Source organism: Streptomyces sp. NPDC001027 (assembly GCF_040299045.1).
Taxonomy (GTDB): domain Bacteria; phylum Actinomycetota; class Actinomycetes; order Streptomycetales; family Streptomycetaceae; genus Streptomyces.
The window spans coordinates 57,024-98,904 of the sequence record NZ_JBEPBI010000006.1 but is presented as its reverse complement, the minus strand read 5'-3'; the positions used below and the strand labels follow the sequence as shown (position 1 = coordinate 98,904).

Annotated in this window: 32 protein-coding genes and 1 pseudogene (1 of these 33 running past the window's edge); 12 read left to right on the top strand and 21 right to left on the bottom strand. The window is 71.6% G+C overall.

Annotation, left to right across the window (positions count from 1 at the left end; translation table 11 throughout):
* The 8 genes and pseudogenes from ABT300_RS04115 to ABT300_RS04080 form a co-directional block, all read left to right on the top strand.
* Positions 1 to 1,311, top strand: a pseudogene (locus ABT300_RS04115) (nitrate- and nitrite sensing domain-containing protein); the annotation flags it as partial.
* A 9-nt stretch (positions 1,312 to 1,320) separates the two neighbouring features.
* The gene (locus tag ABT300_RS04110) at positions 1,321 to 1,734 is read left to right on the top strand and encodes a roadblock/LC7 domain-containing protein (RefSeq protein ID WP_003973453.1); all 414 of its coding nucleotides are present in this window, start codon (positions 1,321 to 1,323) and stop codon (positions 1,732 to 1,734) included.
* 112 nt (positions 1,735 to 1,846) lie between these two features.
* Positions 1,847 to 2,245 carry a DUF742 domain-containing protein gene (locus tag ABT300_RS04105; RefSeq protein ID WP_009190816.1) on the top strand — a complete coding sequence of 133 codons (399 nt, stop codon included), beginning with the start codon at positions 1,847 to 1,849 and terminating at the stop codon, positions 2,243 to 2,245.
* Positions 2,226 to 2,801, top strand: coding sequence for a GTP-binding protein (locus ABT300_RS04100; RefSeq protein ID WP_030793795.1), 576 nt, complete (start codon positions 2,226 to 2,228; stop codon positions 2,799 to 2,801). The genes ABT300_RS04105 and ABT300_RS04100 overlap by 20 nt, the downstream gene beginning before the upstream one ends.
* 376 nt (positions 2,802 to 3,177) lie before the next feature.
* Positions 3,178 to 6,504, top strand: coding sequence for a sensor histidine kinase (locus ABT300_RS04095; RefSeq protein WP_351671799.1), 3,327 nt, complete (start codon positions 3,178 to 3,180; stop codon positions 6,502 to 6,504).
* Positions 6,505 to 6,514: 10 nt separating this feature from the next.
* The gene (locus ABT300_RS04090; protein ID WP_037781109.1) at positions 6,515 to 6,928 is read left to right on the top strand and encodes a roadblock/LC7 domain-containing protein; all 414 of its coding nucleotides are present in this window, start codon (positions 6,515 to 6,517) and stop codon (positions 6,926 to 6,928) included.
* 96 nt (positions 6,929 to 7,024) lie between these two features.
* Positions 7,025 to 7,612 carry a DUF742 domain-containing protein gene (locus tag ABT300_RS04085; protein WP_319277464.1) on the top strand — a complete coding sequence of 196 codons (588 nt, stop codon included), beginning with the start codon at positions 7,025 to 7,027 and terminating at the stop codon, positions 7,610 to 7,612.
* Positions 7,593 to 8,174, top strand: a complete 582-nt coding sequence (locus ABT300_RS04080; protein WP_026248371.1) for a GTP-binding protein — start codon at positions 7,593 to 7,595, stop codon at positions 8,172 to 8,174. Before ABT300_RS04085 ends, ABT300_RS04080 begins: the two co-directional genes overlap by 20 nt.
* 154 nt (positions 8,175 to 8,328) lie before the next feature.
* On the opposite strand, the gene ABT300_RS04075 is transcribed toward ABT300_RS04080, so the two are convergent.
* Both ABT300_RS04075 and ABT300_RS04070 read right to left on the bottom strand, forming a co-directional pair.
* Entirely contained in the window at positions 8,329 to 8,523 is a 195-nt protein-coding gene (locus tag ABT300_RS04075) for an acyl-CoA carboxylase subunit epsilon (protein ID WP_351671795.1), read from the bottom strand.
* A 57-nt stretch (positions 8,524 to 8,580) separates the two neighbouring features.
* A complete protein-coding gene (locus ABT300_RS04070) occupies positions 8,581 to 10,185 on the bottom strand; it encodes an acyl-CoA carboxylase subunit beta (protein WP_351671792.1) in 1,605 nt (534 codons plus the stop codon).
* A 323-nt stretch (positions 10,186 to 10,508) separates the two neighbouring features.
* Between ABT300_RS04070 and ABT300_RS04065 the strand changes: the two genes are divergently transcribed.
* A complete protein-coding gene (locus ABT300_RS04065; RefSeq protein ID WP_351671789.1) occupies positions 10,509 to 11,120 on the top strand; it encodes a YceI family protein in 612 nt (203 codons plus the stop codon).
* A 93-nt stretch (positions 11,121 to 11,213) separates the two neighbouring features.
* Positions 11,214 to 11,852 (top strand): hypothetical protein, encoded by a 639-nt coding sequence (locus ABT300_RS04060; protein WP_351671786.1) that lies wholly within the window; start codon positions 11,214 to 11,216, stop codon positions 11,850 to 11,852.
* An 88-nt stretch (positions 11,853 to 11,940) separates the two neighbouring features.
* Here the strand turns inward: ABT300_RS04060 and ABT300_RS04055 are convergent, their stop codons facing one another.
* The 12 genes from ABT300_RS04055 to ABT300_RS04000 all read right to left on the bottom strand — a co-directional run bounded on the left by ABT300_RS04055 (position 11,941) and on the right by ABT300_RS04000 (position 28,436).
* Entirely contained in the window at positions 11,941 to 13,299 is a 1,359-nt protein-coding gene (locus tag ABT300_RS04055) for a hypothetical protein (RefSeq protein ID WP_351671783.1), read from the bottom strand.
* 58 nt (positions 13,300 to 13,357) lie between these two features.
* Complete coding sequence (locus ABT300_RS04050) at positions 13,358 to 16,390, bottom strand: glycoside hydrolase family 3 N-terminal domain-containing protein (RefSeq protein ID WP_351671780.1); 3,033 nt, start codon at positions 16,388 to 16,390, stop codon at positions 13,358 to 13,360.
* A gap of 196 nt (positions 16,391 to 16,586) precedes the next feature.
* Positions 16,587 to 18,191 carry a citramalate synthase gene (cimA, locus tag ABT300_RS04045; RefSeq protein WP_351671777.1) on the bottom strand — a complete coding sequence of 535 codons (1,605 nt, stop codon included), beginning with the start codon at positions 18,189 to 18,191 and terminating at the stop codon, positions 16,587 to 16,589.
* 285 nt (positions 18,192 to 18,476) lie between these two features.
* The gene (locus ABT300_RS04040; protein ID WP_351671774.1) at positions 18,477 to 19,073 is read right to left on the bottom strand and encodes a TetR/AcrR family transcriptional regulator; all 597 of its coding nucleotides are present in this window, start codon (positions 19,071 to 19,073) and stop codon (positions 18,477 to 18,479) included.
* 9 nt (positions 19,074 to 19,082) lie between these two features.
* Positions 19,083 to 20,120 (bottom strand): agmatine deiminase family protein, encoded by a 1,038-nt coding sequence (locus ABT300_RS04035; RefSeq protein ID WP_351671771.1) that lies wholly within the window; start codon positions 20,118 to 20,120, stop codon positions 19,083 to 19,085.
* Between the two features lie 128 nt (positions 20,121 to 20,248).
* A complete protein-coding gene (locus ABT300_RS04030; RefSeq protein ID WP_351671768.1) occupies positions 20,249 to 21,922 on the bottom strand; it encodes an urease subunit alpha in 1,674 nt (557 codons plus the stop codon).
* Entirely contained in the window at positions 21,919 to 22,611 is a 693-nt protein-coding gene (gene ureA / locus ABT300_RS04025; protein WP_351671765.1) for an urease subunit gamma, read from the bottom strand. Before ureA ends, ABT300_RS04030 begins: the two co-directional genes overlap by 4 nt.
* 177 nt (positions 22,612 to 22,788) lie before the next feature.
* Positions 22,789 to 23,877, bottom strand: coding sequence for a branched-chain amino acid aminotransferase (locus ABT300_RS04020; protein ID WP_351671762.1), 1,089 nt, complete (start codon positions 23,875 to 23,877; stop codon positions 22,789 to 22,791).
* Positions 23,878 to 24,127: 250 nt separating this feature from the next.
* Positions 24,128 to 25,171 carry a 3-isopropylmalate dehydrogenase gene (locus tag ABT300_RS04015; RefSeq protein WP_351671759.1) on the bottom strand — a complete coding sequence of 348 codons (1,044 nt, stop codon included), beginning with the start codon at positions 25,169 to 25,171 and terminating at the stop codon, positions 24,128 to 24,130.
* A gap of 204 nt (positions 25,172 to 25,375) precedes the next feature.
* Positions 25,376 to 25,507, bottom strand: coding sequence for a hypothetical protein (locus ABT300_RS04010; protein ID WP_106971817.1), 132 nt, complete (start codon positions 25,505 to 25,507; stop codon positions 25,376 to 25,378).
* 315 nt (positions 25,508 to 25,822) lie between these two features.
* The gene (gene pruA, locus ABT300_RS04005) at positions 25,823 to 27,463 is read right to left on the bottom strand and encodes an L-glutamate gamma-semialdehyde dehydrogenase (protein WP_351671755.1); all 1,641 of its coding nucleotides are present in this window, start codon (positions 27,461 to 27,463) and stop codon (positions 25,823 to 25,825) included.
* A 46-nt stretch (positions 27,464 to 27,509) separates the two neighbouring features.
* A complete protein-coding gene (locus tag ABT300_RS04000) occupies positions 27,510 to 28,436 on the bottom strand; it encodes a proline dehydrogenase family protein (RefSeq protein WP_351671752.1) in 927 nt (308 codons plus the stop codon).
* 128 nt (positions 28,437 to 28,564) lie between these two features.
* Here ABT300_RS04000 and ABT300_RS03995 point away from each other — a divergent pair, with 128 nt between their 5' ends.
* Positions 28,565 to 29,758: a PucR family transcriptional regulator gene (locus ABT300_RS03995; RefSeq protein WP_351671749.1), complete on the top strand. Its 1,194-nt coding sequence runs from the start codon at positions 28,565 to 28,567 to the stop codon at positions 29,756 to 29,758.
* Positions 29,759 to 29,835: 77 nt separating this feature from the next.
* Here the strand turns inward: ABT300_RS03995 and ABT300_RS03990 are convergent, their stop codons facing one another.
* Entirely contained in the window at positions 29,836 to 30,426 is a 591-nt protein-coding gene (locus ABT300_RS03990) for a TetR/AcrR family transcriptional regulator (protein ID WP_351671746.1), read from the bottom strand.
* A gap of 96 nt (positions 30,427 to 30,522) precedes the next feature.
* On the opposite strand from ABT300_RS03990, the gene ABT300_RS03985 reads away from it, so the two are divergent.
* On the top strand, positions 30,523 to 32,043 hold the full coding sequence (locus ABT300_RS03985) for an MFS transporter (protein ID WP_351671743.1): 1,521 nt from the start codon (positions 30,523 to 30,525) through the stop codon (positions 32,041 to 32,043).
* Between the two features lie 190 nt (positions 32,044 to 32,233).
* Here the strand turns inward: ABT300_RS03985 and serA are convergent, their stop codons facing one another.
* From serA to ABT300_RS03955, 6 genes are all read right to left on the bottom strand, one after another.
* Positions 32,234 to 33,823: a phosphoglycerate dehydrogenase gene (gene serA, locus ABT300_RS03980; protein WP_319277495.1), complete on the bottom strand. Its 1,590-nt coding sequence runs from the start codon at positions 33,821 to 33,823 to the stop codon at positions 32,234 to 32,236.
* Positions 33,824 to 34,056: 233 nt separating this feature from the next.
* Positions 34,057 to 35,055 (bottom strand): ketol-acid reductoisomerase, encoded by a 999-nt coding sequence (gene ilvC, locus ABT300_RS03975; RefSeq protein ID WP_107441775.1) that lies wholly within the window; start codon positions 35,053 to 35,055, stop codon positions 34,057 to 34,059.
* A 117-nt stretch (positions 35,056 to 35,172) separates the two neighbouring features.
* The gene (gene ilvN / locus ABT300_RS03970; RefSeq protein ID WP_057584948.1) at positions 35,173 to 35,697 is read right to left on the bottom strand and encodes an acetolactate synthase small subunit; all 525 of its coding nucleotides are present in this window, start codon (positions 35,695 to 35,697) and stop codon (positions 35,173 to 35,175) included.
* 21 nt (positions 35,698 to 35,718) lie between these two features.
* Entirely contained in the window at positions 35,719 to 37,566 is a 1,848-nt protein-coding gene (locus ABT300_RS03965) for an acetolactate synthase large subunit (RefSeq protein WP_351671738.1), read from the bottom strand.
* Positions 37,567 to 37,823: 257 nt separating this feature from the next.
* The gene (locus ABT300_RS03960; RefSeq protein ID WP_502977875.1) at positions 37,824 to 40,961 is read right to left on the bottom strand and encodes a putative bifunctional diguanylate cyclase/phosphodiesterase; all 3,138 of its coding nucleotides are present in this window, start codon (positions 40,959 to 40,961) and stop codon (positions 37,824 to 37,826) included.
* 228 nt (positions 40,962 to 41,189) lie between these two features.
* Positions 41,190 to 41,881, bottom strand: partial view of a 2-hydroxyacid dehydrogenase gene (locus tag ABT300_RS03955; protein ID WP_351671735.1) — the 3' portion only. It continues 262 nt past the right edge of the window; 692 of the gene's 954 nt are visible here — the last part of the coding sequence; the start codon falls outside the window, past its right edge; it ends in the stop codon at positions 41,190 to 41,192.

Sequence of the window (41,881 nt, the reverse complement as noted above, 5' to 3'; positions counted from 1 at the left end):
GGCCGTCCGGCTCCGGCCGGCGCCGGCTTCGGCGGCCAGGCGCCGGGCGCGCCGCAGGGTCTGCAGGCGGCCAACGGCAGCACGCAGGGTCCGGACATGTTCGGCGGACGTCCGCCGCAACAGCGCGCCGACAACGCCGAGCAGGGCGGTCGCGGCCGTCAGCCGCAGCTGCCGCCGCGCGGCGGTCCGCGCGCCGAGCTGCCGGGCGGCAACCCGCAGTCGCGCATGCCCAGCTGGGGCGACGAGAACGCCCGGCCGCCGGTGCCGCGCACCCCGCTGGACGCCCCGCGCGGCCACGAGGAGCCGGACGTCGCGCAGACCTCGCGGATGCCGCGCATCGACGACCGTCAGGGTCCCGGCGCCACCGCCGAGATACCCGCGGCGCCGCGCGCCGACGACCGTCAGGGCCAGGCCGGTCCTGCCGACTTCAGCCGTCCCGCGGACTTCGGCCGTCCCGCCGACTTCGGCCGCACCCCGGCGAACGGTCAGCAGAACACCGGCCAGTTCCCGGCCGTGGGCAACCCGCAGGACACCGGTCAGTTCCAGCGCCCCGGCGCGGGCGGACGTCCGGGCGACAACGGGTACACCCGCTCCGACGTCTTCGGGGCCCCCGGCGGCCAGAACGCTCCGGCGGCGCCGGACCAGTTCGCGCCGCAGGCCTACGACAACGGCTCCACGGGCCGGTTCGCGTCTCCCGGCTACGACAGCTCCGCCACCGGGCAGCACTCCCTGCCCGCCCGCCAGGACCCGTCGTCCACCGGCCAGTTCCCCGTCGCCCAGCCCAACGGCTACGGAGCCGCGCAGCAGCCGGTCCCGCAGCGTCCGGCCGGACGTCCCGAGCCGGAGGCCCTGCCGCCGGCCCCGGGTCCCGGCGACGGCCGTACCCCGCTGTACGACACGTTGGAGACCAACTGGTTCCACGGTCAGCAGGCGGGCGGCGCGGCGCCGTCCCCGGCTCCGCAGCAGGAACAGCAGCCGCAGGCTCCGGCCGCTCCGCAGCGTCCGGCCTCCGCTCCCGCCTCCTGGCGGACCTCGCCCAACGACGAACTCGTCCGTCAGGCCGAGCGCGTCCGGCAGCCTGCCGCGGGCGGCGTCACCACCTCCGGTCTGCCGCGCCGGGTGCCCCGGGCGAACCTCGTCCCGGGCACGGCTCAGCAGCAACAGCACCAGACCGGTCCGCAGGTCTCGCGTTCGCCTGACGACGTACGCGGCCGGCTGACCAATCTCCGTCGGGGCATCGCGCAGGGTCGTCAGGCCGGCAACGGCTCGACCGGCAGTTTCCCGAGCCCCACTCACCAGCAGGAGCGTTAGTTGAGCCAGATGAGCCAGGCAGCACAGAACCTGAACTGGTTGATCACCAACTTCGTGGACAACACCCCCGGGGTGTCCCACACCGTCGTGGTGTCCGCCGACGGGCTCCTGCTGGCCATGTCCGAGGGCTTCCCCCGGGACCGCGCCGATCAGCTGGCGGCCGTCGCCTCCGGGCTGACGTCGCTGACGGCCGGGGCCTCCCGGATCTTCGAGGGCGGCAACGTGGCCCAGACGGTCGTCGAGATGGAGCGAGGCTTCCTCTTCCTCATGTCCGTCTCGGACGGCTCGTCGCTCGCCGTGCTCGCGCACCCCGAGTGCGACATCGGCCTCGTCGGCTACGAGATGGCGCTGCTCGTCGACCGAGCGGGCGCGGTCCTCACGCCCGACCTTCGCGCCGAGCTCCAGGGCAGTCTGCTCCACTGACCCGCCCGAGTACCACCCGCCTCACGAAATCACCGTCCGGCCGACACATTCCCCCCACCGGCCTCGACGGACGGCACGACAAACCAAAATTGCTGTCCCGCCCGGAGGATCCATGACCCCGCCCACCGCCCATCATGATCCGTACGCGGAGCCGTACGGCGATGAGGGCGACCAGCCGCTGGTGCGTCCGTACGCGATGACCGGTGGCCGGACCCGGCCGCGCTATCAGCTCGCCATCGAGGCGCTGATCAGCACCACGGCCGACCCGGCAGCGCTCATGGGGCTGCTCCCGGAGCACCAGCGCATCTGTCACCTGTGCCGCGAGGTGAAGTCGGTCGCCGAGGTCTCGGCGCTGCTGGCCATGCCGCTGGGTGTGGCGCGGATCCTCGTCGCGGACCTCGCCGAGGCCGGACTGGTGGCCATCCACCAGCCGGGCGGCGACGAGAACAACGGCGGCGCTCCGGACGTGACGCTGCTCGAAAGGGTGCTCAGTGGACTTCGCAAGCTCTGACGGGGGCCGGGCGACCACCTCCGCGAAGATCGTGGTGGCGGGCGGCTTCGGCGTGGGCAAGACCACGTTCGTGGGCGCCGTCTCCGAGATCAACCCGCTGCGCACGGAGGCCGTCATGACGTCCGCGTCGGCGGGCATCGACGACCTCACCCACACCGGGGACAAGACGACCACCACGGTCGCCATGGACTTCGGCCGCATCACGCTCGACCAGGACCTGATCCTGTACCTGTTCGGCACGCCCGGCCAGGACCGCTTCTGGTTCATGTGGGACGACCTGGTGCGCGGCGCGATCGGCGCGGTGGTGCTGGTGGACACGCGGCGGCTGGCCGACTGCTTCCCCGCGGTCGACTACTTCGAGAACAGCGGTCTGCCGTTCGTCGTCGCGCTCAACGGCTTCGACGGGCAGCAGCCCTACCAGCCCGAAGAGGTGCGCGAGGCACTGCAGATCGGCCCGGACACCCCGATCATCACGACGGACGCCCGGCACCGCTCGGACGCCAAGAGCGCGCTGATCACCCTGGTCGAGCATGCGCTCATGGCGCGACTGCGGTAACTTTCAAGCACCTGGTGACGTACAGCATGTGCCGTAGGCGCCCTGGAGCCGGCTGTGGGCTTTGACACGGTCGGCTCCGGTGTTCATAACGTTTCGGCAGTGGAATCGACGAGTCCCGCCACGCGTCGCGGTCAGTCAGTCTCGCTGTGCGTACGAAGGCCCCGCCTTTTGGCGGGGCTCGTTCTTTTTGACCGTTTTATCTGGGGTTTACATCACGTCGAACCAACTCTTTCCCATGTTTGGAAGAGGGCTGGTCGTCATGCTGGAATGCCTGAACTGCCCAATAGTCAATGACGTACTCATGGTCGATGGCTGACCGGGCTCTGAGACACAGCGGCACGACGAAGGTGCCGACCGCCGAGAGGTTGTTGGTCGAGTGAGGCGAAGCAAGAAAAGTCCCGAGCCTGCGGCCCGGGGCAACTTCACGCCGCCGCCGCGCGGAGCGGCGCCCGCCCATGTGCCCGGCCCGGAGCCGACGGCCGCGCCCGCCAAGAGCGGCAGCCGTCTCTCCCCGCGCAACTGGCGGGTGCCGACCCGGCTGAACGCGATTCTGCTCATACCCGTGGTGGTCGGCCTGGTCATGGGCGGCTTCCAGGTGAAGAGCTCGATCGACACCTGGCAGGAGGCCGAGGACGCGGAGAACACCGCGCGCCTGGTGCGGGCCTCGCTGAGCTACGGCGACGCCATCTACAAGGAGCGCGACATCTCCGCCGCGCCCCTGCTCGCCGGCAAGCGGGACGACCCGACGGTCGTCGCGGCCCGCAAGGTCACCGACGCCGCCGCCAACGCCTTCGACGAGGCCGCCAAGAACATGCCGGCGAAGGCCGGTCTCGAGCGCCGGCTGAAGCTGTTCCGCGACGCGGAGACCAAGCTGGCGCCGCTGCGTGCGGCCGCCTACACCTCCAAGCTGTCGGGCGTGCAGACCGAAGAGGGCTACACCGCGGTCGCGCACCCCCTGATGGAGTTCTCCAACGAGCTCGGCCTGGGCACCGGAAACATCACCTCCTACGGCCGTACCGTCTACGCGATCTCGCTGACCAAGGCCGCGATGTCGCTGGAGCGCTCGATCGGCATGCATCTGCTGATCAAGCCGGGCCCGCGCAACGACGACTTCGCCAAGCAGAAGGTCTCCCTCTCCTCCTACGCCTACCTCGAGGGCATCGCCATCGAGGAGTACGTCGGCGGCGGCACCGAGGCCGACGCGCAGAAGCTGCAGGACGCCGAGGCGAAGATCAAGAGCGACGGCGCCGCACAGGCCGCCGAGGCGAAGCAGAAGAACCCGGACTACGTTCCGCCGCCCGCCAACCCGACGACGATGGTCGTCGCCATCTCCACGATGCAGAGCAGGGACGGCAGCGAGCGCGCCGCCCTCGCCGGCAAGGGCATCAGCATGGAGAACTGGTGGGCGGTCACCACGCTGAAGTACGACGCCTACCGGCAGATCGAGTCGGACCTGACCGACAAGGCCGTGTCCGAGGCATCGGACATCGCGGCCGACGCGAAGACCTCCGCGATCATCACCGGCGCCGCCGTGGTCGTGGCCCTGCTCCTGGCGTTCATCCTCGCCGGTGCGGTGGCCCGCCAGATGAGCCGCTCCATGCGCCAGCTGCGCAACGCCGCCTTCGGCATCGCCGAACAGCGCCTGCCGATGCTGGTCGACCAGCTCTCCCGCACCGACCCCGGCCGGGTCGACACCCGGGTCGCCCCGATCCCGATCACCACCACGGACGAGATCGGCGAAGTCGCCCGCGCCTTCGACCAGGTCCACCGCGAGGCCGTCCGGCTCGCCGCCGAACAGGCCCTGCTGCGGGGCAACATCAACGCGATCTTCACCAACCTGTCGCGCCGCAACCAGTCCCTGATCGAGGGCCAGCTGACGCTGATCACCGACCTGGAGAACAACGAGGCCGACCCGGACCAGCTGGAGAACCTCTTCCGCCTGGACCACCTCGCGACCCGTATGCGCCGCAACGGCGAGAACCTCCTGGTCCTCGCCGGCGAGGAGCCGGGCCGCCGCTGGGACCAGCCGGTCCCGCTGGTCGACGTGCTGCGCGCCGCCTCCTCCGAGGTGGAGCAGTACGAGCGCATCGAGCTGTCGGGCGTCCCGGAGGCCGAGATCCACGGCCGCGCCGTGACCGACCTCGTGCACCTGCTCGCCGAGCTGCTGGAGAACGCCACCACGTTCTCCTCCCCGCAGACCAAGGTCCGCGTCACGGCGACCCGTCTGCCCGACGGCCGCGTGATGATCGAGATCCACGACAAGGGCATCGGCCTGACCGCCGAGGACTTCGCGGACATCAACCACAAGCTGGCCAACCCGCCGACCGTGGACGCAGCGATCTCGCAGCGCATGGGCCTGTTCGTGGTCGGCCGGCTGTCCGACCGGCACGGCATCCGCGTCCAGCTGCGCCCGTCGGGCGAGCAGGCCGGCACCACCTCGCTGGTCATGCTGCCGGACGCCATCACGCACGGCGGCGGCGGCGAACAGCAGCAGCACCACCCGGACCGCGACGAGTTCACGGTCTCGCAGATCATCCCGGAGCAGAGCTACGGCGCCGGCGAGGACTTCAACAACGGTCTGCCGATGCGCACCGCCGCCGAACTCGGCTTCGACGACAGCCGCTACGAGGTCCCCGACGACATCCGCGACCTGGACCCGGTGGGCCGGTCCCTGATGCGCGAGGAGCGCCGCGCGGCACTGGAGTCCCAGACGGGCCAGCCGGACCATCAGTCCGCGCAGCCGCTCCAGTCCGCCGAGGCCGCCGCCTACGGCGAGAACTTCGAGGCCGGCCATCAGCAGCAGGGCTACGAAGCCGCGCAGAACGGCTACGACCCCGCGCAGAACGGCGCCCAGGGCCACTACGACGGCGGCGCGACGGGCTACGCCGAGCAGCCCGCCTCGTTCGACCAGCAGACGGCGTACCAGGAGCAGCAGCGCCCGGCGTACGACGACCAGTACTTCTCGCCGAACGGCACGGCGCCGCAGGGCGACGGCTTCCCGTCGAACGGCGGTTACCCCGACCCCGCGTATGCGGAGCCGGTCCAGGAGGAGCGGACGGCGGCCGAGCCGGCCACGTCCGAGGACTTCCCGCCGTACGAGGAGCAGCAGTCCTACCAGGACGACTGGCCCCAGCAGAACGGCCACGGCAACGGTTACCAGAACGGCTACCCGGACCAGTACGCTCCGGAAGCGGAATCCGCGCAGGTCGCTGACGCGGGTGAGCAGAACCGCGTAGGCTTCGACCGTCCGGGATCGAGCCCTTCCGCCTCTCACGCGCTGACCGAAGCCGGTCTGCCCCGCCGCGGATCCACCGCAAGCGGCGCGAACGGCACGCGGCCCGCCACGAAGCAGGAAGCACCTGCCTCCTCCTCGGAGAGCAGCGGCGGCGGCGACATCTGGCGGTCGGCGAACGACGAGCGCTGGCAGCAGGCCTCCGCTCTGAAGAAGCCCAAGGCGGGCGGGGTCACCTCCTCCGGTCTGCCGCGGCGGGTGCCCAAGGCCAACCTCATCGAAGGCGCCGCCGAGAGCACCCCCCAGGGGGGCCCACAGGTCTCCCGCGCCCCGGAGGACGTCCGAGGCAGGTTGAGCAACCTGCGTCGCGGCGTCCAGCGCGGACGCAACGCAGGAAGCAGTGAAACGAACGGCCAGGCCACTGGGAATCATCGCAGTGGGCCTGACAGCACCTACAACCAGGAGCGTTAGTGTGAGCCCGATGAGCCAGGCGGCACAGAACCTGAACTGGTTGATCACCAACTTCGTGGACAACACCCCGGGGGTGTCCCACACGGTGGTGGTCTCCGCCGACGGACTCCTTCTGGCGATGTCCGAAGGCTTCCCCCGCGACCGTGCCGACCAGCTCGCGGCCGTCGCCTCAGGTCTGACGTCCCTGACGGCAGGCGCTTCCCGGATCTTCGAGGGAGGCAGCGTGAACCAGACGGTCGTGGAGATGGAGCGGGGATTCCTTTTCATCATGTCCGTGTCCGACGGTTCCTCGCTCGCCGTGCTCGCACACCCCGAGGCGGACATCGGTCTCATTGGGTACGAGATGGCCCTTCTGGTGGACCGAGCCGGTTCGGTCCTGACGCCCGACCTTCGAGCAGAGCTCCAAGGGAGCCTTCTCAACTAACAAACGGACGGTGCGTTTTGGCGTCCCGAGGCCGTAGTGTTTCGGGACGCGGCTCCACGTGATGGGTGCCAGGGCACAGTCGGAGGAGGAGAGAGAGTGGCAACACCCCCAGGCGGTTCGCATTCGGGCAACTGGTCGTACGGTCCTGCCCAGGGCCAGAACGACGGTACCCAGAACCCGAACCGTTACAGCTACCCCTCCGCGCCCAGCCAGCAGCGGCCGTACACGCCTCAGGGGCCGCAGGGCCCGGGGCCGTCCCCGTACGACCAGCCGCACGCCCCGCGCATCCAGCCGGTGCAGCCGCATCGGCGCTCCCCCGAGGCGGCGCCCGCCGGCTCGTCGAACAACCCGCTGGTGCGCCCGTACGCCATGACCGGTGGCCGGACCCGCCCGCGGTACCAGCTCGCCATCGAGGCGCTGGTGCACACCACCGCGCAGCCGCATCAGATGCAGGGCCAGCTGCCCGAGCATCAGCGGATCTGCAACCTCTGCCGAGAGATCAAGTCGGTCGCCGAGATCTCGGCGCTGCTGACCATCCCCCTCGGTGTGGCCAGGATCCTCGTCGCCGACCTGGCGGAAGCGGGCCTGGTCGCCATCCATCAGCCCGGCGGCGACGAGAGCGCCGGCGGCCAGCCAGACGTGACACTGCTCGAAAGGGTGCTCAGTGGACTTCGCAAGCTCTAGCGGGGGTCCCTCCCGCTCCACCACTTCCGCGAAGATCGTGGTGGCGGGCGGCTTCGGCGTGGGCAAGACCACGTTCGTCGGGGCTGTTTCGGAGATCAATCCGCTGCGCACCGAGGCCGTCATGACGTCCGCGTCGGCGGGCATCGACGACCTCACCCACACCGGGGACAAGACGACCACCACGGTCGCCATGGACTTCGGCCGCATCACGCTCGACCAGGACCTGATCCTGTACCTGTTCGGCACGCCCGGCCAGGACCGCTTCTGGTTCATGTGGGACGACCTGGTACGGGGCGCCATCGGCGCGATCGTCCTCGTCGACACCCGCCGTCTCGCCGACTGCTTCCCCGCGGTCGACTACTTCGAGAACTCGGGTCTCCCCTTCGTGATCGCCCTCAACGGCTTCGACGGCAACCAGCCGTACAACCCGGACGAGGTGCGCGAGGCGCTGCAGATCGGCCCGGACACCCCGATCATCACGACGGACGCCCGGCACCGCGCCGACGCGAAGTCCGCGCTCATCACGCTCGTCGAGCACGCGCTGATGGCACGGCTGCGGTAGGCGTCCCCACGGCTGCCGGACTGCCCGGCGTGGACGGCCACGTACCGTCCGCGCCGGGCAGCCGGGGCCGATCGCGCGGCCCCCGCGCCCCCGGGCATGCGAAAGGGCCCCTCTCCTGGAGAGGGGCCCTTTCGTCGTAGGGGGTCGTGCGAGGTCAGTGCCAGCTGTGCGGGGCGCGGAAGCCGCCCTCGCGCTCCAGGCGGCGCCAGCCGGCCTTGTGGCGGCCGCGGCGGTCCGCAGCGGACTCGGAGGTGCGGGCCGCGGCGCGGGCCAGGAGGATCGCCGTGATGGCGGCGACTTCCTCGGGCTCGGCGTGGCCCTTCTCGACGCGGATGTCGGGAGTGTTCATGGGTCTCAGTCTCCGTGGATGAGGTTTCCGCAGGGGTACCGCGAGGGGTCCGCCGGGTTACTGCGGAGGGTTGCCGTGCTTGCGGGAGGGCAGGTCGGCATGCTTCGACTGGAGCATCGCCAGGGAGCGGATCAGGATCTCGCGGGTCTGCGCCGGGTCGATGACGTCGTCGACGAGGCCGCGCTCGGCCGCGTAGTACGGGTGCATCAGCTCGGACTTGTACTCCTTGACCATGCGCGCCCGCATGGCGTCGGGGTCCTCCGCGCCGGCGATCTGCCGCCGGAAGATGACGTTGGCCGCGCCCTCGGCGCCCATGACGGCGATCTCGTTGGTCGGCCACGCGTAGGTGAGGTCCGCGCCGATGGACTGGCTGTCCATGACGATGTAGGCGCCGCCGTAGGCCTTGCGCAGGATGAGCGAGATGCGCGGGACGGTCGCGTTGCAGTAGGCGTACAGCAGCTTCGCGCCGTGGCGGATGATGCCGCCGTGCTCCTGGTCGACGCCGGGCAGGAAGCCGGGCACGTCCAGCAGGGTGACGATCGGGATGTTGAAGGCGTCGCACATCTGCACGAACCGCGCGGCCTTCTCGGAGGCCTCGATGTCCAGCACGCCGGCCAGGGACTGGGGCTGGTTGGCGACGATGCCGACGACCTGGCCGTCCAGACGGGCCAGGGCGCAGATGATGTTGCGCGCCCACCGCTCGTGGACCTCGAGGTAGTCGCCGTCGTCGACGAGCTCCTCGATGACCTTGGTCATGTCGTACGGGCGGTTGCCGTCGGCCGGGACCAGGTCGAGCAGGACGTCGCCGCGGCGGTCGGCGGGGTCGCCGGCCTCGGAGCGCGGGGGGTTCTCGCGGTTGTTCTGCGGCAGCATCGACAGGAGGTAGCGCACCTCCGCGATGCACGTCTCCTCGTCGTCGTAGGCGAAGTGGCAGACGCCCGAGGTCTCGGCGTGCACGTCGGCGCCGCCGAGGCCGTTCTGCGTGATCTCCTCGCCGGTGACCGCCTTGACGACGTCGGGGCCGGTGATGAACATCTGCGAGGTCTCGCGGACCATGAACACGAAGTCGGTCAGGGCGGGGCTGTACGCCGCGCCGCCCGCGCAGGGGCCGAGCATCACGGAGATCTGCGGGATGACGCCGGAGGCCTTGGTGTTGCGCTGGAAGATGCCGCCGTAGCCGGCGAGCGCGGAGACGCCCTCCTGGATACGGGCGCCGGCGCCGTCGTTGAGCGAGACCAGCGGAGCACCGGCCGCGATGGCCATGTCCATGATCTTGTGGATCTTCGTGGCGTGGGCCTCGCCCAGCGCGCCGCCGAAGATGCGGAAGTCGTGGGCGTAGACGAAGACCGTGCGGCCCTCCACCGTGCCCCATCCGGTGATCACACCGTCGGTGAACGGCTTCTTCGCCTCGAGGCCGAATCCCACCGCCCGGTGCCGGCGCAGCTGCTCGACCTCCTGGAAGGACCCCGGGTCCAGGAGCAGCTCGATCCGCTCCCGGGCGGTCAGCTTGCCCTTGGCGTGCTGCGCCTGGGTCGCCTTCTCGCTCGGACCGGCCAGAGCCTGCGCACGGATCTCGTGCAGCTCGGCCACGCGGCCGCGCGCGTCCGTGGGCTCCGACGGCTCCGCGGCCTGTTCGCCCGTCGTCTCTTCCAAAACGGTCATGTAGCGACCTTACGAAGCCCGCCAAGGAAAGGGAGACGTCGACTCCGTACAGTCTCCGGAGCGTTTTCCTGGTACCACCGAACAGAACCCGGCGGGTGTGCAGCCGTTCCGACTGCTCAGAGGGCCTGGCGCTTGTAGGTGTCGCACAAAGACCAGGCGTGCGATCCGCCTCACATCCAGGGTGCGCGACGCGCTTCGGCTTCGGCCGGTCGGGTGATGCCGGGAGTTCGGCGGCGTCCGCGGAATAGGTCCGCGACCGCCCGCGTTGAGAGTCATTGAAGGTTAAACAAACTGGATCTTCCCCCGTCCCCAAGGAGCATCCCATGAGCATCTTCGGCCGCAAGAACACCGACGACTCCGCCGCTGCCGCCGCCGCCGCCACGGCGAGCCCCGAGCTCGCAGCGCTGACCGGCACGTACACGATCGACCCGGCGCACTCGACGATCGGCTTCGTGGCCCGGCACGCGATGGTCACGAACGTCAAGGGCAAGTTCAACGACTTCAGCGGGTCGCTGCTGCTGGACGGCTCCGACCCGTCCCGGTCCACCGCCTCCATCGACGTCAGCATGGACAGCATCGACACCGGGTCCGCCGACCGCGACGGCCACCTCAAGAGCGCCGACTTCTTCAAGACCGACGAGTTCCCGGCGATGACCTTCCGCTCCACGAGCGTCGAGTCCGCGGGCGGCGACGACTACCGCGTCACCGGCGACCTGAGCATCCTCGGCGTCACCAAGCCGCTCACCATCGACCTGGAGTTCAACGGCGCCGCGAAGGACCCGTTCGGCAACGAGCGCGTCGGCTTCGAGGGCAAGGCCGAGATCCTGCGCTCCGCGTGGGGTCTGACCTGGAACGCGGCGCTGGAGACGGGCGGCGTACTGGTCTCGGACAAGATCAAGCTGAACTTTGACATCTCGGCGATCAAGAACGCGTAAGCGCTTGACCCGATACGGAGGAAAACGGTGGAAAGGGGCCGGAAGCGAAGAGCTTCCGGCCCCTTTTTGTGCCTTGTGTCACAGTCACGAGGTATGAGCACCAGGACCGGACCCCAGCACTACCCCGGAGCGAACCGCGACCACTGGTACCAGGACGACTTCGGCGGCGACCGCATGGAGGTCAACGTCGTCGTCCTGCACACCACCGAGGGTCGCTCGCTGCCCGACTACCAGGGCGGCTCCGTCGCGCCCAACCTGACGGCGGCGCCGGACTTCGCCGCCAGGAAGCTGAAGTGGTACCAGCACTTCGACATCGACATCTCCTCCCGCGCCCTGGCCAACCTGCGCGGCGGCGTCGAGACCAACACCCTGAACGTCTGCCAGGTGGAACTCGTCGGCACCTGCGATCCGAGCCTGCACGCCAAGTGGACGGCCCGCGGCCAGGCGCACGTCTACTGGCCGAAGGCCCCTGAGTGGGCGCTGCGCGCCGTCGCCCAGTACCTGGCCTGGATGAACATCCACCACCATGTGCCGCTGCGCGGTCCGGCGCTGTGGCCCGCCTACCCGAAGTCGGCCGGGAACGGCGGCGGCCAGCGCATGAGCGGAGAGCGCTGGAACGCGTTCAAGGGGGTGTGCGGACACATGCACGTCCCCGAGAACACACACGGCGACCCGGGCGCGATCGACTTCGACGGCCTGCTGGGCTTCGCCAAGGCCGCCGCGCAGGACTGAGCACGCCTCGACGGGGCCCGGCGGCCGGCTCGCGTCCCGCGACGGCGGCCGCCGGGCGGCGCGGGATCCTGCGCCGGGACCGCCGGGATCAGAACCCTCCGCCGAAGTCGCCCCCGCCGCCCCCTCCGAAGTCCCCTCCCCCGCCGCCGAAGCCGCCGAAGTCTCCGGGGTCGAAGTCGGCCCCGGAGACGTCGCCGCCGTCGTACCCGCCGCCGCCGAGGTCGCCGTACCCGGCGCCGTAGTCGTGGGCGTAGGACGGGGTGGCCATCATGGAGCCGAGCATCGTGCCGACGAGGAGACCGGGCAGGATGCCGCCGCCGAAGTAGCCGCCCGCCCAGGGGCCGTAGGCCGGGCCCGCCTCCCAGTACGGGCGGCGTCCGTAGTCGCTGTCGACCTCGCGGATCACCGGGTCGCGTCCGTCGGCCAGCCGGGTCGCGTCCGCCGCGCACACCGGGACCTCGCGCGTGGCCCCGCCGGGCGGCGTCCAGGCGGCGTCGCCGACCGAGGGGCCGTGGCGGGGGTCGAAGAAGCAGGGCGGACGGCGTTCGGGCAGCGGCCGGCCCTCCCGGCGGGCGGCGAGCGCGGCGAGGGAGAAGCGGCCGTCCTCCAGGGCCTGGGTGACACCGCGGACGTCCTCCGGCCGGACGGCCGCCGCCATGGCCGACTTCGCCTGTTCGTAGGCGTCGAGGGAGCGTTCGTAGTCGGCGCGCATGGCGTCGTCGGCGCCCGGCTCCGCCGGATGGAAGTCCAGCCGGTCGAGTTCCTCGCCGAACGCGGTGATGTCCTCGTCCACGACGACCCGCAGCCGGTCGAGGGCGGCCCGCTGTTCGGCCGCGCGCCGCCGGCGGTTGCGGCGCACCAGCGTGTACGCGCCGGCCCCGCCCGCCGCCAGCACGACGCCCGCCGTGATCAGCGCGGTCTGCGAGACCCCGCCGCCGTCGTCCCGGGAGCCCCAGCTCGCGGGAGCCGAACCGCCCATGTTCAGCAGGGCGCGGTCGGTGAAGTCGGTCAGCTGCGTGCGGGCGTCGCTCTCCCCGCGGACGCTGGTGACCAGGTTCTGGACGGCCGTGCGGGAGAGCACCGAGGAGTCGGCTCGCGCGTCGAAGCGGTCGCCGAGGCGGATCGCGTACGCGCCGGTGACTCCCGTGGCGGCGCGCAGGTCCGTGAAGAGGTCCGCCGTGGGGTATCCGGCCGGCAGGACGGCGATGAACAGCGGCTTGCCGGCGGACTCGATCCGCCGCTGGAGGGCGTGCGCGTCCGCCTGGGACAGCTGGCCGCTCGCCCCGGGGTCGACGTAGACCGGGCTCTCGCGCAGGGCCTCGGCGACGGCCGACACGCTGGTGGCCGCGTCGGCGCGCGGAGCGCCCGCCGTCAGCAGGGCGAGGACGGCGAGCACGAGCGCGGCCACCGGGGAGAGGGGGCTCCGGGCCGTTGACACGACCTTCATACCTCGAAACTACCCGAAGCCCACCAAACCAGTCGGCTGTGCGCGAGGTCGAGCGGACTCAGGCCGCCCGGTACGCCTCCGTCAGCTTCTCCACCGCCGCCCGGTAGCGGCCGGTCAGCAGCAGACGGTCCGCCTCGGCGAAGGGCTTCGAGACGCCGGCCGTGAGGTTGCCGCCGACCTTCTGCTGGACGATCAGCCGGGCCCTGGTCACCGCGGCCCGGCCGGCCGCGTCGGAGCCCGCGCGCTCGGCCGCGGTCGCCGCGAGGCGGAGCGCCCCGAGGCCGGCCGCTGCGCCCCGCGGGGTCTGGGCCAGGGTCGTCAGACCCCAGCCGAACGGGTACTGCGGGTCGTAGGCCGTGTCGCCGACGTTGATCGGCACCTGGGCCCCGGAGCGCGGCCAGGTGACGGGGAGCTGCCCGGTGAAGGCACGCCGGCCGTAGAGCACGTCCGCCACGCCGTCGCCCTCGGTGCCCGGGAGCCAGCTCGCGACCAGGGCGTCGATCTGTCCGAGCCGGTCGCCGATCAGCTGCGGACGTCCGGAGACGACCAGGACCGCGCACTTCATCGCGGCGCAGACCTTGTCGACGGCCGCCCGGTCGGCGGGGCTCAGCTCCAGGTCGTGGCCGTTGCCGACGTCGCCGACGCCCTCGGCGTACGGCGTCTCGCCCACCACGACCACGCCGACGTCGTGGCCGGTCAGGGGTGCGGAGGCGTCCTTGGAGTACGTGATCGGCCCGCCGCCCGCCCTGCGCATGCCCTCCAGGATCGTGGTGCCGGGGGCGATGTCGCCGGACGCGCCCTGCCAGGTGATCGTCCAGCCGCCGGTCTGGTTGCCGATGTCGTCGGCGTTGGAGCCGGCCACGTAGACCTTCTGGGTCCTCTTCAGCGGCAGTACGCCGCCGTCGTTCTTCAGCAGCACCTGCGAGGCGGCGGCGGCCTCCCGGGCGACGCCCCGGTGGGCGGCGGAACCGATGCGAGAGGCGCCGCTCGTGTCCGCGTAGGGCTGCTCGAAGAGACCGAGGCGGAACTTCTGGGCGAGGATGCGGGAGACGGCGTCGTCGAGCCGCCGTTCGCTGACGCGGCCGGCCTTCACCTCGGCGATCAGGGCGGCGCTGTACTCCTTGTATCCGTAGGGGACCATCATCATGTCGACGCCGGCGTCGACGGCGGTGCGCACGCGTGCGGCGTAGTCGCCGGGCAGCTGGTCGATGGCGTTCCAGTCGCTGATCACAAAGCCGTCGAAGCCCATCCGGCCCTTCAGGACGCCGGTCAGCAGGTCGGCGCGGGCGTGCATCTTCACCGGGCCGCGGCCGTCGCCGGCGACGTCGAGGGAGGAGTACGACGGCATGACCGTGCCCACGCCCCGGTCGACCGCATCCTGGTAGGGCGCGAGGTGCACAGCCTCCAGCTGCCGCCGGGTGACCTCGGTGACGCCCTGGTCGATGGTGTACGTGCCGGTGGTCGAGGAGCCGTACGTCGTGCCGCCGTCGCCGACGAAGTGCTTGGCGGTGGCCAGGACCTTGTCGTCGTTCTTCAGGTCACGGCCGTCGCGGGCCCCCTGGAGGCCCTGGATCACCGTCTCCATGGACTTCACGAGCGCCGGGTCCTCGCCGAAGGCCTCGTAGGAGCGGCCCCAGCGTTCGTCGCGGGTGACGCACAGGCAGGGCGCGAAGTCCCAGGGGACTCCGGTGGCCCGGACCTCGGCGGCGGTCACCGCGCCGGTGCGCTGGGCGAGGCGGGGGTCCCGGGTCGCGCCGATGCCGATGTTGTGCGGCATGACCGTGGCGCCCGACAGGTTGTTGTGGCCGTGCACCGCGTCGACGCCGTAGATCAGCGGGATCTGCAGGCGGGTCGCCTGCGCCCGGAGCTGGAAGGCGTCGATCATCTTCGCCCAGGCCTCGGGGGTGTTGGGCGTGGGGGTGGAGCCGCCTCCGGAGAGCAGCGAGCCGAGGGCGTAGCCGGCGATGTCGGCGGGGGCGGTGATCGCGCCGCGTTCGGCCTGGGTGGTCTGACCGGCCTTCTCCGCGAGGGACATCCGCGAGAGCAGGTCCTTCACCCGCTGCCTCACCGGCAGTCCGGCGTTCAGGTACGGCAGTCCGTGCGCGTCGACGACGACCTGCGGGGTCTCGGCGGGCGGTTTGGCGCCGGTGACGGTCAGCTGCAGCGGGACGGTCTCGGCGGCCTCGGCGGTGCGGTCCTTCAGGGTCGGGATCCTGATCGTGCGGGAGGCGCCGGAGGCGGTGCCCGCGGGGAAGGTGACCGAGCCGGAGACCGGGGTGTAGTCGGCGCCGGCCGTCGCGGTGCCGCCGGCGGTGCGGTAGGCGACGGTCACCGGCTGGTCGACGGGGGCCGCGCCGGTGGTGGCGAGGGTGACGCGGACGGCGGCCGCGGCGCCCTCCTTCACCGGGTACACGGCGGCGTCGGTGGTCACGGACGCGCGCAGCGACTGGTCGGCCCGGCCGTACAGCTCCACGCCGTCCATGGCGAACCCGCCGCCCGCGCCGGCGGGGAGGGTGACGGCGTAGCCCCACATCTGCGTGAGGCCGAGGACCTGGTCGATGCCGCCGACGGGCTGGTAGTCGGTGCGGTACGCGAAGTCGGAGAAGGGGATCTCGATCCGCTTCCAGCCGGTGAAGTCGTCGGTGAAGGAGGTCGTCCACAGCTCGGACGCCTCGCCGTGGGCGCCGCCGTCCTTGATCTCGAAGCCGACCTTGGCGCCGGTGCCGCGGCCCTCCCACCAGAACCGGATGCCGCGGTGGGCGGACCAGTCGTGGGCGGGTGCGGTCGCGGCGTAGTCGTGGGTGAAGCCGCCCCAGCCGCTGATCGCGTAGGCGCCTTCGAGGACCTTCTGCCCGTCGGGGGCGTCGGGCCGTTCCGCGAGCCGCAGCGTGGGCGGGTCGTCGGCGTCGCTCCCCCAGGTGAAGATGCCCTCGGCGGGCTGGGCGGCGAACGGCACCTCGCCCTCGAAGCGGTCGACGGGGGTGGGCGCGGGGTCGTCGGCGGCGCGGGAGGCGGCCGGCGACAACAGGGCGGCGAACAGGGCGGTGGAGACGAGCAGGGCAGTTCTCGGTACGGACCGATCCCTTGGCATGGACCTTCCCTCGGCTCTCGGGTCGCTGGGGCACGTCTGACATGTCGGGCGCGTCTGGCACGTCGGGCGCACGATTCACTCATGGCTTAGATCACGCCGTGAGTTAAATGGCGTCGCACACCGCCGTCAAGACGTCCCGTCAGGACAACGGGGCGCCCCGGCCCTCCTGCCCGGCCGGGGCGCCCCGCTGTCCCGGTCACTCGGCCGGCGTCACGCTCGCCCTGAGCAGTCCGTACGTGTACGCGTCCTCCAGGGCCTGCCAGGAGGCGGCGATCACGTTCTCCGCGACGCCCACCGTGGACCACTCCCCCGCGCCGTCCGTCGTGGAGATCAGCACGCGGGTGGTGGACTGGGTGCCGTGGACGCCCTCGAGGATGCGGACCTTGTAGTCCACCAGCTCGAGCTTGGCCAGCTGCGGGTAGAGCTTCTCCAGCGCCACCCGCAGCGCGCGGTCGAGGGCGTTGACCGGGCCGTTGCCCTCCGCCGTGGCGACGATCCGCTCGCCCTTGGCGTACAGCTTGACGGTGGCCTCGTTGGCGTGGCTGCCGTCGGGGCGGTCCTCGACGATGGCCCGCCAGGACTCCACCTCGAAGTACTTCAGCGGGCTGCCCTCGACCTCGGCGCGCAGCAGCAGCTCGAAGGAGGCGTCCGCCGCCTCGTAGGTGTAGCCCCGCAGTTCGCGCTCCTTGACCCGCTCGACGACCCGGCCGACGAGTTCGCGGTCGCCGCCGAGGTCGACGCCGAGCTCCTTGCCCTTGAGCTCGATCGAGGCGCGGCCCGCCATGTCGGACACCAGCATCCGCATGGTGTTGCCGACCTGCTCGGGGTCGATGTGCTGGTACAGGTCGGGGTCGACCTTGATGGCCGAGGCGTGCAGGCCGGCCTTGTGGGCGAAGGCCGAGACGCCGACGTACGGCTGGTGCGTGGACGGGGTGAGGTTGACGACCTCGGCGATCGCGTGCGAGATCCGGGTCATCTCGCGCAGCCGGCCCTCGGGCAGCACCTTCTTGCCGTACTTCAGCTCCAGGGCCGCGACCACCGGGAAGAGGTTCGCGTTGCCGACCCGCTCGCCGTAGCCGTTGGCCGTGCACTGCACGTGTGTCGCGCCCGCGTCCACCGCGGCCAGGGTGTTCGCCACCGCGCAGCCGGTGTCGTCCTGGGCGTGGATGCCGAGCCGGGCGCCGGTGTCGGCGAGGACGGTGGAGACGACCGCCTGCACCTGCCCCGGAAGCATGCCGCCGTTGGTGTCGCACAGCACCACCACGTCGGCGCCCGCCTCGGCGGCGGCCCGCACGACCGCCTTCGCGTACTGGGGGTTCGCGCGGTAGCCGTCGAAGAAGTGCTCGCAGTCGACGAAGACCCGGCGGCCCTCGCCCTTCAGGAAGGACACGGTGTCGCTCACCATGGCGAGGTTCTCGTCCAGCGTGGTGCGCAGCGCCAGCTCCACATGCCGGTCGTGGGACTTCGCGACCAGGGTGATCACTCCCGCACCCGACTCCAGCAGCGCCCTGACCTGTGGGTCCTCCGAGGCCTTCGCGCCGGCCCGGCGGGTCGCGCCGAAGGCGACGAGCTGGGCGTTCCTGAACTCGATCTCCTCCTGCGCGCGGGCGAAGAACTCGGTGTCGCGCGGGTTGGCCCCGGGCCAGCCGCCCTCGATGAAGCCCACTCCGAAGTCGTCCAGGTGACGGGCGATGGCCAGCTTGTCGGCGACGGTGAGGTTGATGCCCTCACGCTGGGCGCCGTCCCGCAGGGTGGTGTCGAAGACGTGGAACGAATCGTCGAGTTCGCTGGTTGCGGTCATGGTCTCAAGACTCCTGTGTTGGACCTCGGTCGTTACCGGAATGACCGGCTCCACCATCCCCCCATGCTCCCTCGCGCTCTCGCTCCCGGCTGTGGGTGGGCCAGAAAAGCGAAAAACCCCTCGCGGGTGCGAGAGGTCTGCGCGCGGGTCGAGGACGACGAGGGCCGCCCGTACCTGGTCGTACGTGGCGGTCACTGCGGACCGGCGCGCCTGCTGCCAATAATCGTGGCGAACGAGAGCACGGAGGCAGTCTGGCACAGGCCGCCCGGCGGTTCACGGCGCGTCTCAGGATGCGAGCAGCGCCGTATCGAGGAACTCGCCGACGTGCCCGAGCGCCTGCTCCCGTCCCGCGCCGCGCAGACCGATGGCCACGTGGATGGAGAAACCGTCGAGCAGCGCGCGCAGCCGGGCCGCGAAGCGGTCGGGGTCGACGGGCCGGAACTCGCCCCGCGAGACCCCCTCGGCGAGCAGGGCGACCAGGTCGCGGTGCCAGGCGCCCTCGATGGCGGCCTGCCGGTCGCGGGCCGCGTCGTCGGCGTTCTGCGAGCGGTTCCACACTTCCAGCCAGAGCGTCCAGTGCGGGTCACGGTGACCGTCCGGGACGTACAGGCCGACGTACGCGTCGAGCCGTTCGCCCACGGAGCCGGGGCGCGCGAGCAGCCGGGCGCGCTCGGCGCCGAGACGGCCCTCGCTCCACTCCAGGGTCTGCAGCAGCAGTTCGTCCTTGGACTGGAAGTAGTAGAGGAGGTGTCCGCTGCTCATGCCGACCTCGCGGCCCAGCGCCGCCATCGTCAGCTTCTCCAGACCCCGCTCGGCGATCATCGCCATGGCGGCGGCCAGGACGTCCTCGCGGGGCGGGGCGTTCCTGCGCGCGCGTGGCATCCGTGGCTCCTAGATCGTGGGCTGCTGCTGGGTGACGCAGTGGATGCCACCGCCGCCGGAGAAGATCGTACGGGCGTCGACCAGGGTCACCGTCCGCTCGGGGAAGAGCCTGCGGAAGATGCCGGCGGCGATCTCGTCGCGGGGGTCGTCGAAGGCGCAGAGCACGACCGCGCCGTTGCAGAGGTAGTGGTTGATGTAGGAGTAGTCGGCCCAGTGTCCGTCGGCCTCCAGGGCGGTGGGCGCGGGCACCTCGACGACCTGCAGGCGGCGGCCCCGGGCGTCCGTCTGCGCCTTCAGCAGGGCGACGGTCTCCCGGGTCACCTCGTGGTCGGGGTGCGCCGGATCCGGCTGGACGTGGGCGACGACGACCCCGGGGCGGGCGAACGCAGCGACGATGTCGACATGGCCGAGGGTGCCGAAGCCGTGCGGGGGGTAGTCGCCGGTGAGGCCGCGGGGCAGCCAGATCGCCTTGCGGGTGCCGAGCATGGCGTGGATCTCGGCCTCGACGTCCTCGCGCGTGCGGCCGGGGTTGCGCTCGGGGCCGAGCTGGACGGTCTCGGTCAGCAGAACGGCGCCCTCTCCGTCGACGTGGATCGCGCCGCCCTCGTTCACCAGGTCCGAGGCGTACCTGCGGGCGCCGGCGAGGTCGGCGACGTGCGCGGCGATCTTCGCGTCGTGCTCCCAGCGGGCCCACCCCTGGGCGCCCCAGCCGTTGAACGTCCAGTCCACGGCGGCCAGTTCACGGCCGTTGGTCAGGAACGTGGGTCCGATGTCGCGCATCCAGGCGTCGTCGAGGTCGCGCTCGACCGTCTCCACGCCCGGCCCGAGCAGGGCGCGCGCGTGCGCCGACTGCCCGGGCCCGCACACCATCGTCACCGGCTCGAAGCGGCGGACGGTCCGGGCCACCGCGGCCCATGCGGTGCGGGCGGCGGCGAGGTCGTCGGGGTCGTCGAAGGTGGGGTTGGGGCCCGGCCAGGCCATCCAGGTGCGGGCGTGCGGCGACCACTCGGCGGGCATGCGGAAGCCGTCGGCGGCGGGTGTGCTCATGTCCGGGTCCTTGGAGGAAGTCAGAGGAAGTCAGAGGAGGTCAGAGGAGGTCAAGAAGTCAGGGGAGGGCAGCGGACGTCGGTGGACGTCGCCGGACGTCGGCAGCCGTCAGCGGCCGTCGGGGAGCGTCAGAGGAAGTACAGGCGGTTGAGGGAGACGGATTCGGCCGGTTCGGAGCGCAGCGGCTCTCCGTCGAGGGTGACCAGGCCGGTGCGCGCGTCGACGTCGACCGTCCCGGTACGGGAGTTCAGGCGCAGGTCGGCGGGGCCGATCCCGCGGGTGCCGTGCACGGCGACCCGGCGACGGCGGGTCGGCATCCGGTCGTCGCCGCCGTCGAGGGCGGCCCGGGCCACGAAGGCGACGGACAGCTCGGCGGGCGTGGCGCCGTGCGCGCCGAACTGCGGTCCGAGGACGAGCGGTTCGCAGGTGTCGGTGGCGGCGTTGGGGTCGCCGACCACCCCGTAGGCGGGGAAGCCGGACTTCAGCACCAGCTGCGGCTTGGCGCCGAAGTACTCGGGCCGCCAGAGCACGATGTCGGCGAGCTTGCCCACCTCGATCGAGCCGACCTCGTGCGACAGCCCGTGGGCGATGGCCGGGTTGATCGTCAGCTTGGCGATGTAGCGCAGCACGCGCTCGTTGTCGTGGCCGTCGTCCGGCGCGCCGAACTCGGCCTTCATCTTCCCGGCCATGGCGAACGTGCGGCGGACCGTCTCGCCGGCGCGGCCCATGCCCTGCGCGTCGGAGGAGGTGATGCCGATCGCGCCCAGGTCGTGCAGGACGTCCTCGGCGCCCATGGTGCCGGCGCGGATGCGGTCGCGGGCCATGGCGGCGTCGCCCGGCAGGTCGGTCTTGAGGTCGTGGACGGAGACGATCATGCCGTAGTGCTCGGCGACGGCGTCCCGGCCGAAGGGCAGGGTGGGGTTGGTGGAGGAGCCGATGACGTTCGGCACGCCGGCCATCTTCAGGACGTTGGGGACGTGCCCACCGCCGCAGCCCTCGATGTGGAAGGCGTGGATGGTCCGCCCTTCCAGCACGCGCAGGGTGTCCTCGACCGACAGGCACTCGTTCAGCCCGTCGCTGTGCAGGGCCACCTGCACGTCGTGCTCCTCGGCCACCCGCAGCGCCGCGTCCAGCGCACGGGTGTGGGCGCCCATGTCCTCGTGCACCTTGAAGCCGCAGGCGCCGCCCTCGGCGAGCGCCTCGACGAGCGGCGCGGGGGCGGAGGAGGAGCCCCGGCCCAGGAAGCCGACGTTGACCGGCCAGGCGTCGAAGGCGTTGAAGGCGTGCCGCAGCGCCCAGGGCGAGTTGACGCCGACACCCCACACCGGCCCGAACTCCTGGCCGATGACGGTGGTCACCCCGGAGGCGAGCGAGGCCTCCATGATGCGCGGGGACAGCAGGTGGACGTGGGTGTCGACGGCCCCGGCGGTGGCGATCAGCCCTTCGCCGGAGACGATGGAGGTGCCGGTGCCCACCACGACGTCGACGCCGTCGAGGGTGTCGGGGTTCCCGGCCCGGCCGATGGCGTGGATGCGGCCCTCGCGGATGCCGATGGACGTCTTGCGCACGCCCTGCACGGCGTCGATCACGACGACGTTGCTGATCACGACGTCGCACGTGACGCGGACCGCGGCGGCCTTGAGGTGCAGTCCGTCCCGGGCGGTCTTGCCGAACCCGGCGAGGAACTCGTCGCCGGGGCGCTGGGAGTCGGACTCGACGCGCACGACCAGCCCGGAGTCCCCGAGGCGGACGCGGTCGCCGGCCCGCGGGCCGTGGGTGGCGGCGTAGGCGTGCGGGTTCATCGCGAGGTCCCTTCGTGTGCGCCCAGGTAGCCGCAGGCGGCCGCCCTGCGCAGGGCCTCTTCCCTGGCGCCCGGCGCGTCCAGGGGTCCGTCGACCAGGCCCGCGAAGCCGATCGCGACGCGGTCGCCGCCGATCGGCACGAGCCCGACCTCGGCGCGCTCCCCGGGCCCGAAGCGCACGGAGGCTCCGGCGGGGACGGCGAGCCGCATCCCGTAGGCCTCGGCACGGGCGAAGGCCAGCCGCGGGTTGGCCTCGAAGAAGTGGAAGTGGGAGGTGACGGAGACGGGCACGTCGGCGGTGTTGGTGACGGTCAGCCGCACCTGCCGTCCGGGCTCGGCGTACCCGGGTCCGGGCAGCAGCGCGCCGGGCGCCTGCTCGCCGAGGCCGCCGCCGATCGGGTCGTGCACCACCGCGAGGCGTGTGCCGTCCTCGAAGACCGCCTCGACGTGCACCTCGGTGACGACGTCGGCGACGCCGGGCAGCACGTCGTCGGGCCCGAGGACGGACCGGGCCCGGGCGATCGCCTCGGCGAGCCGGACGCCGTCCCGGGCGGCCTCGCACACCGTGTCGGCGACGAGGGCGGTGGCCTCGGGCACGTTCAGCCGCAGCCCACGGGCCCGTCTCGCCCGGGCGAGCTCGGCGGCGCCGAAGAGCAGCAGGCGGTCGCGTTCGGTGGGGGTGAGTCGCACCTTGCCTCCCTCTGTTCGAGCGCCACTCTAGACTCTTCACCGGCTTGATCAGAAGGCCTTCAAGACTACTTTCGAGCAACGTTCAAACTATGGGCGGGACGGGTCCCAGGAACAGCGCAGGGCCGCCCCCGGTCGGGGACGGCCCTGGATGGAAGAGCGGGTCGAGAGGCGGGTCGACTAGCCCAGCCGGTGCATCCAGCCGTGCTTGTCCTCGGCCGTGCCGCGCTGGATGTCCAGCAGGGCCTGCCGCAGCCTGAGGGTGACCTCGCCCGGCTCGCCGCCCGACTGCTGCCACTCGACGCCGGTGCGCTTGACCGTGCCGACCGGGGTGATCACGGCGGCGGTGCCGCAGGCGAAGACCTCCGTGAGGGCGCCCTCGGCGGAGTCCTGCTGCCACTGGTCGACGGAGACACGGCCCTCCGCGGCCTCGTAGCCGAGGTCGCGGGCGACGGCGAGGAGGCTGTCGCGGGTGACGCCCTCCAGGATCGAGCCGGTGAGGGACGGCGTGACGATCTTGTCGCCGTACACGAAGTACAGGTTCATGCCGCCGAGCTCCTCGACCCACTTGCGCTCGACCGCGTCGAGGTAGCAGACCTGGGCGCAGCCCTGCGCGGCGGCCTCGGCCTGGGCGAGCAGCGAGGCGGCGTAGTTCCCGCCGGTCTTGGCGTCGCCCATGCCGCCGGGGACGGCGCGCACGTGGTCCTCGGAGACCCAGATGGAGACCGGCTGCACACCGCCGGGGAAGTAGGCGCCGGCGGGCGAGGCGATGACCAGGAAGAGGTACTCGTTGGCGGGCTTGACGCCCAGCCCGACCTCGGTCGCGATCATGAAGGGCCGCAGGTAGAGGGACTCCTCGCCGCCGTGCGCGGGCACCCAGTCCTTGTCCTGGGCGACGAGCGCGTCGCACGCCTCGATGAACGTCTCGACGGGCAGCTCGGGCATGGCGAGTCGGCGGGCGGAACGCTGGAAGCGCTTGGCGTTCTGGTCCGGCCGGAAGGTGGCGACGGAGCCGTCGGGGCGGCGGTACGCCTTGAGGCCCTCGAAGATCTCCTGCGCGTAGTGCAGGACGTTGGTGGCCGGGTCGAGGGGGATCGGCGCGTACGGAACGAGCTGGCCGTCGTGCCAGCCGCGGCCCTCGGTCCACTTGATCGTCACCATGTGGTCGGTGAAGTGGCGTCCGAAGCCGGGGTTCGCCAGGATCGCCTGCCGCTCGGCGGCGGAGGTGGGGCTGGCGGAGGGCTTGAGCTCGATCGTGGGCGTCGTCATGAGTGGTTGTCCTTCACCGGTTGTGTAGTGACGGGCCGCGCTCACGTCCGTACGGCCGGTGGCCGGTGGTAGGACGTCCGAGCATTCCCTCATACCGCGGCTCCGCGTTCGATTATCGCAAGAGCGGGACGAGGGCCAAAAAACGGCGTGATGGCGACCCAGGGTTGATGGTGACACCCGGCGGGGGACATGCGGAAGCCGCCGGGCGCGCTTGCGACCCGGCGGCTTCGAGGCTCTCGAGCGGCGCGGGTCAGCCGGCTACTCGTACGGAGAGCGCGTCGCCGATCTCGGAGGTGCTGCGCGCGGGCAGCGAGCCGCGCTCCCCGAGGTCCGCGGAGACGGCGTCCTCGATGCGGACGGCCTCCGAGTCGTAGCCGAGGTGACGCAGGAGCAGGGCGACGGACAGGACCGTGGCGGTGGGGTCGGCCTTGCCCTGGCCCGCGATGTCCGGGGCCGAGCCGTGCACCGGCTCGAACATGGACGGGAACTCGCCGGACGGGTTGATGTTCCCGCTGGCGGCGACGCCGATGCCGCCGGAGACGGCCGCGGCGAGGTCGGTGATGATGTCGCCGAAGAGGTTGTCGGTGACGATGACGTCGAACCGCGCCGGGTCGGTGACCAGGTAGATGGTGGCCGCGTCGACGTGGATGTAGTCGGTGGCGACGTCGGGGAACTCCTCGGCCACCTTGTTGAAGACGTTCGTCCACAGGTGACCGGCGAAGGCCAGCACGTTGTTCTTGTGGACGAGCGTGAGCTTCTTGCGCGGACGGGCCTGGGCGCGGGCGAACGCGTCGCGGACCACGCGCTCGACGCCGAACGCCGTGTTCACGGAGACCTCGGTGGCGACCTCGTGCGGGGTGCCCTTGCGGATCGTGCCGCCGTTGCCCGTGTACGGGCCCTCGGTGCCCTCGCGGACGACGACGAAGTCGATCTCGGGCTGACCGGCCAGCGGGGTGGCCACGCCGGGCAGGAGCTTCGACGGACGCAGGTTCACATGGTGGTCGAAGGCGAAGCGCAGCTTGAGCAGGAAGCCCCGCTCCAGGACGCCGGAGGGGACGCTCGGGTCGCCGATCGCGCCGAGCAGGATCGCGTCGTGCTGCTTGAGCGCGTCCACGTCCGCGTCGGTGAGGGTCTCACCGGTGGCGTGGTAGCGGCGGGCGCCGAAGTCGTACTCCTTGGTCTCCAGCTTCACGTCCGGCGGGAGGACGGCGGAGAGGACCTTGAGACCCTCGGCCACGACCTCCTGGCCGATGCCGTCACCGGGGATCACTGCGAGATTGAGGCTGCGAGACATGCGGGAACCCTACTCCTCGTCCCAGGTGATGACACGGACTGTCCGTCATCCGGACAGCGGCGTGGCGGTGCGCACCCGGCGGGGACGAGGCGGGGCGAGCGGGGGCGGCGGGAGGCGGGGTGCGGCGCGGGGTCCGAAGTCCCGTTCGGAACGCCCGCGCCGCGCCCCGCGCAGGTGCGGCTCCCGGACTGCGGGGCGACCGGCTCAGTGGCCGGTCTCGCCTCCGTTGTCACGGCGGTCGAGGGCGCGCTGCAGAGCGGCGGCGGCGTTCTTGCGATCGGACTCGGTCGTACGGGAGACGTGGCGGACTCGGCGGCGGACGGTCGTCTCGGCCATGGGAAATCGACTCCTTCGAAATCCAGGGAGTGCCTGAGGGGAGACGCCGGAAGGGGCGGGAGAGCGGACGCAGGGGTTTCCTGCACGGGGTCCGGCTCACGACCGCCATTCGCTTGGTCGAGCGAGACGTTCGGCTCCTACAAAGCTAAGCGAGGAGCGCGCGCCTGTCTCTACAACTACTCGGACTTCCTACTATCTGAGACGGCACGGCCCCGCGGGTGCGCCGGACGAGCGACGGAACGCCGAACGGGCCGGTCCGCGGAGGACCGGCCCGTTCGGGCGCCCGGGCGTGCCGGGCGGGTGTGCTGTGCGCTGTCAGCCCATGTGGGGGTAGGTGTAGTCGGTCGGCGGGACCAGCGTCTCCTTGATGGCGCGGGTCAGGGTCCAGCGCATCAGGTTCTGCGGGGCGCCGGCCTTGTCGTCGGTGCCGGAGGCGCGGCCGCCGCCGAAGGGCTGCTGGCCGACGACGGCGCCGGTCGACTTGTCGTTGATGTAGAAGTTGCCGGCCGCGTAGCGCAGCTTCTCCATCGTGTGCGCGGCGGCGGCGCGGTCGTTCGCGATGACCGAGCCGGTGAGCGCGTAGTCCGAGACCGACTCCATCTGGGTCAGCATCGCGTCGTACGCGTCGTCCGCGCTGTCGTCGTAGACGTGCACGGCGAGGAACGGGCCGAAGTACTCGGTCGTGAAGACCTCGTTCTCCGGGTCGGTGCACTCGACGACGGTCGGGCGCACGAACCAGCCCACCGAGTCGTCGTAGGCGCCGCCCGCGACGATCGTGCAGGTCGGGTCGGCCGCGGCGCGGTCGATGGCGGCCTTGTTCTTGGCGAAGGACCGCTCGTCGATGACGGCGCCGACGAAGTTCGACAGGTCGGTGACGTCACCCATCGTCAGGGAGTCGACCTCGGCGGCGAACTCCTCCTTGAAGCCGGAGTTCCAGATCGACGCCGGGACGTAGGCCCGGGAGGTCGCGCTGCACTTCTGGCCCTGGTACTCGAAGGCGCCGCGGGTGAGGGCCGTCTTCAGCACGGCGCGGTCGGCGCTCGGATGGGCGACGACGAAGTCCTTGCCGCCGGTCTCGCCGACCAGACGCGGGTAGGTCCGGTACTTCTCGATGTTGGCGCCGACCGTCTTCCACAGGTGCTGGAAGGTCTTCGTGGAGCCGGTGAAGTGGATGCCGGCCAGGTCACGGTGGTTCAGGGCGACCTCGGAGACCTCCAGGCCGTCGCCGGTGACCAGGTTGATGACGCCCTTGGGCAGCCCGGCCTCCTCGAGCAGCCGCATCAGCAGCACGGCGGCGTGCGTCTGCGTCGGGGACGGCTTCCACACGACCACGTTGCCCATCAGCGCGGGCGCGGTGGGCAGATTGCCGGCGATCGCCGTGAAGTTGAACGGCGTGATCGCGTAGACGAAGCCCTCGAGCGGGCGGTGGTCGAGCCGGTTCCACACGCCCGGGGAGTTGGCCGGGGGCTGCTCGGCCAGGATCTGGCGGGCGTAGGCCACGTTGAAGCGCCAGAAGTCGACGAGCTCGCAGGGGCAGTCGATCTCCGCCTGCTGGGCGGTCTTCGACTGGCCGAGCATGGTGGACGCGGCGAGCGTCTCCCGCCAGGGGCCGGCCAGCAGTTCGGCGGCGCGCAGGATGATCGCGGCACGGTCGTCGAACGACATCGCGCGCCAGGCGGGCGCGGCGGCGAGGGCCGCGTCGACGGCGTCCTGCGCGTCCTGGCGGGTGGCGTTGGCATAGGTGCCGAGGCGGGCCTTGTGGCGGTGCGGCTGGACGACGTCGAATCGCTCTCCGCCGCCCATCCGGCGCTCGCCGCCGATGGTGCAGGGCAGGTCGATCGGGTTGTCGGCCAGTTCCTTGAGCTTGGCCTCCAGCCGGGCCCGCTCGGGCGAGCCGGGGGCGTAGCCGTGCACGGGCTCGTTGACGGGGGTGGGGACCTGGGTCACAGCGTCCATGAGGTCGGTAACTCCTTACTGAGCGTGTTGCGAGCGGGGGTGGGGCTCAGCCCTTGGTGACCATCGAGCGCGCGAAGAAACGCAGGTTCGCCGGCTTCTCCGCGAGACGGCGCATGAAGTAGCCGTACCAGTCGGTGCCGTAGGCGGTGTAGACGCGCATGCGGTGTCCCTCGGCGGCGAGCCGCAGGTGCTCGTCGCTCCTGATCCCGTACAGCATCTGGAACTCGTACTCGTCGAGCTTGCGGCCGGCCCTGCGCGCGAGCTCCTGACCGATGGAGATCAGGCGCGGGTCGTGGGAGCCGATCATCGGGTATCCGTCGCCCGCCATCAGGGTGCGCAGGACGCGGACGTACGCCTTGTCGATCTCGTGCCGGTCCTGGTGGGCGACTGCGGCGGGCTCCTTGTAGGCGCCCTTCACCAGCCGTACCCGGCTGCCGCTCGCGGCGAGCCTGCGGGCGTCGGCCTCGGTGCGGAAGAGGTAGGCCTGGATGACGCAGCCGGTCTGCGGGAAGTCCTTCCGCAGTTCCTCGTGGACGGCGAACATCGAGTCGAGGGTGGTGTGGTCCTCGGCGTCGAGGGTGACGGTGGTGCCGATGGCGGCGGCGGCCTCGACGACCGGACGGACGTTGGCGAGGGCCAGTTCGTGGCCGCCGGGAAGGGCCTGCCCGAACATGGACAGCTTGACGGACGCCTCGACCCGGTCGCCGAGCTCGAGTTCTCCCAGCCTCCCGACCAGCGCCAGGTAGGCGTCCCGGGCGGCAAGGGCCTGCTCGGGGGCGGTGATGTCCTCGCCGACGACGTCCATCGTCAGCTCCAGACCCCGGCCGGTGAGCTCTTCGATGATCGGGACGACGTCGTCGACCGTCTCGCCGGGGATGAAGCGGTCGACGACCTGCTTCGTCACCGGGGCCGCCGAGATCAGGCGTCGCATCCGGTCGCTGCGCGACGCGGCGAGAATCACGGGACCCAGCACGGGGCACCTCCACAAACCAGCAGATAGAACCACCGTGAAACCTAAGGATCCCTCCGATCGTGGGCCATCGACAGCTGTCACGCATCCGTGCCGCCGATCTCAGACAGATGTATGAAGGGCGGTCGCGCATGGGGGAGAATGCCCCGGTGACGTCGGATTACCGGGACCATCGGGGCGACTACCAGGAACTCGTCGACGAGCTCTCCGAGCTGCTGGGCGCCCCCGCGACCCTGGAGAACCGCGACTTCGAGCTCCTCGCCTTCGGCGCGTACGCGAGCGAGGACGAGCTGGACGAGTCCGCGCTGGACCCGGTCCGCACCCGCTCGATCCTGACCCGGCGTTCCACGTCCGCCGTCCGCGCCTGGTTCGAGGGCTTCGGCATCACGCGCGCGCAGGGCCCGGTCCGCATCCCGCCCACCCCGGAGGCCGGGGTGCACCGGGGCCGCGTCTGCCTTCCCGTACGGCATCGGGGCGTCGTCCTCGGTTACGTCTGGCTGCTGGACGACGATCCCGGGCCCTCCGACGCGCAGCTCGCCTCCGCGATGGAGGTGACGGCCCGGATCGGCGCACTGCTCGCCGACGAGGCCCGGCACGGCGCCGATCTCGGCCGGGAGCTGCTCGCGGTCCTGGCGGCGCAGCTGGGCTGGCCCCGGGACATGGCGGTCGCGGAGCTGCGCACCGCGCTCGGGGCCCGCGCGGACGGTCCGCACACGGTGGTGTGCGTGGCCCCCTGGCCCTCGGCCGATCCGGACGACGCCCCGTCGCTGCGCACCCTGCCCGGGGCGACGGCCTGGTGCACGGCGCCGTGGGGAACGGCGTCGCGATCGCTGGCGCTGCTGGTGCGGCTGCGCTCGGCGGACGTCCTCGCCCCCGCGACGTCGGCGGCGGCCCGGCTGCGGGAGCGGGCGCCGGACGCGGCTGCCGGCGTGGCCGCCGGGCGGGTCGGCCTGGCGGAGCTCGGGACCGCGTGGGAGGAGGCGTCGGCGTCGGCGCGGGCCGCGCTCGCCGAGCCCCGCCTGGGACCGGTCGCGCCGTGGTCGTCGATCGGCCCGTACCGGCTGCTCACCTCGCTGCCCCCGACGCGCGTCCAGGACCCCGCCGTACGGGCGCTGGCCTCCCCCGCCCACCGCGAACTGGCCCGCACGGCCGAGGTCTACCTCGACTGCGCGGGCCAGGCCGGCCGCACGGCCGCCGCGCTGGGCATCCACCGGCAGACGCTGTACTACCGGCTGTCGCGGGTGGAGCAGCTGACGGGCCTGGACCTGGACGACGGCGAGGACCGGCTGCTGCTGCACATGACGCTGAAGGCGGCCCGCCTGTAGGACGCGTGCCGAAAGCCCGTGGGCGGGGCGACGCACAGCAGGCCCGCCCGCCCGCACACCCGCCCGCCCCGCTCGGCTCAGCTCTTCGCCGCGCCCGCGATCACCCGCCGCAGCCCCTCCGTGAGCTGCGCCGCGTCGGTCGCCGTGTCCGGGTCGAAGAGCCACTGGACCATGAGCCCGTTGAGGAGGGTCTGGTAGAAGCGGCCCTCCGTGTCGACGGTCTCCTTGTCGAGCTCGGCCTCCGGGACGCCGTTGAACATGGGCACGATCCCCGACCGGCCCTCCTCCTGCGCCTCGGCCAGCAGCTTGCGCACCTCGGGGAGCCGGTCGCCCTGGACGACGAGCTCGAAGCTCAGCAGCCAGATCGCCCGCGTCCGCGGCACCGAGCCGATGATGCTCGCCCACACCTCCTGGAACCGTTCCAGCGATCCCGCGGGCGCCGTCACCTCGCCGCCCCCGCCCCAGCCCGGGTCGAAGTCGTCGCCGGCGCTCTCGATCAACGAGACGTACGCCTGTGCCAGCAGCGCGTCCTTGGAGCCGTAGTGGTAGCCGATCGACGCCAGGTTGGTCCCCGACTCCTTGACGACGTCCCGCGCGGTCGTCCGCAGGAACCCCTTCTCCAGCAGGCAGCGCTTGGCGCCTTCGAGCAGATCCTCACGATGTCCCATGACCTCACCCTATCCCCGATCCATACACGCGTCCTAGACGCTTGATTTATACAAGCGTTCTAGACATCCGTTTAATACGCCCGTACAGTCCCGGGCATGACGACGAACCAGACGAGCACCGCCACCGCCCCGGCGCCCCGCGCCGGCCGCCGCGAATGGACCGCCCTCGGCGTGCTGATGCTTCCGCTGCTGCTGGTCTCCATGGACGTCTCCGTCCTCTACTTCGCGATCCCGGCGATCAGCGCCGACCTCGAGCCGAGCGGCGCCCAGCAGCTGTGGATCTTCGACGTCTACGCGTTCGTCCTCGCGGGCCTGCTGATGACGATGGGCTCCCTGGGCGACCGCATCGGCCGCCGTCGGCTGCTCCTGATCGGCGCCGCCGCCTTCGGCGCCGCCTCGCTGACCGCGGCCTACGCGAACAGCGCCGAGACCCTGATCGCCGCCCGGGCGGTCCTCGGCATCGGCGGCGCGACCCTGATGCCCTCGACGATGGCCCTGATCCGCACGATGTTCACCGACCCCGGCCAGCGCGCCAAGGCGATCGGCCTGTGGTCCGGGGTGATGACGGGCGGCATCGCGCTCGGCTCCGTGATGAGCGGCGTGCTGGTCGAGTACTTCTGGTGGGGCTCGGTGTTCCTGGTCAACCTGCCCGCGATGGCCCTGCTGCTCGTCCTCGGCCCGGTTCTGCTGCCGGAGTCGCGCGACCCCGCGCCGGGCCGCTTCGACTGGCCGAGCGTCCCGCTGTCGATGGCGGCCGTGCTCCCCGTGATCTACGGCCTGAAGGAGATCCCGTCCGAGGGCTGGCACGCCGAGTACGTCCTCTCGGTCACCGTGGGCCTGCTCTTCGCGGCCCTCTTCGTCCACCGCCAGCGCACGGCCGCCGACCCGATGATCTCCCCCGCCCTGTTCCGCCGCCCCGGCTTCGCCCCCGCGGTCGTGCTGAACCTCGTCTCGTCGTTCGGGATGCTGGGTTCGGCCTTCTTCACCACGCAGTACCTGCAGTCGGTCCTCGGCAAGAGCGCGCTGGAGGCCGCCCTGTGGGCGCTGCTGCCCTCGGCGCCGATCGGCATGGCGGCCCCGCTGGCCACGTCCCTGGTCCAGAAGGGCGTGGACCGGGCCCATGTCGTGACGGCGGGCTTCGCGACCGGCGCGGCCGGCTACGGCCTGCTGGCCCTCGCCGGCTCCGACTCGATGTGGCTCGTGCTGACCGCCTGCGGGGTCCTCGCCTCGGGCATCGTCATGGTCCTCTCCCAGATGACGGACCTGGCGATGAGCGCCGCCCCGGTCGAACGCGCGGGTTCGGCGTCCTCGCTGCTGGAGACGGGCGCCGAGTTCGGGGGCGCGCTGGGGATGGCCGTCCTCGGCTCCATCGGCACGGCGCTCTACCGCCACGACATGCCGTCCTCGGCTCCGGCGGAGGCCCGCGAGACCCTCGGCGGCGCCCTGGCCGTCGCCGGTCATCTGCCCGGACGCACGGGAGACGCCCTGGCGACCGCGGCCCGCGCGGCCTTCACCGACGGCATGCGGGGCGCGGCCATCGCGGGCGCGGTGATCCTCGCGGGAGCCGCGGCCGCGGCGACGACGACGCTGCGCCGCAGCCGCGTAGGCGACAAGTAGCCGCTAGCCGCACACACGAGAACGCCGGACGGGACTGGAGTGATCCAGCCCGCCCGGCGTACACGGTCGAACCGTGCTCAGTGAACCAGCCCGTCTGGGGGCGCCCCCTTGGGGGGAGTTCGAGGACGAGGCCCCTTCAGGGCCGAAGCGGGGGCCCGGGGGCGGCAGCCCCCGGAACGTGCGGCGACCCTCAGACGAGGTTCACGGCACGAGCAGACGTCGCCCCGATCTCCTCCGCCACCTCCGCCAGCACCGCCGGCGGCACCGTGTCGTCCACGGTCAGGACGGCCAGCGCCTCGCCGCCCGCCGCAGCCCGGGCGACCTGCATGCCGGCGATGTTGATGCCCGCCTCGCCGAAGACCCGGCCGACGGTGCCGACGACGCCCGGCCGGTCCTCGTACTTGAGGACGACCATGTGGTCGGCGAGCGCGAGGTCGACGTCGTACTCGCCGACCGCGACGATCTTCTGCAGGTGCTTGGGGCCGGCCAGCGTGCCGGAGACCGACACCTCCTCGCCGTCCGACAGCGTGCCGCGCACGGTGACGACGTTGCGGTGGTCGGCCGACTCCGAGCTGGTCGTCAGCCGCACCTCGACGCCGCGCTCCTGCGCGAACAGCGGGGCGTTGACGTAGGACACCGTCTCGTCGACGACGTCCTCGAAGACGCCCTTGAGGGCGCTGAGCTCCAGCACCTTCACGTCGTGCTGGGTGATCTCGCCGTACACCTCGACGTCGAGGCGGACCGCGACCTCGCCGGCGAGCGCGGTGAAGATGCGGCCGAGACGCTCGGCGAGCGGCAGACCGGGCTTGACGTCCTCGGCGATGACACCGCCCTGGACGTTCACCGCGTCGGGGACGAGCTCGCCGGCGAGCGCGAGACGCACCGACCGCGCGACGGCGATGCCGGCCTTCTCCTGCGCCTCGTCGGTGGACGCGCCGAGGTGCGGGGTGGCGACGACCTGGTCGAACTCGAACAGCGGGGAGTCCGTGCAGGGCTCCTTCGCGTACACGTCGAGACCGGCGCCGGCGACCCGGCCCTCCTTCAGCGCCGAGTACAGCGCCTCCTCGTCGACGATCCCGCCGCGCGCGGCGTTGACGATGCGCACGCTCGGCTTGACCTTGCGCAGCGCCTCGTCGCCGATCAGACCGACCGTCTCGGGGGTCTTCGGCAGGTGGACGGTGATGAAGTCGGCGACCTCGAGCAGCTCGTCCAGCGTCAGCACCTTGACGCCCATCTGGGCGGCGCGCGCGGGCTGCACATAGGGGTCGTAGGCGACGACCTTCATGCCGAACCCGGACATCCGCTGCGCGACGAGCGCGCCGATGCGGCCGAGGCCGACGACGCCGAGCGTCTTCTCGGCCAGCTCCACGCCCGTGTACTTGCTGCGCTTCCACTCGCCGTTCTTCAGCGCGGCGTTGGCCTGCGGGATGTGGCGGGCGGTGGCGAGCAGCAGACCGCAGGCCAGCTCGGCGGCGGTCACGATGTTCGAGGTGGGGGCGTTGACGACCATCACGCCGGCCTTGGTGGCGGCGGAGACGTCGACGTTGTCCAGGCCGACGCCGGCTCGTGCGACGACCTTCAGCTTGTTCGCGGCGGCGATCGCCTCGGCGTCGACCTTGGTGGCCGAGCGGATCAGGATCGCGTCGACGTCGGCGATGGCCGGGAGCAGTTCGGCTCGGTCCGCTCCGTTGCAGTGCCGGATCTCGAAGTCCGGGCCAAGCGCGTCCACGGTCGCGGGCGACAGCTCTTCAGCGATGAGTACGACAGGTTTCGAGCTCACGTGAGTCCTCACAAGTCCAGAGCGTGCGGACGGCCGTCCCGACGGCCGCATGCGGAGGAGGGGCTAGCCGCGTGGAAGACGCACGACGCTGTGGGCCTGAACGCGTATATGAACAGCAGTGTAGTGCTGCGGCGGAGGTCGCCTCATGCCTCCGCGGAAGGATCACCCGTCCGTGGTGGGACAGGATGGACAACGGGGCCGGAGCAGTGCGCTCCGACCCCTGTCCGTGAGGCCTAGGCCTCTTCGTCGACCCAGCTCATCAGCTTGCGCAGCTGCTTGCCGGTGGTCTCCAGCAGGTGCTCGGAGTCCTGCTGCTTGTACTCGTTGTACTTCTTCAGACCGCCGTGGTACTCGGCCATCCACTCACGCGCGAAGGTGCCGTCCTGGATCTCGGCGAGGACCTTCTTCATCTCCGCCTTGGTGGCGTCCGTGATGATCCGCGGGCCGGTGACGTAGTCGCCCCACTCGGCGGTCTCGGAGACCGACCAGCGCATCTTCTCCAGGCCGCCCTCGTACATGAGGTCGACGATCAGCTTCAGCTCGTGCAGGCACTCGAAGTAGGCGATCTCCGGCTGGTAGCCCGCCTCGGTCAGCGTCTCGAAGCCGGCCTTCACCAGAGCGGCCGTGCCACCGCACAGGACGGCCTGCTCACCGAACAGGTCGGTCTCGGTCTCCTCGGTGAAGGTCGTCTTGATGACGCCGGCGCGGGTGCCGCCGATGCCCTTGGCGTAGGACAGCGCCAGCGCGAAGGCGTTGCCGGTGGCGTCCTGCTCGACGGCGGCGATGCACGGGACGCCGCGGCCTTCCTCGTACTGACGGCGCACCAGGTGGCCGGGGCCCTTCGGGGCGACCATGCAGACGTCGATGCCGGCCGGGGGCTTGATGAAGTCGAAGCGGATGTTCAGGCCGTGGCCGAAGAACAGCGCGTCGCCGTCCTTGAGGTTGTCCTTGATGGACTCCTCGTAGACCTGGGCCTGGATCGGGTCCGGCACCAGGATCATGATGACGTCGGCCTCGGCGGCGGCCTCGGCGGGGGTCACCACGCGCAGACCCTGCTCCTCGGCCTTGGCCTTGGACTTGGAGCCCTCGTGCAGACCGACGCGGACGTCGACACCGGAGTCACGGAGCGACAGGGCGTGGGCGTGGCCCTGGCTGCCGTAGCCGATGACCGCGACCTTGCGGCCCTGGATGATGGACAGGTCGGCGTCGGCGTCGTAGAACAGCTCGGCCACTTTGGGTTCTCTCCTTGAGTGCAGGTGGTGCGTCCCACCGTATGACGGCGGGCGGAAGGTAGGTCTCGGGGTCTCGGCATACGGGCGGCCGATGACGTCAGCCGCCCGTTTCCATACTTACGCCGACCGGTCGAGAGCGCGCAGCGAGCGGTCCGTGATCGAACGGGCGCCACGGCCGATCGCGATCGTTCCGGACTGGACCAGCTCCTTGATGCCGTACGGTTCGAGCATCTTGAGCATGGCGGTGAGCTTGTCGTTGCTGCCGGTGGCCTCGATGGTCACGGCCTCCGGGGAGACGTCGACGGTCTTGGCGCGGAACAGCTGGACGATCTCGACGATCTGCGAGCGCGTCTCGTTGTCGGCGCGCACCTTCACCAGAACGAGTTCGCGGTGAACGGCCTGTCCCGGCTCCAGTTCGACGATCTTCAGCACCTCGACGAGCTTGTTGAGCTGCTTGGTGACCTGCTCCAGCGGCAGCGCGTCGACGCTCACCACGATCGTGATGCGGGAGATGTCGGCGTGCTCGGTGACGCCGACGGCGAGCGAGTCGATGTTGAAGCCCCGCCGGGAGAACAGGGCGGCGATCCGGGCGAGGATTCCCGGCTTGTTCTCCACCAGGACGGAGAGCGTGTGCTTGGACATGTCTTCCTACGTCTCTCTCGCTCAGTCGTCTTCGTTGTCGCCGAAGTCGGGGCGGACGTCCCGGGCGGCCAGGATCTCGTCGTTGGAGGTGCCTGCGGCGACCATCGGCCACACCATCGCGTCCTCGTGGACGACGAAGTCGACGACGACGGGACGGTCGTTGACGGAGTTGGCCTCCGCGATGACCTTGTCGAGGTCGTCCGGGGACTCGCAGCGGATCGCGTAGCAGCCCATGGCCTCCGACAGCTTCACGAAGTCGGGGACACGGGTGCCCCGGGCCTCCGGGTTGACGTCGTTCGGGCCGGAGTGCAGCACGGTGTTGGAGTAGCGCTGGTTGTAGAACAGGGTCTGCCACTGGCGGACCATCCCGAGGGCGCCGTTGTTGATGATGGCCACCTTGATCGGGATGTTGTTCAGGGCGCAGGTGGTGAGTTCCTGGTTGGTCATCTGGAAGCAGCCGTCGCCGTCGATCGCCCAGACCGTGCGCTCCGGCGCGCCCGCCTTGGCCCCCATCGCGGCCGGCACGGCGTAGCCCATCGTGCCCGCGCCGCCGGAGTTCAGCCAGGTGGCGGGGTTCTCGAACTGGACGAAGTGCGCGGACCACATCTGGTGCTGGCCGACGCCCGCCGCGAAGATCGTGCCCTCGGGGGCGAGCTGTCCGATGCGCTCGATGACCTGCTGCGGCGAGAGCGAGCCGTCGGCGGGCAGGTCGTAGCCGAGCGGGTAGGCGTCGCGCCAGCGGCTCAGGTCCTTCCACCAGGCGGTGTAGTCGCCCTGCTGGCCCTCGCTGTGCTCCTTCTGGACGGCCTGGACCAGGTCCGCGATGACCTCGCGCGCGTCGCCGACGATCGGGACGTCGGCGGCGCGGTTCTTGCCGATCTCCGCCGGGTCGATGTCCGCGTGGACGATCTTGGCGTACGGCGCGAAGCTGTCCAGCTTGCCGGTGACGCGGTCGTCGAAGCGGGCGCCGAGGGCGATGATCAGGTCGGCCTTCTGCAGGCCCGTGACGGCGGCCACCGAGCCGTGCATGCCCGGCATCCCCAGGTGCTGCGGGTGGCTGTCGGGGAACGCGCCCAGCGCCATGAGGGTGGTGGTGACGGGCGCGCCGGTCAGCTCGGCGAGGACCTTCAGCTCGGCCGTGGCGCCGGCCTTCAGGACGCCGCCGCCGACGTAGAGGATCGGCCGCTTGGCGGCGGTGATCAGCTTCGCGGCCTCGCGGATCTGCTTGGCGTGCGGCTTGGTCACCGGACGGTAGCCGGGCAGGTCCATGGTGGGCGGCCAGGAGAACGTGGTCTTCGCCTGGAGGGCGTCCTTGGCGATGTCGACCAGGACCGGGCCGGGGCGGCCGGTGGAGGCGATGTGGAAGGCCTGCGCGATCACCCGCGGGATGTCCTCGGCCTTGGTGACCAGGAAGTTGTGCTTGGTGATCGGCATGGTGATGCCGACGATGTCCGCCTCCTGGAAGGCGTCCGTGCCGATCGCCTTGGACGCGACCTGTCCGGTGATCGCCACGAGCGGCACCGAGTCCATGTGCGCGTCGGCGATCGGGGTCACCAGGTTGGTGGCGCCGGGGCCGGAGGTCGCCATGCAGACGCCGACGCGTCCGGTGGCCTGGGCGTAGCCGGTGGCGGCGTGGCCCGCGCCCTGCTCGTGGCGGACCAGGACGTGACGGACCCTCGTCGAGTCCATCAGCGGGTCGTAGGCGGGAAGGATCGCACCGCCGGGAATGCCGAATACCGTGTCGGCGCCGACCTCCTCGAGAGAGCGGATGAGGGACTGCGCACCCGTCACGTGCTCGACGGACGCGGAGTGCTGTCCTCCGGATCGGGGCCGCGGCTGCGGATGGGCCCCGGTGGCCTGCTCGGTCATCGGCATTCTCTTCTCGATGCTGAGGGTTTTACTGAAGGTTCTACGGGTGCTGCTGGGGATCGTGCGGGGGCGTCGCCCCGGGTTCTGTGCAACAAAAAACCCCTCGTGCCATAAGGCAAGCGAGGGGAGCGCGCCGGGTGTGGGTCGCTGTGGGTTCCGGGTCGATCCGGACGCCACCAGCTTCAGCCGACGCGCTTGCCAAGTACGAGAATTCGGGTGCGCATGGCATTGACCCTCCCCCTGGCGCACACCGACTGTCAAGTGGGTGGGACGGGAGTCTCATTATGTGAGCGTAGGGCACTTCCGCTCCCCAGGACGGCGGTCACCCCACTGGTGTACACCCCCGCGCCGCCGCCCGCGAACGCGGGCTCTCCCGGCCCGTCGTGCGGCACGGGATAGCGGCCCGTCGCGAGGGCGCGGCGCAGCCGGTACTCGTCGAGCGGTCCGGAGAACGCCATGCCCTGGCCGTGGGTGCAGCCCATCGCGTGCAGCGCGACGACCTGCTCGGGCAGGTCCACGCCGTCGGCGACGGACTGCAGCCCCAGATCGGACGCGATCCGCAGCAGCCCGCCGGTGATCTTGTTCAGCCGGGCGGACTCGACGACCCCCTCGACCAGCGTGCGATCGAGCTTGAGGACGTCCACGGGCAGCCGGCGCAGCGCCGTGAGCGCCCCGTGGCCGCCGCCGAAGCCGTCCAGGGCGATCCGGACGCCCAGGCGGCGCAGGGCCCCCAGGCGACGCTCCAGCTCGTCCAGCGGCACCCTGGGGTCGGTGTCGGAGAGTTCGACCACCAGCGAGCCCGACGGCAGGCCGTGCCGGGTCAGCAGCGCCTCCACCGAGCTCAGCGGCATCGAGCGGTCCAGCAGCCGCCGGGCGCCCACCCGGACGACCACGGGCAGCGTCAGCCCGCTCGCGGTACGGTCGGCCGCCTGCTCGACGGCCTGCTCCAGCAGCCAGCGGCCCAGTTCGGCCGTCCGGTCGCCGTCCTCGGCGACCCGCAGGAACTCGGCGGGCGTGAAGAGCACGCCCTGCGAGGAACGCCAGCGGGCCTGCGCCGCGACCGACGAGATCCGGCCGTCCGAGAGACGCACCACGGGCTGGTGCAGAAGGGCGAACTCTCCGTCGTGCAGCGCGGCACGCAGCCGCGTGGCCAGCTCCGCCTTGCGGACGACGTCCTGCTGCATCTGCGGCTTGTAGAGCTCGACCCGGCCCTTGCCGCCGGCCTTGGCGCGGTACATGGCGAGGTCGGCGTTGCGCAGCAGCTCTCCCGCGCCCAGACCGGGTTCCGCGAAGGCGACGCCGATGGACGCGGCGACGCGGACATCGTTGCCGTCGATGAGGTACGGCTGCGAGAGCGTGAGCCGCAGACGGTCGGCGAGTTCCAGTATGTGACGCTCGCGGGCGGCCCGGTCACGGGTGCCGTCGCCGACGATCAGAGCCGCGAACTCGTCGCCGCCGAGCCGGGACGCGGTGTCGCCCTGACGGACCGCGTCCTGCAGCCGGCGGGCGGCCTGGACCAGCAGGGCGTCTCCGGCGGCGTGGCCGATGGTGTCGTTGACGGCCTTGAAGCCGTCGAGGTCGATGAAGAGGACGGCCGTGTTGCGCAGGGCGGGGCCCCGGTCGGAGCTGCGGCGGCCGGACAGCGCCTGCTGCACGCGCCGGGTGAACAGGGCGCGGTTGGGCAGGTCGGTGAGCGGGTCGTGCTCGGCGTTGTGCTGGAGCTGCGCCTGCAGGCGCACCCGCTCCGTCACGTCCCGGCTGTTGAAGATCAGGCCGCCGTGGTGCCGGTTCACGGTCGACTCGACGTTGAGCCAGCCCCCCGCCCCGGAGCGGAAACGGCATTCGATGCGCGTGGTGGGCTCGTCCTGCGGGCTGGCGGCGAGGAACCGGCGCACCTCGTGGACCACGCAGCCCAGGTCCTCCGGGTGGATCAGGTGGGCCAGCTCGGTGCCCACCAGCTCCTCGGCGGACCGGCCGTACACGCCGGCGGCGGCCGGGGAGACGTAACGCAGCACGCCGCTGGGGGCGGCGATCATGATGACGTCGCTGGAGCCCTGGACCAGGGAGCGGAAGTGGTTCTCCTTCTGGGCCAGTTCCTGCGTGAGGGCGATGTTGTCGAGCAGCATGATCCCCTGGCGGACCACGAGGGCGAGCACGACGGTGCCGCCGGTGAGCAGCACCACGCGGTCGACGCTGCGTCCGTTGAGGACGTTGTAGAGGATGCCCAGGGTGCAGACGGCGGCGGCGAGGTACGGAGTGAGCGCGGCCAGCGAGCCGGTGATGGGCCGGGTGGCCGGATAGCAGCCGTGATCGCCGCCCTGTGCGGGCGTCGGGGCCTGCGCGGACGTGACGGTCCGGACTCCGGGCCGCTGTCCGGGCAGGTGCTCGTGCACCACGCGCGTGTACCCCTCGTCCGCCCCGCGCCCGTGCCTGCGGTAGGCCGCCCAGGGCGCGTACGCCAGGAGCAGCGAGCCGGCGAACCAGCCGGCGTCCAGGAGCTGCCCCGAGCGGTAGTCGTTGTGCAGCAGCGGCGAGGTGAACAGGGCGTCGCACATGACGGTGAGCGCGAGGGCGCCGACGGCCGTGTTGACCCCGGTGCGGTTCACGGCGGTGCGCCGGAAGTGCAGCACCAGCACCATGCTCACCAGGGCGATGTCCAGCAGCGGATACGCCAGCGACAGCGCCGCGTGCGCCACGCTCGGGCCGTCGAGTTTGGCGGCCTGGGCGAGCGCGAGGCTCCAGGAGAGGGTGAGCAGCGAGCCCGCGATCAGCCAGGCGTCCAGCCCCAGGCAGACCCAGCCCGCCTTGGTCACCGGGCGGGCGGCGAGGACCAGCAGCCCCACGATGGCGGGGGGCGCGAAGCACAGGAAGAACACGTCGGCGAGGCTGGGACTGGGCACGGGCCGCCCCAGGACCACCTCGTACCAGCCCCAGACCAGGTTGCCGAGGGCCGCCATCGCCGAGGAGAGCGAGAACAGCATCCAGGCGGGCCGGAAGCGGACGCGGCGGACGCGCGCGTAGCAGAAGCAGGACACGGCGGCCGTGCCGGCGGCGGCGGTGAGCCCGAAGTCGCCCATGATCAGCGCGAGTTCTTCCGAGCCCCAGCCGAGGGCGGCGCCTACGGCGTACCCCGCGCACAGGATGGCCAGCAGCAGTTGGTGGACCACGTTGGGTCCGGGGCCGCCCGCGGGCGGCGCGGCGAAGCACGGCGTCCCCGCGGGAGGCCGCGTGCGCGGCGCTCCGTCGAGGAGGGGGGTGGAGGTCGACGGCGAACTCACCGGGCCCTCCCGGTCCGTGCCGCCGCCGGGTCCCGGTGAGCGCTGCGACCGTGTCCGCGCGCGGCCGAGCGCCAGGGTCGCCGGCGGCGACTCCGCCGCGTCGGATCGTTCGTCCATTGGCCGTGCATCGCCCGTCGCCCCCCTCACCAGTCTGAAATGTCCGTCCCTGACGCCGGTCGTGCGCGGCGCAGCCCCTGTCGGGACGATACACCAGTCTCGTCACTCAGGGACATAGTTCCTCTACGCTGCGTGACGATCATCGGCATATGCGCCCGGATGAGGTACGGACCGCGTCCGGGGGACTGCGGAGGGCGCCCGAAACGGACCGCGGAAGCCCCGCAGGCGTCACGTCCCGGCCGGGGCGCCCGTCGTGAGGATCACGTTGCGCAGCGGCTCGCGGTTCACGAAGCGGCGCAACTGGTCGGCCAGCAGGCGGTCGGCGCGGGGCCGGAAGGCGGAGGTGGGTCCGCCGACGTGCGGGCTCACGAGCACGCCCGGGGCGGTCCACAGGGGGTGGCCCGGGGGCAGCGGCTCGGGGTCGGTGACGTCCAGCGCCGCGGTCAGCCGGCCGCTCCGCAGTTCCGTGAGCAGCGCCTCGGTGTCGACGACCGGGCCCCGGGCCACGTTGACGAGCAGCGCGCCGTCCTTCATCCGGGCCAGGAACCCGGCGTCGGCGAGGCCCAGCGTCGCCTCGTTCAGGGGCGTGCAGAGGATCACGACGTCCGCTTCGGGAAGCAGGGCGGGCAGTTCGGCGATCGGATGCACGGGGCCGCGCGCCGTCGTGCGCCAGGAGCGCGCGACGCGCGCCACCCGCGCCACCTCGAAGGGCACGAGCCGGTCCTCGATGGCGGAGCCGATGGAGCCGTATCCGACGATGAGGACGTTCTTGTCGGCGAGCGCCGGCCGGAACCCGCCGAGCCACTCCCCGCGGTCCTGCGCCCGGACGAAGTCGGGGACGCCGCGCAGCGAGGCGAGGACCAGGGTGAGCGTGAGCTCGGCCGTGCTCGCCTCGTGCACCCCGCGCGCGTTGCAGAGCC

Excerpts from the sequence above, each read along its gene's own strand:
- ABT300_RS04030 (WP_351671768.1), bottom strand. The coding sequence starts at position 21,922 with ATGAACCCGCACGCCTACGCCGCCACCCACGGCCCGCGGGCCGGCGAC.
- ABT300_RS04015 (WP_351671759.1), bottom strand. The coding sequence starts at position 25,171 with ATGTCTCGCAGCCTCAATCTCGCAGTGATCCCCGGTGACGGCATCGGC.
- ABT300_RS03985 (WP_351671743.1), top strand. The coding sequence starts at position 30,523 with ATGACGACGAACCAGACGAGCACCGCCACCGCCCCGGCGCCCCGCGCC.
- ABT300_RS04050 (WP_351671780.1), bottom strand. The coding sequence starts at position 16,390 with ATGCCAAGGGATCGGTCCGTACCGAGAACTGCCCTGCTCGTCTCCACC.
- ABT300_RS03965 (WP_351671738.1), bottom strand. The coding sequence starts at position 37,566 with ATGACCGAGCAGGCCACCGGGGCCCATCCGCAGCCGCGGCCCCGATCC.
- ABT300_RS03960 (WP_502977875.1), bottom strand. The coding sequence starts at position 40,961 with ATGGACGAACGATCCGACGCGGCGGAGTCGCCGCCGGCGACCCTGGCG.
- ABT300_RS04040 (WP_351671774.1), bottom strand. The coding sequence starts at position 19,073 with ATGCCACGCGCGCGCAGGAACGCCCCGCCCCGCGAGGACGTCCTGGCC.
- ilvN (WP_057584948.1), bottom strand. The coding sequence starts at position 35,697 with ATGTCCAAGCACACGCTCTCCGTCCTGGTGGAGAACAAGCCGGGAATC.
- ABT300_RS04010 (WP_106971817.1), bottom strand. The coding sequence starts at position 25,507 with ATGGCCGAGACGACCGTCCGCCGCCGAGTCCGCCACGTCTCCCGTACG.
- ABT300_RS03995 (WP_351671749.1), top strand. The coding sequence starts at position 28,565 with ATGGGGGAGAATGCCCCGGTGACGTCGGATTACCGGGACCATCGGGGC.
- ABT300_RS04065 (WP_351671789.1), top strand. The coding sequence starts at position 10,509 with ATGAGCATCTTCGGCCGCAAGAACACCGACGACTCCGCCGCTGCCGCC.
- ABT300_RS04060 (WP_351671786.1), top strand. The coding sequence starts at position 11,214 with ATGAGCACCAGGACCGGACCCCAGCACTACCCCGGAGCGAACCGCGAC.
- ABT300_RS04020 (WP_351671762.1), bottom strand. The coding sequence starts at position 23,877 with ATGACGACGCCCACGATCGAGCTCAAGCCCTCCGCCAGCCCCACCTCC.
- ABT300_RS04110 (WP_003973453.1), top strand. The coding sequence starts at position 1,321 with ATGAGCCAGGCAGCACAGAACCTGAACTGGTTGATCACCAACTTCGTG.
- ABT300_RS04070 (WP_351671792.1), bottom strand. The coding sequence starts at position 10,185 with ATGACCGTTTTGGAAGAGACGACGGGCGAACAGGCCGCGGAGCCGTCG.
- cimA (WP_351671777.1), bottom strand. The coding sequence starts at position 18,191 with ATGACCGCAACCAGCGAACTCGACGATTCGTTCCACGTCTTCGACACC.
- ABT300_RS04090 (WP_037781109.1), top strand. The coding sequence starts at position 6,515 with ATGAGCCAGGCGGCACAGAACCTGAACTGGTTGATCACCAACTTCGTG.
- ABT300_RS04075 (WP_351671795.1), bottom strand. The coding sequence starts at position 8,523 with ATGAACACTCCCGACATCCGCGTCGAGAAGGGCCACGCCGAGCCCGAG.
- ABT300_RS04105 (WP_009190816.1), top strand. The coding sequence starts at position 1,847 with ATGACCCCGCCCACCGCCCATCATGATCCGTACGCGGAGCCGTACGGC.
- ABT300_RS03990 (WP_351671746.1), bottom strand. The coding sequence starts at position 30,426 with ATGGGACATCGTGAGGATCTGCTCGAAGGCGCCAAGCGCTGCCTGCTG.
- ABT300_RS04055 (WP_351671783.1), bottom strand. The coding sequence starts at position 13,299 with ATGAAGGTCGTGTCAACGGCCCGGAGCCCCCTCTCCCCGGTGGCCGCG.
- pruA (WP_351671755.1), bottom strand. The coding sequence starts at position 27,463 with ATGGACGCTGTGACCCAGGTCCCCACCCCCGTCAACGAGCCCGTGCAC.
- ABT300_RS04035 (WP_351671771.1), bottom strand. The coding sequence starts at position 20,120 with ATGAGCACACCCGCCGCCGACGGCTTCCGCATGCCCGCCGAGTGGTCG.